Source organism: Micromonospora haikouensis, assembly GCF_900091595.1.
In the GTDB taxonomy this organism is placed as follows: Bacteria; Actinomycetota; Actinomycetes; order Mycobacteriales; family Micromonosporaceae; genus Micromonospora; species Micromonospora haikouensis.
This window is the reverse complement of record NZ_FMCW01000030.1, coordinates 1-54,304: the sequence shown is the minus strand read 5'-3', so window position 1 is coordinate 54,304 and position 54,304 is coordinate 1. Positions and strand designations below refer to the sequence as shown.

Sequence of the window (54,304 nt, the reverse complement as noted above, 5' to 3'; positions counted from 1 at the left end):
GACGCCGAACCGTGACGTGCCGCCCGAAACCGCCACGATGTTCCTGATGGTCGGGCTCCCCGGGGCCGGGAAGACCACCCGGGCCGAGGAACTCGCCGCGGCGCACCGCGCGCTGCGGCTGACCCCGGACGAGTGGATGATCCCCCTGTTCGACGGGTCGCAGCCCGCCGGCAAGCGCGACCTGCTGGAGGGACGGCTCATCGCGCTGGCCCTGCAGGCGCTGGGCCTGGGCGTGGACGTCGTGCTCGACTTCGGGCTCTGGAGCCGCGACGAACGGTCGGCCCTTCGCTGGCTGGCCGCCTCGGCCGGGGTGGCCAGCCACGTCGTCTACCTGCCGGTCGACCGGGACGCCCAGCTCGCCCGGATCACCCACCGCCGGGCGACGGCGCCGCACACGACCTTCCCGATGGGCGTGGCGGACATCGACACCTGGCGGGGGCAGTTCCAGGCACCGGATGCCGCCGAACTCGGCGGCGACGTTCCCGGCCCGCCGCCGGGGTGGCGTAGCTGGTGGGAGTGGGCCGTGGACCGGTGGCCCTCGCTCGCGCACGGCCGTGCCGTCGAGGGGCGGGGGCGAGACCGGCCGGCGGGCGGGTAGCCGGACCCCCGGGGTGTCTACTGTGGATTGGCCGAGGGCTGTGATCTCATGCTTTCATGATCAATCCCTCTCCTCTCATGCGCCTCGTGGCCGGCGTCTGGGGGTTCAAGACCCTCGCCGTCGGCGTCGAGTTCGGGCTGTTCACCCGCCTCGCGGGCGGCCGGACGATCACCGTCGCCGAGGCCGCCGCCGAGTTCGGGCTCGACGAGCGCCCCGCCGACCTCCTGCTGGCCGCGAGCGCGTCCCTCGGCCTGCTGGAGCGGGCCGGCGACGGCTACCGCAACACCGAGCTCGCCGAGCAGTTCCTGGTGGAGGGGCGGCCCTACTACTTCGGCGCGCAGGTGCGCTACTCCGACCTGCGCACCTACCTGCCGTGGCACCGCATCGCCGACGCGCTGCGCACCAACCGGCCGCTGACCTGGGACCCGCAGTCCCAGCAGTCGCTGTTCGACACCGTCGACCCGGAGATGGTGGCGCAGTTCTGGGACGCCATGTTCTCCACCTCCAGCTTCACCGCCCGCGCGCTGGCCGACACGTACGACTTCGGGGCGCACACCCGGCTGCTCGACGTCGGTGGCGGGGCCGGGGCGTTCCCGATCGAGTTCTGCCGCCGGCTGCCGCAGCTGCGGGCGACGATCCTCGACCTGCCCCACGTGTGCGCGAAGGCGCAGGAGCGGATCGCGGCGGAGGGCCTGGCCGACCGGATCGGCACGGTCGCGGGCGACTTCCTCGCCGACCCGGCGCTGCCGGGCGGGCACGACGTCGTCCTGCTCAGCATGATCCTGCACGACTGGGACGAGCCGACCAACCGGGCGCTGCTGGCCAAGTGCCACGCCGCGCTGTCGCGCGGCGGTGCGGTCGTCATCTGCGAGCTGCTGCTCGACGACGACCGCACCGGCCCGCCGGAGGCGGCCCTGATGGGCATGAACATGCTGGTCGAGACCGAGGGCGGCAAGAACTACTCCGGCGCCGAGTACGCGGCGTGGCTCGCCGACGCCGGCTTCGTCGACATCGAGCGGCTGACGTTCGACGCGCCGGGCGCCAACGGCGCCGTGGTGGCCCGCCGGGCCTGACGCGCGCCCCGGGTCGGGCGGGCACCAGGCCCGCCCGACCCGGTCAGGCTGCCGGTTTGTACGCGGTGACCAGCTCCCATCCGCCGGGCAGCACCGCCACCCGCTCGAAGCCGACCTCCTTGAGCAGCCCCGTGTAGAACTCGACCTCTCGCAGCCGGCTGACGCAGGTGTCGACGCCGATCAGGAAGTAGCTCCAGAAGAACTGCATCGCCAGCCGGTCCGGGGTGCGGAACTCCTCGCCGATGAGCAGCAGCCCGCCCGGTTCGAGGGCCCGGTACGCCGCCTCGACCAGCCGGCGGGCGACGTCGTTGGGCCAGTCGTGCAGCACCCGGACGAACGCCAGCGCGTCGTAGCCGGTCGGCAGCGGCTCGGCGAAGAAGTCCCCGCCGACGAAGCCCAGCCGGTCCGGGTGGCCGTAGCGCTGCCGGGTGTCGGCCACCAGGGGCGCCACCGCCGGCAGGTTGAACACGTCGGCCCGCAGGTGCGGGGCGTCGTCGAGCACGCGGGCGGCGAGGGTGCCGTCGCCGCCGCCGACGTCGAGCAGGCGGCGCCGGTCCGCCCAGAGCCGGTCGGCGTGCCGGTGCAGCGTCTCCAGCACCGGGCCGAGCCCGACGGCCATGCTCCGCTCGAACGCGGCGGTCTGCTCGTCGGTTCGCGGCGGCCACGCGAAGTCCTCGTCGGTCATGCCGACCTCGCCGCGCAGGCTCTCGGCCAGCCGGCCGTGCAGCACCCGCCAAGGGTAGCGGTCCCGGTCGCGCTCGACGGCGTCCGGCCCGACGACCGCGGCCACGGCGTCGCGCAGCCCCGGCTCGGCCCGGTAGCGGGCGTCGGCGATGTGGTCGTCGGGTTCCTCGCGGGTGACGACGCCGAGGCTCTCCAGGCAGTCCAGGAACTTGTACAGCCGCAGCGGCCGGAAACCGAACCGTTCGGCGAGGTCGCCGAGGCGGGCGGGGCCGGGCTCCAGCGCGTCGAGCAGGCCCAGGGTGAGGGCGGTCTCCAGCACGTCCATCGCCTTCGGGCCGTTGGCGAGCAGGCTCATCAGCGCCCGCGGCGACAGGGTGACGTTCACCGGCGAACCTCCTCTTCCAGCGCGTCCATGAACACGTCGACCTCCTCCACGGTGTTGTAGACGTGCGGGCCGACCCGCAGCCAGCCGCGCCAACTGCAGATCACGTCGCGCGCGGCGAGCCGCCGCTTGACCGCCTCCCCGTCGGGCACGTCGAGGCAGACGACGCCGCCGCGGCGGTGCGGCTCGGTCGGGCTGACCACCGCGATCCCGGCGGCGGCGGCCCGCTCGATGATCCGCCCGGTGCAGGCCAGGGAGTGCCGCCGGATCGCGGGCACGCCGACGCCGGCCAGCAGGTCCAGGCCCACCTGGGAGACCAGCGAGGTGAGCGGGAACGGCGTGCCGCCGGCGAACCGTTGCGCGCCGGCCGCCCAGCCGGTCGACGGCCGGAAGGTCAGCGCGACGTCCCCGGCCTGCCAGCCGGTCGCCGCCGGCTCCAGCCGGGGCGTCAGGTCCGGCCGGACGTAGCAGAAGGCGGTGCCGACGCCGCACAGCCACTTGTGCGCGCCGCCGAGGACGACGTCCACGCCCAGCGCGGTCACGTCCAGCGGCAGCACCCCGACCGTCTGGAAGGCGTCGACGACCACCAGGGCGCCGGCGTCGTGGGCGTGGGCGACGAGCCGGGGCAGGTCGATGGTGTCGCCGGAGGCGAAGCTGGCGTGCGGCACGCACACCAGCAGCGTCCGCTCGTCGATGCGCGCCTCGAGGGCGTCCTGGTCGAACCGGACGCCGCCGGTGGCGACCACGTCGGCGTGCGCCCCGTAGCGGCCGAACGCGTTCCAGACGAACGGCACGGTCGGGAACTCCAGGTCGGTGGTGACGACCCGGTCGCGGGGCGGGCGGTAGTCGAAGCAGGAGGCGATCCGGGCCAGCAGGGTGCTCAGGTTCGCGTCGGTGACCACGCTGCCCGCCGGCGCGCCGATGAGCGCGGCCACCGAGTCGGCGTACCGGTCGAGGCCGACGTGCCAGCCCTGCCACACGTCGTCGCGCCAGCCGCGCAGGGTCTCCCAGTAGTCGGCCAGGACCCGCTGCGCGCCCTGCGGGACCGCGCCGGTGGAGTTGTTGTTCAGGTAGACGCAGGTGCCCAGCAGCGGGAACTCGGCGCGCAGGGCGGCGTGGGCGTCCGCGTCGAGGCAGCGCGCCTCGTCGGCGGCCGGGGCCGGGTCGGGTGTGCTCACTCGGGACAGCCTCCGGTGTTCGTCGGCGGGGCCGCCGGGCACGGGTCGTGGCCGACGGCGGTGAAGACGGGGGTGGAGCGGACGGCGGCCAGGTAGGGGGTGCCCTCCGTGTAGCCGGTGCCGGGGCGCGCGCCGAGCATCCGGACCGCCAGCCGGTGGTGGGTGCGCCGCCACCCGAGCACCGCGTCGGCGAAGGCGCGCATCTCCCGCTCGACCCGGTCGCGGTCGGCCCCGGCGAGCCGGCCGGCGCGCACCGCCGCCCGGTGGGCCGCGTCGACCGACGGGTGCCCGGCGAGCACCCACTCGCGCACCTCCGGCACCGAGCGGTAGGCCGCCGAGTCCAACCGCGACCCCTCGGGGGTACGGCAGAGCGACTCCACCAGCTTGTAGGAGCGCGACTGGATGGCGCTGGCCCCTTCGGTGTACTCCCGGAAGGTCCGGAAGGACTCCGGCTGCATGGTGGCCAGCAGCGAGAACAGTGGCCCGGCGGCGGCGAGCCGGTCGCGGGCGTACGCCAGCCGGTCGGCCGCCGCCGGGTCCCCGGTGGTCAGGGCGGCGACGGTGCCGCGCAGCTCGTCGGCGAGCCCGGCGAAGACGCACTCGTACGCCTGGAGCACCCGGACGAACAGGTACTCGTCGTGCGACCGGTACACCGGCAGCATGCTCAGCCGCAGCCGGCGCTCCTCGTCGTCGGTGACGTCGGCGGCGGCGAGGGCGTGCAGGGCTCTCGCCGCGGCGGCCGGCTCCCGTTCGTCGACCGTCCGCGTCGGGTCGAGCCGGGACACCGCGGGCAGCGCGGCCCGGACGCCGAGCCGCAGGCGCTTCGCGACCGTCTCCGGGCCGGGGCGCTGCTCGGGCAGCAGGGCGGTGGCCCCGGCCGCGGCGGTCAGCTCGAAGTCGAGGGCGTCGGCGACCAGCCGCAGCAGGAGCCGGTCGGAGGCGCGGCGGGCGTCCGCCGGGTCGGTCTGCGGGGTGTTCCCCGGGCCGGCGACGGGGTCGTCCGTCGTGCAGGGCAGCCGCAGCAGGGGCAGCGCCAGGTAGCTGCGGTAGTCGTAGCGGCCGTCCCACTTGTCGAGCGCGACGTCGAGGAAGTCACGCAGCAACCGGTGCGGGTCCGTGGGCCCGCCGGCGGCGCGCCCCGCCGCCGCGACGACGCGCGTCCGAATGTCGTCGAGAAGTGCGAGCAGTTCTTTTTCGACAAAGTGTTTACCGACGCGCTGGAACTCGCCGAGCACCGCAGAGTAGGGAAAGTCGCCGGGATCGGATAGGCCGGACCGCCAAGACGTCAGCTCACGCACGAACGGCACCTCAACATTACGATCGTGTTAAATACGGACGGTGAGGAACCGGCGATTTCGGCGGCGGCCGGGTCAGGCCCGCGGGGCGGCCGGCGCGGGGCCGGCGGCACCCACCCGCAGCTGCCACAGCTCGGGGAAGAACCGGTGGTCGATCAGCCGGGCGAGCATGGTCGCCGGGCTGCCCGGGGTGCCGGCCGGGCCGTGGCCGCCGATGCGCAGGGCCACCTGGTAGTGCCGCACCCGCCAGGACGCGACCCGCTCGTCCCACTCCACCATGGCCTCGGCCAGCCGGTGCAGCGGATCGGCGGTGTCGGTGCCCGGCAGCGCGGACACGTCGACGCCGAGGGCGGCGAGATGGTCGGCGAAGGCCCGCCCGAGCCGCCGGCTGGCGGCCTGCACCTGCCGCCAGCCAGGCGATTCGGCGCCGGAGCCGTTGCCGAGCGCCGGCTGCATCGCCTGGAAGTCGGCGGGGGACAGGTGGCGGAACATCTCCAGCTGGTCGGTGACCAGCCGCACGCCGAGCGTCGCCCGGGTCAGCAGCAGCTCCGCCGCGCCCGGCTCGCCGGCGTCGAGCCGGGCGGCGGCCTCGCGCAGCTCCGACGCCGCGAGCTTGAGCCACAGCTCGGTCGACTGGTGGACCACCTGGAAGAGCAGCTCGTCGCGACAGATCACCTGATCCGGGCCGCGCTGCAGGTCGAGCAGTTCGTCGACGCGCATGTAACGCGCGTAGTCGGTGTCGCCGTCGCCCGGCAGCACGGGTGAGTGGTCCCGCTTCACGGAATTGTCCCCTTCGGTTGGCGTCGGGGCACCTGGACGCGACCCGCGACGACTCATCGCGGCGGACATTATCCAACGACGTCGAGCAATATGTCACGCCCCCCGGCTGCGACCGCCCACCGGTGGGGGTAAATGCATCCTTCTCGGCCGTTTCTATCGAGAAGAATGCGACTCGTCGGCGGGCCGCCGAATGGGAGACGAGTCCCGCCGGACGAAACCGGAATGTGGGATCAGCCGGGCAGGGTCAGGTCGAGCACGGAGCCCAGCCCGTTGGGCCGGCCCGGCTCTGCCTCGGGCAGGACCAGCACCGCGCAGCCGGCCCGCACCGCACCGGCGTCCGCCGCCGTGTCGCCCACCATCAGCGCCCGCTCCGCGTCCACCCCGAGCATCCCGCAGGCCCGCCAGAAGATCGCCGGATCCGGCTTGCAGCGCCCCACCTCGTACGACAGGACGAACGCGTCCACCAGGGCGTCGAGGCCCCACGCGGCGAAGAACGGCCGGATGTCGAAGCCGATGTTGCTCACCACCGCCACCTTCACCCCCGCCGACCGCAGCGCCGCGAGGGTCGGCGCGGTGTCCGGGTAGGGCACCCAGCCCTCGGCCACCAGCACGCGCTCGTAGAGCGCGTCGGCGAGGCCGTCGATCCCGGCGTCCACGGTCTCCGCCAGCCCCGTGTACGCGCCCCGGTGGGCGTGCGGGTAGAGGTCCCGCTCGGACCACAGCTCGGCCAGCGCCGGCGGCACCCGCGCCGGCAGCGGGCCACCGGGCCGGCCCGCGGTGAGGAGCCGGTCGGCCAGCGCCGTGGCCCGCATGCGCTCCAGGCTCACCCCGCACGCCCGCGCGGCGGCGAGCACCCAGTCGTGGGGGTCCTCCACCTGGGCGAGGGTGCCGTGGAAGTCGAACAGGACCGCCTCGACGGGCCGACGGGACGCCCGGGCGCCCGCGGCGGCGTCGGCGCTGGGTGGGGTCGACTGGGTCGGTTCGGCATGATCCGGCACGCCGTGCACCCTACCGACCGCCCCCGACCCCCCTGTCGGACGGCCTTGAGGCGGTGGTCGTCGGAGGCACGCACTAATCTTGGGGACATGTCGAGCCCCGCCGAGCGGTACGCCGCGGCGCGCCGCCGGGCCGCGCAGGCCTCACAGTTCCCGGCGCTGGACGAGTTCGCCCTTGACCTGGGGTTCGATCTCGACGACTTCCAGCGGGAGGCGTGCCAGGCCCTGGAACGGGGCAGCGGCGTGCTGGTCTGCGCCCCCACCGGCGCCGGAAAGACCGTGGTCGGCGAGTTCGCCGTACACCTGGCCCTGCGCGGCGCCCCCGCGCGGCCGGCGGCGGCCGACGGCGACGGCCCCCCGCCCACCCGGCGCAAGTGCTTCTACACCACGCCGATCAAGGCGCTGTCCAACCAGAAATACCACGACCTGGTGGACCGCTACGGCGTCGAGCACGTCGGCCTGCTCACCGGCGACAACGCGATCAACGGCGACGCCCCGGTGGTCGTGATGACCACCGAGGTGCTGCGCAACATGCTCTACGCCGGCTCGGCCACCCTGGAGGGCCTGGCCTACGTGGTCATGGACGAGGTCCACTACCTCGCCGACCGGTTCCGCGGCGGGGTCTGGGAAGAGGTGATCATCCACCTGCCCGCCTCGGTGACCCTGGTCTCGCTGTCGGCGACCGTCTCCAACGCCGAGGAGTTCGCCGACTGGCTGGTCACCGTGCGCGGCGAGACCGCCGTGGTGGTCAGCGAGCACCGCCCGGTGCCGCTGTGGCAGCACATGCTCGTGGGCAAGCGGATGTTCGACCTGTTCCACGACGCCGACGCCGCCCGCAAGCACGACGTGCACCCGGAGCTGCTGCGCTACACCCGGGAGACGATGCGCCGCCTGGAGCTGGGGGAGGGGCGCAGCGCCGGGCCGGGCGGCGGCCGGCGCGGGCCGCGCTGGCGGGGCCCGCTGCGCCCGGACATCGTGGACCGGCTCGACCGGGAGGGGCTGCTGCCGGCGATCCTGTTCATCTTCAGCCGCGCCGGCTGCGCCGCCGCCGTGCAGCAGTGCCTCGCCGCCGGCCTGCGGCTGACCAACCCGGAGGAACGCGCCGAGATCCGCCGGGTCGTCGAGTCCCGGGTCACCGCCATCCCCGGCGAGGACCTGACGGTGCTCGGCTACTGGGAGTGGCTCGACGGCCTGGAGCGCGGCCTGGCCGCCCACCACGCCGGCATGCTGCCGGTGTTCAAGGAGGTCGTCGAGGAGCTGTTCGTCCGGGGCCTGGTCAAGGCGGTCTTCGCCACCGAGACCCTGGCGCTGGGCATCAACATGCCGGCCCGCTGCGTCGTCCTCGAACGTCTCGTGAAGTTCAACGGCGAGGCCCACGTCGACCTCACCCCGGGCGAATACACCCAGCTCACCGGGCGCGCCGGCCGCCGCGGCATCGACGTCGAGGGGCACGCGGTCGTGGTCTGGTCGCCCGAGACCGACCCCCGGCACGTGGCGGGCCTGGCCTCCACCCGCACCTACCCGCTGCGGTCCAGCTTCCGCCCGTCCTACAACATGGCCGTCAACCTGGTCGGCACGGTCGGCGCGGAGCCGGCCCGCGCGCTGCTGGAGAGCTCGTTCGCGCAGTTCCAGGCCGACCGGTCGGTGGTCGGCCTGGCCCGGCAGGTGCAGCGCAACACCGAGACCATCGACGCGTACGGCGCGGAGGCGGCCTGCCACCACGGCGACTTCGAGGAGTACTTCGCCCTGCGGGTGGCCATCGCCGACCGGGAGCGCGCCATCGCCCGGCAGGGCCAGCACCAGCGCAAGGCCGCCGCGGTGGCGTCGCTGGAGCGGCTGCGCGTCGGTGACGTGATCCGGGTGCCGTCCGGGCGGCGCGCCGGCCTCGCGGTGGTGCTCGACCCGGCCACCGGCGGGTTCGGCGAGCCCCGTCCGCTCGTGCTCACCCAGGACCGGTGGGCCGGGCGGGTCAGCCCCGGCGACTTCACCACCCCGGCGGAGGTGCTCGCCCGCATCCGGGTGCCCAAGCACTTCAACCACCGTTCCCCGGCGGCCCGTCGTGACCTCGCCGCCGAGGTCAGCGGCACCGGCCTGGACCGGCACGGCGGTCGGCGCGGCGGCCGGTCCCGGCAGGGCGCGGGCGAGGACCACGCGCTCAGCCAGCTCCGCACCGAGCTGCGCCGGCACCCCTGCCACGCCTGCCCCGACCGGGAGGAACACGCCCGCTGGGCCGAGCGCCGCCGCCGCCTCGAACGCGACACCGAGGAGCTGCGCCAGCGGGTCGCCGGCCGCACCGGTTCCCTGGCCCGCACGTTCGACCGGATCGTCGCGCTGCTCACCGCGCGCGGCTACCTGTCGGCCGACGGCGCCGTCACCGACGCCGGCCGGATGCTCGGCCGGATCTGGACCGAGGCCGACCTGCTGGTCGCCGAGTGCCTGCGCCGGGGCGTCTGGGACGGGCTCTCCCCGGCGGAGCTGGCCGCCGCCGTGTCGGTGGTGGTGTTCGAGGCCCGCCGGGACGCCGACGAGCGGGCGTCGCTGCCGCGCGGCCCCGTCGCGGACGCGGTGGACGAGACGCTGCACCTGTGGAGCAGCATCGAGGCCGACGAGGCCGCCCGGGGCCTCGCCGTCACCCGCGAGCCCGACCTCGGCTTCGCCTGGCCGATCTACCGTTGGGCGCGCGGCGAGGCCCTGGCCAAGGTGCTCGCCAGCGGGCACCAGCTCGACGGCGAGATGCCGGCCGGCGACTTCGTCCGCTGGGCGCGGCAGGTCGTCGACCTGCTCGGTCAGGTCGCCGACTGCGGCGGCGCCTCCACCGAGCTGCGCGCCACCGCCCGGCAGGCCATCGCCGCCGTCAACCGAGGTGTCCTCGCCTACCACGCTACCGCCTGACGGTCACCCTGCGTCATTCCGGCGCGGGTCCCATTCATCGGACTGTCACCGCAACAGCACCCCCCGAAGTGGCCGGGGGGTGCTGTTGCGGCAGTTCAACGCGTCCCCGATCATGTCTCCGGCACGTCGTTGACGCGTCGGTAACCGGGTGGGGGGACAACCGCCGTGGCGGAGATCAATCACTTTGAGTACGGCTGGATCACGCCGGCGCTCAGCTACGCGCTGTCGGTGCTGGGCTCGTTCCTCGGTCTGGTCTGCGCGGGCCGCATCCGGGTCGCCGCCACCACCGGCCAGCGCGTGTGGTGGGGCATCCTCGCCGCCTGGGCGATCGGCGGCACCGCGATCTGGAGCATGCACTTCATGGCGATGCTCGGCTTCGCCGTCGAGGGCACCCGGATCCGCTACGACGTGCCGGTCACCCTGGCCAGCGCCCTCATCGCCGTGGTCGCGGTCGGCATCGGCCTGGCCATCGTCGGCACCGGCCGGGTCTCCGCGCTGCGCATCGGCGTCGGTGGCGTGTTCACCGGGGCCGGGGTCGCCGCCATGCACTACACCGGGATGGCGGCGATGCGGCTCGGCGGCTCCCTCGGCTACGACGGCGTCCGGGTCGCCCTGTCGGTGGCGATCGCCGTGGTCGCGGCGACCGTGGCGCTGTGGCTGGCCGTCACCGTGCGCCGCGCCCTGGCCGTCGCCGCGTCCGCGCTGGTGATGGGCGTCGCCGTCAACGGCATGCACTTCACCGGCATGAGCGCCCTGTCGGTGCACCTGCACGAGCAGCAGGGCGAGATCACCGGCGCCGGTTTCAGCACCCTGCTGGTGCCCATCGTCCTCGCGGTGATCTTCGTGGTGGTGGGGCTGGTCTACGCCCTGCTCGCGGCGCCCACCGAGGAGGACCGGGCCGGCGCCGCCTACCTCGACGCGCGCCGGGTCGACCCGGCCGGGGCGAGCGTGCCGGATCCGCAGCCGGCTCCGGACCCGGTCGGGCTGCGCGCCCGCGGCACCCTGGCCCGGCCCGGCAGCACGTTCCCGACCCGCCGCGTCGACCCGCCGCGCTGACGCCGCGCCGGGCCGAGTGCCGTCCTCGCCGGACCCGGCCGGCACGTTCACCAGGCCCGGTCCGCGGGGCTGGCGGCGAGGCCGGGCGCGGCGCGATCAGTCGCGGGTGGCGAGGGCGTCGACGAGGCGGCGGCAGGAACCGGCCAGGTTCCAGCGCTCGGCCAGCTCCAGCAGCCGGTCCGGGTCGGCCGGGGCCTGCGGCAGCGCCGTGGGCAGCTCCGGCAGCGGCACGTCCAGCGCCACCCGCACCACCGTCGGCGCGACGGCCAGGTAGTCGCGCGCGGCGTCCAGCCGGGCCCGCAGGCCCGGGGCGAACCCGGAGCCCGGGGCGTCGAGCGCGGCGAGGATGCCGGCGACGCCGCCGTACCGGTCGACCAGCCGGGCCGCGGTCTTCTCGCCGACGCCCGGCACCCCGGGCAGCCCGTCGCTCGGGTCGCCGCGCAGGGCCGCGAAGTCGGCGTACCGGTCGGCGGGCACCCCGTAGCGGGCGCGCACCGCCGCGTCGTCGCAGTCCTCCAGCTTCGCCACGCCCCGCCCGACGTAGAGCAGCCGCACCCCGCGCGCGTCGTCGACGAGCTGGAACAGGTCCCGGTCGCCGGAGACCACCTCCGCCGGCGCGGGCTGGGTCACCGACAGCGTGCCCAGCACGTCGTCGGCCTCGTAACCGGTGGCGCCGACCGCCGTGATGCCGATCGCGGCCAGCACGTCCAGGATCACCGGCACCTGCGGGCCGAGGGTGTCGGGCACCTCCTCGCCCCCCTCCGCGGCCACCCGGTGCGCCTTGTACGACGGCAGGAGCGCCACCCGCCAGTCGGGACGCCAGTCGTGGTCCAGGGCGCAGACCATCCGGTCGGGGCGGCGGGTGCGCACCAGCGTGGTGAGCATGTCGAGGAAGCCGCGCACCGCGTTGACGGGGCTGCCGTCGGTGGCCCGCGCGGCGGACTCGGGGACGCCGAAGTAGGCCCGGAAGTAGAGGCTGGGAGCGTCGATCAGCAGGATCGGGGGTCGGTGTGCCACGCCGGACAGCCTGGCACAGGCGTCCGACGATCCGGGCGCGGCGCGGCGGTCAGCGCGGCCGGTCGTGCCGGTAGAGCGTCTCCCGGCGGGCGAGGCGCTGCACGGCGTAGCTCGCCACCAGCAGGACGAGGGCGACGGCCGCCTCCAGCCACGCGAGCGCCCCGTTGGCGACGGTGAGGCCCACCGCCAGCAGCACCAGCCCGGCGACGGCGAGGATGCCGGCCCACAGCAGCCCGCGCCGGCGCCGCGCCCCGCGGTCCCGCTCGCCGCCCATCGCGTCGCCTTCCCGTCCGTCGGCCGGTGTTCCGGTGCCGGCGTGGGTCCAGGCTATCGACGTCGCCGCCCGGGTCGGGCGGGTTCGACGCGACACCGCCGCGAGCGCCTCCCGCAGGCGACCAAACGACCGTTAAGCTCACAGGGTGGGAACCGACGGCAGAACCGGCCACCGGGACCCGACGCCGTCCGCACGACGGGCGGCGAGACCGGCTCAACACCACCCCCACGGAGCTCAGCGCGCTATGACCGTCGACCGGATCCTGCCCACCGACGAGGCCCACGACCTGCTCGGCCTCGCCACCGAACTCGCCGACCGGGAACTCGCCCCCCGCGCCGCCGGGTTCGAGTCCCGCGCCGAGTTCCCCCGGGAGGTGCTGCGCACCCTCGGCCGCGCCGGCCTGCTCGGCCTGCCCTACGCCGAGGAGCACGGCGGGGCCGCCCAGCCGTACGAGGTGTACCTGCAGGTGCTGGAGGTCCTCGCCAGCCGCTGGCTCGCCGTCGCCGAAGCGGTCAGCGTGCACACCCTGTCCTGCTACCCCCTGGCGCAGTTCGGCACGGACGCCCAGCGCAAGCTGCTGCCCGACATGATCGGTGGCGACCTGCTCGGCGCGTACTGCCTGTCGGAGCCGCAGGGTGGCTCGGACGCGGCGGCGCTGACCACGAGGGCCGTGCGCGACGGCGAGGCGTACGTGGTCACCGGCACCAAGGCGTGGATCACCCACGCGCAGGTGGCCGACTTCTACAACATCTTCTGCCGCACCGGCGGGCCCGGCCCGAAGGGCATCTCCTGCCTGCTCGCCGACCGCGACACCCCCGGCATCGTGCCGCAGGCCGCCGAGCGGACCATGGGCCTGCACGCCTCCCCGGTGGCGCAGGTCGCCTTCGACGACGCCCGCGTGCCCGCCGACCGCCTCATCGGCGGGGAGGGCGCCGGCTTCACCATCGCCATGTCAGCCCTGGACTCCGGCCGCCTCGGCATCGCCGCCTGCGCCGTCGGCCTGGCCCAGGCCGCCCTCGACCACGCGGTCGGCTACGCCCGTGAGCGTCGGCAGTTCGGGCGGGCGATCGTCGACTTCCAGGGCCTCGGCTTCACCCTGGCCGACCACGCCACCCGGATCTCCGCCGCCCGCGCGCTCATGCTGGCCGCCGCGCGGCTGCGCGACGCCGGCCGGCCGTACTCGATCGAGGCGGCGAAGGCGAAGCTGTTCGCCACGGACGTGGCGATGCGGGTGACCATCGACGCGGTGCAGGTGCTCGGCGGGGCCGGCTACGTCGCCGACCATCCCGTCGAGCGCTACCTGCGGGAGGCGAAGGTGCTCCAGATCGTCGAGGGCACCAACCAGATCCAGCGCCTGGTGATCTCCCGCGCCCTGGCCAGGGGCTGAGCGCGCGCCGGCGGTGCGGGCCCGGCCCCGCACCGCCGGCCCCCGGTGTTAACGATTGATGTTCGGCTATCTGATGGCTAGCCTCTGCTTGCCATGGTCCGTCGACGACCGCACGGAGGCCCGCGCATGGATCACGAGAACCCGCCCGGCTGCTGCGGCGGCCCGTCCGCGCCGCCGCAGGTCGGGCTCAGCCGCCGTACGCTGCTGCGGGGTGCGGCGCTGACCACCGGCGCCCTCACCGTCGGCGGCGTCGTCGGCCTGCCGGGGATGGCCCACGCGGCGCCCGCCATCTACAACCCGTTCGCCGGCTACCCGATCACCGGCACCTGGGAGGAGCACCTCAGCAGCGGCTCGCTGGGCGGCATCGACTTCGGGATGGGCGTCGGCACGAACCTGCCGGCCTGCGGCGCCGGGACGATCCAGAACATCCCGAACAACGGCACGGGCGGGCACACCGTGACCATCCACCACGCCGACGGCTACCGCAGCCAGTACATGCACCTGTCGCAGTTCCTGCTGTCCGACGGCACCGCCGTCGCCGCCGGGACGGTGGTGGGGCGCTCCGGGGGTGCAGTCGGCGCCCCCCGGTTCCGGCAACTCCACCGGCCCGCACCTGCACTGGCACATGATCAACCCGAGCGGGGTGCGGATCAATCCGCTGACCTACGTCGGCCAGAACCCGGGCGGCGGCCTGCCCAAGACGACCACCGAGCAGGACGGCATCCCGGGCCCCATCTGCTACAAGCGGATGCAGAACTGGCTGCGGATCACGTCGGGCTACACGGGCCCGATCGACGGCGTGCCCGGGGTGAACACCTACGCCGCCCTGCAGCGGGCCATGCGCGGCTACGGCTACACCGGCCCGATCGACGGCGTGCCCGGGGTCAATACCTGGAGGGCCGTCCAGCGGCTCGCCTCCGGCTGGGGCTACACCGGCCCGGTCGACGGGGTGATGGGCCCGAACTCCTGGCGCGGCTTCGCCCGCTTCCTCAACCAGGACCAGTGGGACTGAGGCCCACTGCGGAAGGTCGCCTGAGGTGCACCGGGCGTCACGCGAGGCGGGGGCGTCGTCGCGTGGGAGCGCTTTTACCGGTAGGTTGCACGCCGTGGAGGAGATCGACCGGGCCATCGTCGCGGCGCTGACCGCTGACGGGCGGCTGTCGTACACGGATCTGGCGGAGAAGGTGGGCCTGTCGGTGTCCGCCGTGCACCAGCGGGTCCGCCGGCTGGAGCAGCGCGGGGTGATCCGGGGGTACGCCGCCCGGGTCTCCTTCGAGGCGGTGGACCTGCCGCTGAGCGCGTTCGTGGCGATCCGGCCGTTCGACCCGTCGCAGCCCGACGACGCCCCGGAGCGGCTGGCCCACCTGCCCGAGATCGACTCCTGCTACTCGGTGGCGGGGGAGGACTTCTACCTGCTGCTGGTGCGGGTGGCCTCCCCGGCCGACCTGGAGCGGCTGCTCCAGGAGATCCGCACGGCCGCGAACGTCACCACCCGCACCACCGTGGTCCTGTCCACCCCGTACGAGAACCGGCCGCCGAAGATCAACGGCGAGTTGTCGGCGCGGGCGCGGTCCCGGGCGGCGGGGGAGGCGGCTGGTTCCACCGCAGGATGACCGGCCGGCCGTGCTCGTGGCCGAGGGCGCTGACCGTGGCGGTGTCCAGCCGCAGCAGCCCGCCGCCCGACGGCGGCAGGCCGATCCACCGGGCGCCCAGCACCCGCAGGCTGTGCGCGTGGCCGACCAGGGCGACGTCGCCGTCGGCGAGCGCGGCGGCGGCGCGGGCCAGGACCCGGTCGAGCCGCGCGCCCACCTCGGCGGGTGACTCCCCGGCGGGGCAGCCGTCGGTCCAGATGTTCCACCCCGGGCGAGTGGTGTGGATGTCGGCGGTGGTGACGCCCTCGTACCGGCCGTAGTTCCACTCGGCCAGGTCCTCGTCGACCGCCGTGCCGGCCAGCCCGGCCAGTTCGGCGGTGTGCAGCGCGCGGCGGCGCGGGCTGGCCAGCACCAGGGCGAAGCGCCGGCCGGCCAGGAGTGCGGCGAGGCCGCGGGCCTCCCGCTCGCCGTCGTCGGTGAGCTCCAGGTCGGTGTACGAGGTGTGCCGGCGGCTGGCGCTCCACTCGGTCTCGCCGTGGCGGACGAGGACGATCTCTCCCATCCGCCCAGTCAACCAGCCCCGCCCGTCGGCCGGTGCGGGAGACCAGCCGGCCGTCCATCAACAAGCAAGTATTTGTGAAAGCGTTCGTTGGCGTTACCGTGGGGCATGTCCTCTTCGCTCCAGGTGCCGGCCCCGGGCCTCGACGCCGCCTTCGCCGCTCTCGGCGATCCGGTGCGTCGTGCCCTGGTGGCCCGTCTCGCCCGCGGTGACGCCACCGTCGGGGAGCTCGCCGCGCCGTTCGACCTCACCCCACAGGCGATCTCCCACCACGTCGGTGTGCTGCGGCGGTGCGGCCTGGTCGACCAGCGCCGCGAGGGGACCAGGCGGCCGTGCCGGCTGCGGGTCGACCGGCTTTCCCAGCTCGGCACGTGGATCGACGACCAGCGCCGGGCCTGGCACGACCGGCTCGACGCCCTCGAACAGCACCTCGCCGACGGGGAGGCGTCGTGACCCGCGCGGAGCTCAACGGCGACGAACTGATCGCCCGCCGGCACCTTCCGGCGGCACCCTCCCGGGTCTGGGCGGCGTTCACGTCGCCGACGAGCATCGCGGCCTTCTGGGGTGGTTCGCACGCCGTCGTCCCGCCGGAATCCGTGACCGTCGACCTGAGACCGGGCGGTGAGTTCGCGCTCGACACCCAGGCGCCCGGCGGCGCCGTCCGCCGGCTCCGGTTCGTGTACGTGAGCGTCGTCGCCCCGCGCGAGCTCGTGTTCGACGAGCCCGTGACCGGGCTCCGCACGACCGTGACCATGCGCGCCGCGGGCGACGGCACCGATCTCACGGTCCACCAGCGTCGGCTTCCCGCGGAGCTGCGGACCACCCAGGCGGCGGACGGGCTCGCGTCGATCCTCGCCGCGCTCGCCGCGCACCTGCGGCACTGACGACCACAGAAGTGGAGAGATGCCATGGAACAGGCCACGCAGCGCCAGCTCGTCGAGGAGTACTTCGCCGGGTTCCGCACGGGTGACCACCCCCGGATCCTCGCCACCCTGACCGAGGACGTCGAATGGGTCATCCACGGTCACCGCACCACCCGGGGCAAGGCCGAGTTCGACGGGGAGATCGAGAACCCGGCCTTCACCGGCAGCCCGGACCTCGACGTCCAGCGGGTCCACGAGGACGGCCCGGTCGTCGTCGCCGCAGGCGAGGGCCGGGGTGTCATGGTCGACCACGGGCCGTTCCGGTTCGCCTTCAACGACCTGTTCACGTTCCGCGCCGGGCTGATCGCCCGGGTCGATTCCTACGTCGTCCCGCTGCCGTGAGCCGGCGAGGGCGACCCACCCGACTACCCTAGCAGCCTAGGATGCCACAGCGGGTGTGTGTGCCGCCCCGCTGTCAAGAGGTTTCCGCTGCCCGCGCCCCGGGCATGCCTATGGTCAGGGGCAGTGAGGCCCCGGAACGCCGGAGCAGAGGGAGTCGACATGAGCTTCACCGACAAGGCGAAGAACAAGGCCCAGGAGCTGGCCGGCGCTGCCAAGGAGCGCGTCGGCGACATGACCGACAACGAGCGTCTGCGGGCCGAGGGCGCCACCGAGCAGAGCGACGCGCGGGCCCGGCAGGCGGGCGAGCACGTCAAGGACGCCGGACGGGACGTGCGCGACGCGTTCACCAAGTGACCCGACCGCGCGGCGGCCCCGGAGGATTCTTCTCCGGGGCGGCCGTCGTCGGTGCCGTCCCCGCCGCCGGGGGAGGAGCGTGGGCTAGGAAACCCGGGTGAGGCGGATCGCGTCGGCGATGACGAGGCCGGTGCCGGTGGTCCACCGGCTCACGCCGACCCGGTTGGCGTCGCCGGCGGGGAGGGTGAAGGTGCCGAGGGCGCGCCACTGCCCGCCGGTGGCACGCTGGTCGGCGTACACGGTCTTGTTGCCGGTGGTGGTGGCGACGAGGTACGGGGTGGCGTTGTTGTATCCGGCGTTGGCCGGCCACCAGGCGTCGACGCGGTAGGTGCCGGTGGCGGGGACGTTGACCCGGTACCAGGCGACGTCGCTGGAGGCGACGGGGTCGGCGTAGCGGTAGTCGGCGCCGTAGCGCTGGCCTGAGTAGGTGGAGACGCGCCAGTTGGCGCTGGCGGTGAAGCGGCCCGAGGTGGCGTTGTCGACGACCGTGCTCCAGGCGGTGCCGCCGCTCATCCGGGCGGCGACGTCGGCGCGCATGACGTCCAGGTCGATGAAGGACGGGTCGATCTTGCCGGTGGTGCTGGTCTCGCGGTGGCCGCGGGCATAGCTCGCGTCGCGGCCGAGGCGGGTGAGCACGGCGGCGGTGGCGCGCAGCGACGCCTCGTACTGGGCGGGGGTCATCTCCTGGCTGACGCCGTTGTAGTCGATCTCCCAGCCGATCATGAGGGTGTTGCCGTCGCCGGCGGGGATGGGTCCGCTGCCGCCGCTGGTGCCGGCGTGGTTGGCGCGGCCGGCGGAGATGAGGTGGAACACGCCGTGGTAGTCGACGAGGGCCTGGCAGAGGGGCCCGGGCAGGTCGGAGCGGCCGTTGATGCAGATGCCCAGGGCGGGGTGGGGGTTGGTGGCGCTGGAGGTGGAGGCGGTGTGGTGCCACAGCACGCCGATGGGGTCGAAGTCGCCGGGGCGCATCCGGTTGCGCCAGTCACCCTCCTCGACGACCTGTACGCCGGCGGCGCGCAGGACGTCGGCGAGCCAGCCGACGGTGGCCATCAGGACTGCTCGGTCAGGTCGGCGAGGCACTCGACGCGTGCCTCGGCCCGGGCGGGCGCGGGGCGCAGGGCGACGGTGAGCGCGGCGGCGACGAGGGCGGGGAAACCGAGGAGCCCTCGGCGGCGCAGGCGGGCGACGGGTGACGTGGCCACGGCACTCCTCACGGCGGCGGACGGTGGTCCGCCCGGTCGGTGGGCAGGGATGACGGCACGCTATCCGGTTGCACCCGTCGATGTCGATACCCTTCAATCGAACTGTCGGGGTTGAAGGTTTCCCGCAACCCGGGCCCGGCCGGAGGCGTTCGTGTCCAGGTTGGACACGGGCTGTCGGCCGGTCTGTCGCGGTCTTCCGGCCCTGTCCGGGGGGCGGCCGGCCGCTGCTGTACTCGGGGCATGGTCGTCAAGCTGCGTGGGTTGGTGCGGCGGTGGCCGGTGGCGTCGTTCTTCGCCCTGGCGTACCTGCTGTCGTGGGGTTGGTGGGTGCCGATCGCGGTCGCCGGGGGCGTGGTGCGGGGCGGCGATCCGTGGCCCACGCACATGCCCGGCCTGCTCGGGCCGCTGCTGGCGGCGGTGACCGTCACCGCGCTGACCGGTGGTCGCGCGGCGGTGGCCGGGTACGTCGGCCGGCTGTGGCGCTGGCGCGGCGGCTGGCGCACGGCGGCGCTGGCGGCCAGCCCGCTGGCGATGCTGGCCGCCGGGCTGATCGTCGCCGCCCTGGCCGGTCAGCCGGTCCCACCCTGGCGGGACCTGTTCGTGGTCAGCGGGTTGCCGTCGGCGGCGCTGCCGATGCTCCTGGGCCTGGTCGTGCTCAACGGCCTGGGGGAGGAGGGCGGGTGGCGTGGCTTCGCCCAGGAGCGGCTCCAGGCCCGCCACGGGCCGGTCCGGGCGGCGCTGCTCACCGCCGTCGGGTGGGCGGTCTGGCACGCGCCGCTGTTCGTCATCCTGGCCACCTTCCGCGGCTTCCGCCCCGCCGTGCTGCCCGGCTTCTTCCTCGGAATGCTCGCCGGCGCGGTGGTGCTGGCGTACGTGTACAACGCCGCGGGCGGCGGCATCGCCGCCGCTGCCTGCTGGCACGTGGCCTACAACCTGTCCTCGGCGTCGGCCGCCGCGTCGGGAACCGTCGCCGCCGTCTCCACCACCGTCGTCATGCTCTGGGCGGTGCTGCTGCTGATCGCGGCCTGGCGCGCCGCCCACCGTGGCGCACCCTCGCCGCTGCTCGCCGGCCGGCGCCACGTCGAAGCCGAAGCACCAACCCTAGCATCCTAGGACGCGCTAGGGGGCGTGGCGTGCCACGCCGAACCCGAAAACCCATGGGCCCCGGCATATGCCGGGGCCCATGGGTCGAGCGGGTGTCGATCAGTCGTCGCGGTGCTCGTGCCACCACTGCTGGCCGGCGGCGGGCAGGGTGTCGATCGGGTCGTAGTAGGCGTAGCGCTTGTTGAGCGCCTCCAGGTCGGCCGACTCGATCGAGGTGCGGTAGTTCTTCGTCCAGTAGGAGATGCCGCGCTCGCGGTCGTAGTCGGTGAGCATGTGCACCCACCGCTTGCCGACGAACGGCACGTCGCAGACGATCCGCGGGGTGGCGTAGCCGGGCAGGTAGCCCATGATGTCGTGCTGGAGCTGCTGGGCGTGCCACACGGGGACCCGCCAGTGCTCGGCGTTGGGGATCATGTCGCACATGTAGAAGTAGTAGGGCAGGATGCCCGCTTCGCCCTGGAGTGCGAAACAGAGGTCGAGCAGGTCGGGGGCGGTGGCGTTGACGCCGCGCATGAGCACGCCCTGGTTGCGCACGTCGCGTACGCCGACGTCGAGGGCGGTCTGGGCGGCCTTCGCGACCAGCGGGGTGATCGACTGGGCGTGGTTGACGTGGGTGTGGATGGCCAGGTTGACGCCGCGGCGGGCGGCGGTGCGGGCGACCCGCTCCAGGCCCTCGACGACGTCGGGCTGCAGCCAGTGCTGGGGCAGGCCCATGAGGGCCTTGGTGGCGAGCCGGACGTCGCGGATGGTTTCGATCTCCAGCAGCCGCATCAGGTACGACTCGAGGTTGCGCCACGGCACGTTGGCCACGTCACCGCCGGAGACGACGACGTCGCGTACGCCGGGGTGGGCCTTGAGGTAGGTGATGTGGGCGTCGTACCGGTCGACGGGCTTGAGGGTGAGCTTGAGCTTGTCGACGGCGGGGGTGGAGTTGCCGACGAGGTCCATCCGGGTGCAGTGCCCGCAGTACTGGGGGCAGGTGGAGAGCAGTTCGGCGAGGACCTTCGTCGGGTAGCGGTGGGTGAGGCCCTCGGCGACCCACATGTCGTGCTCGTGGAGGGAGTCGCGGCTGGCGTACGGGTGGGAGGGCCAGTCGGTGCGCCGGTCGGAGGCGACGGGGATCATGTAGCGCCGGATGGGGTCGGCGAGGAGCGCGGCGGTGGTCAGGGGCGCGTGCGGCACCATGGTGTTGATCATTTGGGGTGGCACGAGCATGGACATGGTGGCCAGGGCCTGCTGGTCGGCCTCCAGGTCGGCGTAGAAGGACTCGTCGACGGTGTCGCCGAGGACGGCGTGCAGCTGCTTGATGTTCTTGACGCAGTTGACGCGCTGCCACTGGGCGCTTTCCCACTGGTCTCGGGTGACGTGGCGCCAGCCGGGGAAGCGGGTCCAGTCGGGTTCGACCAGGGGGCTGCGGCGGTATTCGTAGGGCTGTCCGGCGGTCGGTGCGGCGACCGGGGCGTGACGGGGCGCAGGGATGGTCTCAGCCGGTTGGGTCTGGGTCACGGCCCCTCCTCGGTGCGTGGTGCGGATGATCGGCGGCCCGTAGGCTACTGGAAAATATCCGGCGAAGAAATTAGTCTGCCGTAAGTTTTCCCGCGATGCGAGTCCCGGGCGGGGCTTCGGGCGGTTGGACAGGGGGAGGTCGGCGTGACGTCACCGGTGGGTCTGCACCGCGTTGTCGAACCGGCGGGGGTGCTGCCGCAGGCGGCGTGGCGGTTGGACGCCAGCGCGCGGATCGCGCCGAACGAGGTGCGGATCCGGGTGGAGCGGTTGAACCTGGACGCGGCGAGTTTCCGGCAGTTGTGGCAGAAGCACGGCGGGGACGGGGAGAAGGTCCGCGCCGAGGTGCTGGAGATCGTCGCGACGCGGGGGAAGATGCAGAACCCGGTGACGGGGTCGGGCGGGATGCTGATCGGCACCGTGGAGGAGGCGGGTCGGCGGTCGCCGCTGGGGTTGCGGGTGGGTGATCGGGTGGCGACGTTGGTGTCGCTGACGCTGACCCCGTTGGCGATCACCGACGGGTTGGCGCGCTGGGACGGGCGCAGCGAGCAGGTGCCCTGTGACGGGTACGCGATCCTGTTCGCGCGGTCGATCGCGGCGGTGTTGCCGGCGGATCTGCATCCGGAGTTGTCGCTCGCGGTGTTGGACGTGTGTGGGGCGCCGGCGTTGACGGCGCGGGTGGTGGCCGATCAGGTGGCGCGGCGGGAGCGGGCGGGTGATGCCCGGCCGGTGTCTGTGGCGGTGATCGGTGGGGCGGGCAAGAGCGGGTCGTTGTCGTTGGCTGCGGCGCGGCGGGCGGGTGCGGCTCGTACGGTCGGGGTGGTGCCGGTGGTGGCGGAGCGTGACGCGTTGGTGGCGGCGGGTCTGGCGTCGGAGGTGGTGTTGGCCGATGCGCGGGATCCGGTGGGGTTGTCGACGGCGGTGACGTCGGCGTTGGGGGTGCCGGCGGACGTGACGGTGGTGTGTGTGGATGTGCCGGGTTGTGAGCACGGGGCGGTGTTGGCCACGGCGGACGGCGGGACGGTGATCTTTTTCTCGATGGCGACGAGTTTCGCGGCGGCGGCGTTGGGGGCGGAGGGGTTGGCGGCGGACGTGACGATGCTGGTGGGCAACGGGTACGTGCCGGGGCACGCGGAGTTGGCGTTGGGGTTGTTGCGGTCGGAGCCTGGGGTGCGTGGCCTGTTCGAGGCCCGGTTGGCGGCAGACTGACGTCATGACTAGTCCCTCGATCTTGTACCGCGGTGGAGTGCTGCATTGTCCGGCGGATCCGCGTGCGACGGCGTTGTTGGTGCGTGACGGGCGGATCGTCTGGTTGGGGGTGGACGCGGAGGCGCCGTCGGCGGACCGGGTGGTGGATCTGGCGGGGGCGTTGGTGACGCCGGCGTTCGTGGATGCGCATGTGCATGCGACGGACACGGGGTTGGCGTTGTCGGGGCTGGACCTGTCGGGGGTGCGGTCGGCGGGGCAGTTGTTGGACGCGGTGTCGGTGTTCGCGGCGGGGTTGCCGGGTGACGCGGTGGTGTTGGGGCACGGGTGGGACGAGTCGGGTTGGGATGACGTGGCGTTGCCGGATGCGGCGGCGGTGGGTCGGGCGGCGGGTGGGCGGCGGGTGTATCTGTCGCAGGCGTCGATTCATTCGGCGTTGGTGTCGGAGGCGCTGCTGGCGGCGTGCCCCGAAGTGGTGTCGGCGGCCGGGTTCGACGCGTCGGGGTGGTTGCGGCGGGACGCGCACCATGTGGTGCGGGCGGCGGCGTTCGGGTCGGTGACGCGGGCGCAGCGGGTAGCGGCGCAGCGGCGGGCGTTGGCGCATGCGGCGTCGTTGGGTGTCGCCGCGGTGCACGAGTGCGGTGGTCCGGAGATCTCCGACGAGGAGGACTTCACGGGGTTGCTGGGGATGTCCGGGCGGGGTGTGCCGGAGGTGTACGGGTACTGGGGTGAGCTGTTGGGTGCGGCGCGGGCGCGGGAGTTGGGTGCGGTGGGGGCGGGTGGGGATCTGTTCGCCGATGGTGCGTTGGGGTCGCGGACGGCGCACGTGTCGGCGGCGTACCTGGATGGGGAGCCGGGGGCGTGTGGGCACGGGTACGTGTCGGCGGAGCAGGTGCGTGATCACGTGTTGGATTGTGTGGCGCACGGGGTGCAGGGCGGGTTTCACGCGATCGGTGATGCGGCGATCGGGACGGTGTTGGCGGGGTTCGCGGGGGCGGCGGAGCGGGTGGGGGTGGAGCGGTTGCGGGCGGGGCGGCATCGGGTGGAGCACGCGGAGTTGATGAGCCGGCGGTTGATCGCGGGTTTTGTGGAGTTCGGGATCGTGGCGTCGATGCAGCCGGCGTTCGACCGGTTGTGGGGTGGTGCGGGTCGGATGTATGAGGCGCGGTTGGGGTTGTCGCGGTCGTTGGAGTCGAATCCGATGGGTGCGATGCATTCGGTGGGGGTGGCGTTGGCTTTCGGGTCTGATTCGCCGGTGACGCCGTTGGATCCGTGGGGTTCGGTGCGGGCGGCGGCGGCGCATCACAATCCGGTGCAGCGGATGAGTGTGCGGGCGGCGTTCGCGGCGCATACGCGGGGTGGGTGGCGGGCGGTGCATCTGGACAACGAGGGTGTGTTGGCGTTGGGGGCGCCGGCGACGTTCGCGGTGTGGGACTCCCCGGCGGGGGTGGATCGGGGGTTGCCGGTGTTGCAGGCCGAGGATCCGGAGTTGCGGGGTGCGGGTGATCCGACGCCGTTGCCGGTGTGTCGGGCGACGGTGTTGCGGGGTGACGTGATCTACGAGGAAGGCGTGTCGTGACGGGCAAGCTTGGGTTGGATCCGGCGCTGGTGGGGCGGGCGCGGGAGTTGGCGCGTCGGGCCGGGCAGCCGGTGGTGGATTTGGCGCGTAGCCACACGACGGTGTCGGTGGAGCGGGCGGTGTTGCGGCTTGCGGGGGTGTCCGGTGCTGATCCGGACGGGATTCCGTGGGTGAACCGGCTGGTCGACGCGGTGGTCGCCGATGTGGGGTTGGGGCATGGGGTGGCGGTGCCGGTGTTCGACGCGCTGGCGCGGGAGGGCGTGTCGGATGTGACGTTGTTGGCGCAGAAGGCGGCGGCCGGGTCGGTGCGGTTCGCTGTGCCGTCGGGGCGGGCGGCGACGGCGGCGCGTCGGGCGGCGCGTCGGGCGGTGGCGGCGGGGGTCCGGCGGATCGATCGGCGGCGGGCGGAGCGGGATCGTCTGGTGAGGCGGTTCGGGGATCCGGCGCAGCGGCCGTGGATCTATCTGATCGTGGCGACGGGTGACATCTACGAGGACATTCCGCAGGCGCAGGCGGCGGCGCGGGCGGGTGCGGACGTGATCGCGGTGATCCGGTCGACGGGGCAGTCGCTGTTGGACTATGTGCCGGAGGGGGCGACGCGGGAGGGGTTCGCGGGGACGTACGCGACGCAGGAGAACTTCCGGTTGATGCGGGCGGCGTTGGATTCTTCGTCGCGGGAGTTGGGTCGGTATGTGCGGTTGACGAACTACGCGTCGGGTCTGTGCATGCCGGAGATGGCGACGCTCGCGGGCCTGGAGCGGCTGGACATGATGCTCAACGATTCGATGTACGGGATTCTGTTCCGGGACATCAATCCGATCCGGACGTTCGTGGATCAGCGGTTCTCGCGGCAGGTGCACGCGCGGGCGGGGATCGTCATCAACACGGGTGAGGACAACTACCTGACCACTGCGGATGCGGTGGACGAGGCGCACACGGTGACGGTGTCGCAGTTGTTGAACGAGTTCTTCGCGCACGAGGCGGGGCTGGCGGACTGGCAGTTGGGGTTGGGGCACGCGTTCGAGATCAACCCGGATGTGCCGGAGTCGTTGCGTCTGGAGTTGGCGCACGCGTTGTTGGCGCGGGAGTTGTTTCCGGATGCGCCGTTGAAGTGGATGCCGCCGACGAAGCACATGACGGGGGACGTGTTCCGGGGGAATCTGCTCGACGGGTTCTTCAACCTGGTGGGTGCGATGACGGGGCAGGGGATTCTGCTGGTCGGGATGATGACGGAGGCGGTGGTGACGCCGTGGTTGTCGGATCGGGACATCGCGTTGCAGAACGTGCGGTACGTGCTGGGTGCGGCGGGCGGGTTGCACGAGGATTTCGTGCCGGCGTCGGGTGGGTTCATCCAGCAGCGTGCGCGCCGGGTGTTGGGTGAGGCGGTGGATCTGTTGGAGCGGATCGGGGACCAGTCGTTGTTGACGGCGATCGCGGAGGGCACGTTCGGGATCATGAAGCGGCCGGCGGATCGGGGGAAGGGTCTCGACGGGGTGGCGCGGCACGAGGGCGACTACTACAACCCGGCCACGGAGATCCTGGAGCAGCCGGCATGAATGAGCGCACCGAGCGGAGCGAGGGCATGCCGGGCCAGCGCGGCGTGAGCGGGAAGACGGTGGTGCGGCCGTACGGGGACACGACGGGTGACGGCATGGTGCAGGTGTCGTTCACGTTGCCGGTGCCGCACGACAAGCGGGCCGAGGGCGCGGCGGTGCAGTTGGCGAACAAGATGGGCCTGGATCCGGCGATGCTGGTGCATGCCCGGCAGATGGGTGACGGGTTCACGTTCTTCGTGGTGTATGGGCGGGTGAACCATCTGGTGGACTTGGCGAAGGTGCAGGTGGTGGAGCGTGACTATCCGCTGTTGTCGGCCAAGGAGGTCAACGCGGTGGTGAAGCGGCGGCTGCGGCGGAAGCTGTCGGTGGTGGGGGCGTGCATCGGCACGGACGCGCACACGGTGGGCATCGACGCGATCCTCAACGTGAAGGGAATCGCCGGGGAGAAGGGTCTGGAGTACTACCGGGAGTTGAAGGTGACGAACCTGGGTGCGCAGGTGAGTGTGCCGGAGCTGGTGGAGGCGGCGCGGCGGGAACGCGCTGACGCGGTGCTGGTGTCGCAGGTGGTGACGCAGCGGGATGCGCACCTGCACAACACGAGGGAGATGTCGGCGGCGTTCCGGGAGGCGATGCCGGCCGGGAGGCGGCCGTTGTTGATCGTCGGTGGGCCGCGGTTCGACGAGTCGATGACCGGCGAGTTGGGCGTGGATCGGATCTTCGGCCGGGGCACGACTCCGGGTGAGGTGGCCAGTTATCTCGTTCATGCTCTGATCACGTCGAGGAAGGCGAGTGTCGCATGAGTGATCCCCGGGTTGGTCTGACCGTCGTGCACCGCCGGTATGTGCCGTATTCGCATGCGCATTATGCGGGGAACCTGGTCGACGGGGCGTACGCGTTGGGGTTGTTCGGTGATGTGGCGACGGAGGTGTGTATCCGTACGGACGGGGACGAGGGGTTGTTCGCGTCGTATGCGGAGGTGCAGTTCCGGGCGCCGTTGCGGGCGGGTGACGTGGTGGAGGCGGTGGCGACGGTGACGCGGGTGGGCACGCGGAGCCGCACGATCGACTTCGAGGCGCGGGTGGTGTGTCGGGGCCGCCCGGATCGGGGTGAGTCGGCGGCGGAGGTGTTGGCGGAGCCGATCGTGGCGGTGACGGCGACGGGCACGGTGGTCGTGCCGCCGGTGGCGTGAGCACTGCGGTCTGCGTCGACGTCGGTTCGACGTACACGAAGGCGGTGGTGGTCGACCTGGATGTTGGTCGGCTGGTGGGTGCGGGGGCGTCGCCGACGACGGTGGGTTCGGACGTGGTGCGGGGGTTGGACGCGGCGGTGGGTGCGGCGACGGCGGCGGCCGGTGTGGGTGACGTGCCGTGGTACGTGTGTTCGTCGGCCGGTGGCGGGTTGCGCCTGGCGGTGGTGGGCTACGAGGCGTTGGTGACGGCGCAGGCGGGTCGGCGGGTGGGCCTGTCGGCGGGGGCTGACGTGGTGCATGTGGCCGCGGGCCGGTTGGGGGCGGCGCAGGTGTCGGCGTTGCGGGCGGCGCGTCCGGACGTGGTGTTGCTGGTGGGTGGCACCGACGGTGGTGACGCGGCGGTGTTGACGCACAACGCGACGCGGTTGGCGCGGGCGCGGTGGCGGGTGCCGGTGGTGTTGGCGGGCAACGTCGACGTGCGCGAGGAGTTGCGGGCGGTGTTGGCGGGGGCGGGGGTGCCGGTGACGGTGGCCGGCAATGTGCTGCCGCGTATCGGGGTGTTGGAGCCGGGGTCGGCGCGGGCGGCGATCCGGGAGGTGTTCCTGCGGCATGTGATCGGTGGGAAGCGCTTGTCGCGGGGGCCCCGGTTCGGGCGGTTGGTGCGGGCGGCGACGCCGGATGCGGTGTTGACGGGGGTGGAGGTCCTCGCGGACGCCGTGGGTGGTGATCTGGTGGTGGTGGACGTGGGTGGTGCGACGACGGATGTGTATTCGGTGTTGACGCCGGACGAGCGGGCGGCGGGGCCGGGGCGGGAGGTCGCCGGGTCGTTGTGGCGGGCCCGCACGGTGGAGGGGGATCTGGGGGTGCGGTGGAGCGCGCCGGGGGTGGTGCGGGCGGCGGTGCAGGAGCGGCTGGTCGACGCGGTGGAGGAGGGGGCGTTGGCGGTGGCGGCGGGGGTGCGGGCGGCGGATCCGGGGTTCGTGGCGGCGGATGAGGCGGGGTGGGTGGTGGATGCGCGGATCGCGGCGTTGGCGGCGACGGTGGCGGTGCGTCGGCATGCGCGGGGCGGGGCGACGGGGGAGCGTGGGGGGCGGGATCTGCGGGACGTGCGGTTGCTGGTCGGGTCGGGGGGTGTGTTGCGTCACGTGCCGGCGGGGGCGGGTGCGGGGGTGTTGGGGGCGGTGTTGTCGGATCACGCGGGTGGGTGGGCGGTGCCGCGGGCGGCGCGGGCGGTGGTGGACGTCGAGTACGTGCTGGCGGCGGCGGGGTTGTTGGCGGCGGATCATCCGGTGGCGGCGGGGGCGTTGGTGCGTCGGTATCTCGCCGTGGATTGAGACTCGCCGACGCGACACGCCGTGGCGGGTGGGGCGACTGGCCGGGGCGGGTTGACAGGGGCCGGGGGGTGGCACGTACCGTCTTTGAGTCCTACTACGGGAAGCGGCTGTTGTTCGCTTCGTCCCTTCGTCCGCTGGCCGAGTGACCTTCGGGTTACGGCGGCCAGGTCCAGCGGGCGGGGGTCGGCGGGGCGGCGCGAACCGGCCGCGGTTACCGGTGTACGGGCAGGGTGAGGTGCGCGGCCAGTAGACAACGGCCAGGCGGGGGCAGCCAGTTTCCCGTCGGGTCGGTCCGAAGGTCGTGGTGCCTGATCCTCGCCCCACCGGCCGGGAAGGGCCTGGGAGCATCGGGGTGCGGCGTATGCCGCGCCCCGATTTCCGTTTCGCAGGTGGCGTCTGTCGCCGGCTTGTCGGGGTGGGGCGGGTAGCCTTCGGCGGTGTGATCGCAGGTGAGATGCCGGTGACGGCTGTCGCGCAGGACCCGTCGTATGCGCCCGTGGTGCGCCCGGGGGCGGGGCCGCTGCCGTTGCGGGTGGCCGTGCCGGTGGCGGTGGCCGCCGGGCTGGTGCTGTTGGTGGCGTTCCCCCCGTACGACTGGTGGGTGGGTGCCCCGGTGGGGGTGGCGTTGCTGGCGGCGGCGACGCACCGGCGTCGGGTGCGGGCCGGGGCGGGGTTGGGTTTCCTGGCGGGGTTGGCGTTGTTCGCGCCGCTGCTGGAGTGGACGAACCTGCACACGGGGATGCTGCCGTGGGTGTTGTTGTCGTTGTCGCAGGCGGCGGTGGTGGCGCTGCTGGGTGCCGCGTCGGCGTGGGTGTCGCCGGTGGTGGACCGGTGGCGGTGGGCGTGGCCGCTGGTGTGCGGGGTGTTGTGGGTGGGGCAGGAGGCGCTGCGGTCGCGGGCCCCGTTCGGGGGGTTCCCGTGGGGCCGGTTGGCGTTCAGCCAGGGTGATGCGCCGACGCTGCGGTTGGCGGCGTGGGGTGGGGCGCCGCTGGTGACGTTCGCGGTGGCCGCGGCGGGCGGTCTGCTGGTGGCGGCGCTGTGGCGGCCGTGGCGGGCTGGGGGTGCGCGGGTGCGGTGGGCGGCGGTGGGGCCGGCGGTCGCGGCGGTGGCGGTGCTGTCGGTGGGGTGGCTGGTGCCGGTGGGTGTGGCCGGTGGTGGGGCCACGGTGGAGGTGGCGGTGGTGCAGGGCAACGTGCCGCGGCTGGGGTTGGACTTCAACGCCCAGCGGCAGGCGGTGCTGAACAATCATGTGCAGGCGACGTTGGACCTGGCGGCGCAGGTGGCGGCCGGGCAGCGCCGGCAGCCGGACCTGGTGGTGTGGCCGGAGAACGCCAGCGACATCGACCCGTTGCGCAGCGCGGCGGCCGGTGAGCGTATCGGCGTGGCGGCGGCGGCGGTGCGGGCGCCGATCCTGGTGGGTGCGGTGCTGGTGGGGCCGGGGCCGGGGCAGAGCCAGAACGCGGGGATCCTGTGGCGGCCGGGGGCCGGGCCTGACCTGGAGCAGATGTACACGAAGCGGCATCCGGTGCCGTTTGCCGAGTACGTGCCGTTGCGGGACGTGGCGCGGATGATCAGCAAGGAGGTCGACCGGGTCCGCAGCGACATGGTGGCCGGTGACCGGCCGGGGGTCGTGGACGCGGGTGCGGTGACGGTGGGTGACGTGATCTGTTTCGAGGTGGCCTACGACGGGCTGGTGCGGGACACGGTCACCGGCGGGGCGCAGGTGCTGGTGGTGCAGACGAACAACGCGACGTTCGACGTGGCGGAGGCGCGCCAGCAGTTGGCGATGGTGCGGTTGCGGGCGGTGGAGCACGGCCGTGCGTCGTTGATGGCGTCGACGGTGGGGGTGTCCGGGTTCGTCGGCGCCGACGGGCGGGTATCCGACGCCACCGGGTTCAACACCCGGGCCGTGGTGTCGCGGCAGTTGCGCCTCGGGGACGGGCGCACCCTGGCCACCCGGGTCGGGGTGTGGCCGGAGGCGGCGTTGGTCGCGGTGGCGGTGGCCGTGATGGCCGGTGCGGCGGTGCTGCGCCGGCGGCGTTCGAGCGCCGGACGGTCCCGGGTGACGGCGGGGTGACGGACGCGCGCCGGCGGTGCCGGCGCGCGGGGCGGGGGGAACGGTGGGTGCAGCGGTGGGCGTGCGAGCGCGGGCGGGCCGGGCGCCGCTGCGGCGGGTGCTGGTGGTCATCCCCACCTACAACGAGGCCGACAACGTGACGTCGATCGTGGCGCGGGTGCGGGCCGCCGCGCCCGAGGTGGACGTGTTGGTCGCCGACGACGCCAGCCCCGACGGCACGGGGGTCCTCGCGGATGCCCTGGCGGCCTGCGACGGGCGGGTGCACGTACTGCACCGGGCCGGTAAGGAGGGGCTCGGCGCGGCGTATCTGGCGGGGTTCGCGTGGGCGCGGGAACGCGGCTACGACGCGGTGGTGGAGATGGACGCCGACGGTTCCCACGCGCCGGAGGACCTGCCGAGGTTGTTGGCCGCGGCCGCCGACGCGGACGTGGTGATCGGGTCGCGGTGGTGCCAGGGCGCACGGGTGGTGGGGTGGCCGCTGCGGCGGCTGCTGCTGTCGCGGTGCGGGAACCTGTATGCGCGGATGGCGTTGGGGATGCCGGTGACGGACGCGACGGGCGGATACCGGGTGTACCGGTTGGCGGTGTTGGACGCGGTGGATCTGGGGTCGGTGTGTTCGCAGGGGTATTCGTTCCAGGTGGAGTTGTCGCGGCTGGCGCACCGGGCGGGGGCGCGGATCGTGGAGGTGCCGATCACGTTCGCGGAGCGTCAGCGGGGGGCGAGCAAGATGAGCGGGTTGATCGTGGCGGAGGCGTTGTGGCGGGTCAGTGTGTGGGCGGTGCAGGATCGGCGGACGGCGTGGCGGCGGGGTCTGCACGGCACCGGTGACGGTCAGGTGCGGTGGCCGTGAGCGGCGGCGTGTCATGCTTGCTGCGGCAGGTGGTGGGACGCGACGCAGGCGATGGGGTGAGATGCGCCGAGGACTGAGGTTCGTGCCGGTGGCCGCGCTGGCGGCCGTGGTGGCGGAGCTGGCGGTGTTCGTGGGTGTCGGCCGGGCGGTCGGGTTCGGTTCGGCGGTGCTGCTGGTGTTCGCGGCGTCGCTGCTGGGGTTGGTGTTGTTGCGCCGGGAGGGCATGCGGGCGTGGCGGGGGTTTCGGGCTGCGGCGCAGGCGGGCGCGCCGCCGGGCCCGCAGGTCACCGACGGGCTGGTGGGGTTGCTGGGGGCGTTGCTGCTGGCGGTGCCGGGCCTGGTTTCCGGTGTGGTGGGGCTGCTGCTGCTGGTGCCGCCGGTGCGGCGGCTGGCGGGTGCGGGGGTGCGGCGGGCCACGGAGCGGCGGGTGTCGTCGATGGTGGCCGGTGACCTGTTCGGGCCGCGTCGGGTGCGGGTGCGTCGTGGCGACGCGGCGCCGTCCGCGCAGCCGGAACCGCAGGAGGCGGCGCCGACGGTGGTCGACGGTGGTCGGGCCATCGAGGGCGAGATCGTCGAACGGTAGAGCGGCCACGCGAAACGCCCCCGCAAGGGTGATCCCTGCGGGGGCGTCGTCGTGGGTGTGGGGTCAGGCGCGGCCCCGGCGGGTGCGGACCTCCTGGAGCCGTTCGGCGAGGATGTCCTCCAGCTCGGCGATGGAGCGGCGCTCCAGCAGCATGTCCCAGTGGGTGCGCGGCGGCTTGGCCTTCTTCTGCTCCGGCTCGGTGCCGTCGACCAGGCGGGCGACGCTGCCGTCGAACTTGCATTCCCAGGTCGTGGGGACCTCGGCGTCGACGGCGAACGGCACCTCGAACTGGTGGCCCTTGGCGCAGAGGTACTCGCGGGTCTGACGCGGCGCGAGCTCCGTGTTGCGGTCGGATTCGTAGCTGACCGCGCCCAGACGGCTTCCGCGCAGCATACGCTCGCCCATGATCGACTTCCCCTCGTTCGTGGTGCTGGTCTTCAGGTCCAACGGTGTCTGTCGGTCGGGTCATTCCCGCCCCGCCGGGCCGCACCCCGCCGTGCGGGCGGGACGCGGCGAGCCCCGCCGCCCCTGCAAGGGTAGCCGGCCACGCCAGCTGCCCGGCGGGGTCGTCCCGGCCGGGCGAATCGGTGGAGGTGTTCGGCGGCTCACCGGGCATGCTACCCACTCCCCGGCGGGCGCGGGCGGCGATGCCCGGTGACGCGCCGGCCACGCCGCCGGGAGGCCGCTGGCCGCCGGTCGACGCGCACCACGGGCGCGGGCGCTGGCGGCGCGGTTCAGCCGGTGACCAGCGACACCGCCACAACGACCATGACCGCGGCGATCGCCGCGTCCACGAACCGCCACGCAGTCGGGCGGGCCAGCAGCGGGGCCAGCCGGCGGGCGCCGACACCCAGGCCGGTGAACCACAGCAGGCTCGCCGTCGCCGCGCCGGCGCCGAACGCCCACCGGTTCGGGTCGTGGTGGGCGACCGTGCCGAGCAGGACCACCGTGTCGAGGTAGACGTGCGGGTTGAGGAACGTGAACGCCAGGCAGGTCAGCAGCGTCGCGCGCAGCGTGGCCGGCGGACGGTCGGTCGGGGTGAGGGCGGTGGGGCGCAGGACGCGGCAGGCCGCCAGCAGCGCGTACCCGCACAGGAACACCGCGCCGCCCCACCGGGCCGCCGTCACCACGGCCGGCGCGTCGGTGAGGACCGCGCCCAGGCCGGCGATGCCGGCGCCCATCAGCGCGGCGTCGGCGGCCGCGCAGACCGCCACGACCGCACCGACGTGTTCGCGGCGCAGCCCCTGGCGCAGCACGAAGGCGTTCTGCGCGCCGATGGCGACGATCAACGCGAGGGAGAAGCCGAACCCGGCCAGCACGGAACCCATGGCAGCGACCGTAGGGCGATGCGCGGCCACACTCCAGCTAAAGATTCTTCAGTACCGTTAGCATCGCTTATGGCCCTCGACCCGGTGCAGCTCGCGACGTTCCAGGCGGTCGTCGAGCAGGGCAGCTTCGACGCGGCGGCGCGGGTCCTGCACGTCACCCCGTCCGCGGTCAGCCAACGCGTCAAGGCGTTGGAGCAGGCCGTCGGTCAGGTGCTGGTGCGCCGGGGCCGGCCGTGCGTGCCGACGGCCGCCGGGCGGCCCCTGGTGCGCCTGGGCGGTCAGGTGGCGCTGCTGGAACACGAGGCCCTCGCCGCCGCCCGGGGTGGGCTCGGCGCGCACGCGCGCACCCGGGTGGCCGTCGTGGTCAACGCCGACTCCCTGGCCGGCTGGTTCCTGCCGGTCCTGGCCGCCGTGCCCGACGTCGCGTTCGAGGTGCACACCGACGACGAGGGGCACACCGCCGACCTGCTGCGCGACGGCACCGTGATGGCGGCGGTGACCGCCGAACGCGTCGCCGTGCAGGGCTGCCGGGTGCAGCGCCTCGGCGCGATGCGCTACGTCGCCGTCGCCGCGCCCGCCGTGGCCTCGGTGTGGTTCGCCGGGCGGGACCCCGGCGAGGCGTTCGCCGCCGCGCCGATGGTCTGCTTCAACCGCAAGGACACCCTGCAGCACCGCTTCGCCCGCGCGGTCGCCGCCGGGCCCGTCGACCCCCCGACGTCGTACGTGCCGGCGTCGGCGAGCTTCACCGAGGCGATCCGCCTCGGCCTCGGCTGGGGCCTGGTGCCCGAGGCCGTCGCCGACGTCGACGTCCCCGCCGGTCGGCTCGTCGCGCTGGCCGGCGGCCGGCACCTGGACGTGCCGTTGCACTGGCAGTGCTGGCGGCTGGAGTCGGCGGCGCTGAGCGCGCTGACTGCCGCGGTGCGGGCCGCCGCCGCCACCGCGCTGCGCTGACCCGCCACCGGCACGGCGGTCCCCGTGCCGAAGCGACCGCCAGGGCGAAGCGGCCCGCCGCAGGGTGCCCGTCAGCGCGGCGGGGCGCCCAGCCGGGCCAGCGCGGTGGCGAGGTCGCTGACCTGGTCGACCAGTTGCGCCGAGCGGCGCAGCGCGGCGTCACGTTCGGCCTCGGCCGCGCGTAGCCGTACCTCCAGCTCGCCGAGGCGGCCCTCGACGGCGGCGGCGGCCTCCCGCGCGGCCGCCGCCTGGGCGGCGGCCGTGTCGTGGGCGGCCGTGGCCTCGGCCAGCCGCGCCGCCAGCGCCGCCGCCTCCTGGCGGGCGGCCTGCGCCTGCGCCCGGGCGGCCTCGGCGTCGCGGCGGGCGTCGGCGGTGTCGGCGCGCAGCCGGTCGGCCTGCTCGCGGGCCCGCTGCGCGTCGGCGCGGGCGGCGTCGGCGCCCGCCGCGGCGGTGCGGGCGTCGGCGAGGGCCTGCTGCGCCTGCGCGTCGGCCTGCTCGGCCCGCTGGCGGGCCTGCGCCGCTGCCTCGGCGTCGCGGCGCGCGGCCTGCAGGGCGGCGTCGCGTTCGGTGGTCAGGTCGCCGGCGCGTTGCCGCTGCGCGTCGCGTTCGCCGCGCATCGTGCGCAGCTCGTGGCGGGCCGCGTCGCGGTCCCGCTCGGCCTGCACCCGCAGCGCCTGCGCCGCGCCCGCGTCGCGGCGGGCGTCGTCGCGGGCCGTCTCGGCCTGCTCGGCCCGCTGCCGGTCGGCGGCCGCGTCGGCCTGCGCCGCGTCGGCGCGGGCGACGGCGGCGTCGCGTTCGGCGGCGGCCGTGCGGGCCTGCTGGCCGGCGCGGGCCGCGGCCGCCGCCGCGTCCTGGGCGTCGCGGCGGGCGTCGTCGCGTTCGGTGTGGGCCTGGGCGAGTTCCGCGGCGGTCTCCGCGCGCAGCTGCGCCAGCTGCCGCTGCACCCCCGCCGGGGACAGTTCGTCGTGCAGCGCCTCGGTGAGGGTCTGCACGATCTGGTCGAGGCGGTCCACCGCCTCCCACGTGCGGGCCACCTGACCGGGCAGGCCGGGGGCGTTGCGGTGCCGCATCCGGCTGTTGCGCGAGGCCCGCTGGCAGGCGCCGTCGTTGTCGCGGCAGTAGCGGAACGGCCGGCCCGCGCCGGCCCGTTGCGGCACGTCGCGCCCACAGTGGGCGCAGGGGCGGGTGTCGGCGGTGGGGGAGGGCTGGTCGTCCATCGAGGCGGAAGTCTAGCGACGGTGGCCACCCGGCCCGGCCGTGCCTGCGGCGGCAGGTGGTTAACAAGGGGCCCTTGCGCTACCGGAGGCGATAACAAGGGGCCCCTGCTTGTGCGCGTCAGCCGGCGGCGCGGGCGGCGCCGTCGAGGGTGTAGCGGCGTTGCAGCAGCACTGCGGCGAGCATCAGCGCCGCCGGCAGCAACCCGAAGCCGTAGCGGATCGCGGCCCCCGCCGTGTCCGGCTGGTCGATCACCTGGCCGCCGGTCGAGGCGACGAACCCGCCCGCGGTCAGGCATACCGCGTACGCGTAGGGGCCCAGCGCCGCGCCGGTGGCCTCGGTGGCCGTCCACACCCCGGTGTAGGTGCCCGCGCCGGTGGCGCCGGCGGCGCGGACGACGTCGGGCATCATCGCGAACGGCAGCAACTGCATGCCGGCGAACGCGACCCCGAGCACCGTCACCGCCGCCACCAGGACGGGCAGGCCGGCGGGGGCGCCCACGGCGAGGACCAGCGACCCGGCCGCGAATGCGCCCTGCGCGACGAGCAGGGCCCGCTGCTTGCCGGCGCGGCGGGCCACGGCCAGCCAGCCCGGGGTGACCAGCAGCGCCGGCGCCACGAACGCGGCGACGAGCACCGTGGTCAGCGCGGGCCGGCCCAGCTCGTACTCGGCGTAGTACGGCACCCCGGCCAGCACCAGGTGCGTCGTGGTCGACATGGCCAGGTAGGCCGCGACCAGCCAGCGGAACTGTCCGTCGCGCAGCGCCGCCGTCAGCGCCCGCCAGCCGCCCGGTGCGTGGCGCTGCGCGGTGGTGCCGGCGGTCCGGCGTAGCCGGCCGATGCCGGCGACCCCGACCAGCATGGCGGCCAGGGCGCCGCCGCCCAGCAGCAGGCCCATCCGCTGGTAGCCGCCGCGGGTCGCGGCGTCGCCGCCGGTCAGCAGCGGCGCGAGCAGCCCGGAGACCAGGATCCCGGCGGTGAGCACCACCATCCGGAACGCCATCAGCCGGGTCCGCTCGTGGTAGCCGATCCGCAGGTCCGCCGGGGTCGCCAGGTAGGGCACCTGGTAGGCGGCGAACAGCAGGTTCCCGGCGACGAACCAGGCCGCGACCCACGCCGCCGCGCCCACGCCGGTGAGGCCGCCGGGCACCGCGAACAGCGCGGCGAACGCCGCGGGCAGCGCGCAGCCGGCCAGCAGCAGCCGCCGCCGGTCGCCGCGGCGGGCCGACTCGGCGTCGCTGCGGTGGCCGACCCACGGGTGGACCAGCACGTCGACGACCTTCGGGGCGAGCAGCGCCAGACCGGCCAGCCACGGCGCCACGGCGAGCACGTCGGTGAGGAAGTACAGCAGCAGCAGCCCGGGTACGGTGACCCACACGCCCATGCCGAGGGAGCCGGCGGCGAAGCCGAGCAGCGGGCCGCGCGGCAGGTCCGTCGGGGGCGCGGGGGCCGGCTGGGTCATCGTGGGTGTCCTTTCGGCGGCACGCCGCCCGCAAATCCAACGGTTGCTGGATTGTAGGGGGACAATGGCGCCCATGACCATGCCCCGACGACGTCCCGGCCGACCCCGGCGTTCCGAGAGCCGGGACACCCGCGAGGTGGTGCTGACCGCCGCCACCGCGCTGTTCGCCGCCCGGGGCTTCGACGCCGTCGGGCTGCGGCAGGTCGCCGCCGCCGCCGGCGTCGACGTCGCCACGGTCTCCCACCACACGGGCACGAAGGCGCAGCTCTACGACGCCTGCTTCGCCCGGGTGTTCGTCGCCGAACGCGACGCCCTGCAGGCCGCGACGCGGGCGGCCCACGACGCCCTCGACACCGGGCCCGCCGCCGCCCGGGGGGCGCTGCACGACCTGGTCGACGTGTTCGTCGACTTCCTACAGGAGCACCCGCAGACCACCGCCCTGTGGCTGCGCCGCTGGCTGGAGCCGCACCGGCACGCCGACCTCGACGAGCGGTACTCCGCGCCGCTGTACGAGCTGGTGGAGCAGCTGCTGCAGGCGGCGGCCGCCGCCGGGGCGCTGGTCGAACCCACCCCGCACATCACGGTGCGCAGCCTGGTCTGGGCCGTGCACGCGCACGTGGTGGCGCTGGCCGCCGACGCGGCCTCGGCGCAGCGGGAACGCCAGGAGTTCCGCGCCTTCGTGCACCGGTTCCTCGACGGCCTCTACTGGGCCGGCGGGCAGCCGGGCGCACACGCCTGACGCGCACCGGCCGGCGGGCGTCAGCGCCGCATCAGCGCGAACACCCCCCACCCCAGGTGGGGTCGCTGGTAGCGGACGTAGCGCAGCGGCGCGGTGTCGAGTTCGGCGCGCAGCTCGCCGGCCAGTTCGTCGTCGGGGTGGGCGTCGAGCCAGCGGCGCACCGACAACCACTGCGCGGCGACGTAACGGTCCCAGCTGTCCTCGTCGGCCAGGACCATCTCCACCAGGTCGAAGCCGAGGCTGCCGAACAGGGCGACCAGGCCCGGCAGGTCGTGGAAGTCCTCCCGGGCCGTGGCGTGGCAGGCCGTCACCGTCGCCTCATCGGGCGGGTCGACCCGCCAGAACGGCTCGCCGATCAGCAGCAGGCCGCCGGGGCGCAGGGCGCGTTCGAGCAGCCCGATGGTGCCCGCGACGCCGCCGCCGATCCAGGTCGCCCCGACGCACGCGGCGACGTCGACCTCGACCTCGGCGGTGTACGTGGCGGCGTCGCCGTGCACGAACGCCACCCGCCCGGCGACGCCCAGCTCGACCGCGCGGGCCCGGGCGGCGTCGACGAAGACGGTGCTGATGTCGACCCCGGTGCCGGTCACGCCGTGCGCGCGGCTCCACTGGCAGAGCATCTCGCCGCTGCCGCAGGCCAGGTCGAGCAGGGTCGTGCCCGGCCGCAGGCGCAGGGCCCGGCCGAGGGTGGCGAGTTTCCCGGCGGTGAAGGGGTTGTGGATGCGGTGGTCGCGTTCGCGGATGACAAAGCTGCGTGGCAGGTCCACCGAAACACCTTCCCGGGACGTGAGGTCCGTAAGGTAACCGCGGCGCGCGGCGCCGTCGACCGCATTACGGGCCCGGACGCCTTGACGCCGGGCCACCACCCCCCGCATTATCCATCAAGCGTTGGATTAACGTGGGGGAGGACGACGACATGGGGCAACCCCCACGGGTCGCGGTGATCGGCGCCGGCGCCGCCGGCCTGGCCACCCTCAAGGCCCTCGCCGACGCCGGCGTGCCGGCCGTGGCCTTCGAGGCCACCGACACCGTCGGCGGCCTGTGGGTGTACGGGGCACCCGACTCGCCCGCCTACCGCACCCTGCACCTGAACACCAGCCGGACCCGCACCCAGTTCGCCGACCACCCCATGCCCGCCCACTGGCCCGACTACCCCGACCACACCCGCGTCGCCGGCTACCTGCGCGACTACGCCCACCGCTTCGGTCTCCTCGACGCCGTCCGGCTGCGGCACACCGTCGTCGGGGTCACCCGCGGCCCCGACGACCGGTGGACCGTGCGGACCACCGGCCCCCACGGCACCAGCGACGTCACCGTAGCCGCCGTCGTCGTCGCCAACGGCCACAACCGGGTGCCCCGCCCACCCGCGCCCCCGCCCGCCGGCGACTGCACCGCCGAACAGCTCCACAGCCACGCCTACCGCGGCCCCGAGCAGCTCGCCGACCGGCGGGTCCTCGTCGTCGGCGGCGGCAACTCCGCCATGGACATCGCCGTGGACGCCTCCCACACCGCCCGGCGTACGCTGCTGTCGCTGCGCCGCGGCGTGTGGGTGGTGCCCAAGCACCTGCTCGGCCGCCCCTCGGACACCCTCAACGGGGCGCTCGCGCGGCGGCTGCCCTGGCGGCTGCGGCAGCGCATCAGCCAGACCCTGCTCACCGCCACCGTCGGCCCGCCCACCCGCTACGGGCTGCCCGCACCCACCCACGGCTTCCTCCAGGACCATCCCACCCTCTCCGACGGGCTGCTGTCGCGGCTGGCCCACGGCGAGATCGAGGCCCGCCCCGGCGTCGCGGCGTTCCATGGCGACCAGGTCGAGTTCACCGACGGCTGCGTCGACGCCGTCGACCTGGTCGTCTGGTGCACCGGCTACCGCGTCGAGGTGCCGTTCCTCGACCCCGCGCTGCTCGGCGCCGGCCCCGACACCCTGCCGCTGTACCGGCACGTGTTCCACCTCGACGCCCCCGGGCTGGCCTTCGTCGGGCTGATGCAGTCCACCGGAGCCGCGTTCCCCCTGCTGGAGGCGCAGGCCCGCCTCGTCGCCGCCCGCCTCGCCGGCCGGTACGCTCCGCCGGCCCCGGCGGCCCAACGCGCCGCCTGCCGTGCCGAACTGCGCGCCGCCACCGCCCGCTGGGGAGACCGCCGCCCGGCGATGCGCGTCGACTTCGACACGTACCTGGCGCAGCTGGGCCGCGAACTCGCCGCCGGCACCCGCCGCGCCGCCCGGGACGCGACGTGAGCGCCCTGACCGGCCGCCGGGCCCTCGTCACCGGCGCGCACGGCACCTTCGGCCGGCACCTGTGCGCCGCCCTGCACGCCGCCGGCGCCCACGTCGTCGGCCTCGACCTGCACGCCCACGACGACCCCGACGCCCCCGTGCTCGGCGTCGACCTGACCGACCCGGCCGCCACCGCCACCGCCGTGACCGCCGCCGTCGACCGGCTCGGCGGCCTCGACCTGCTGGTCAACAACGCCGGAGTCGGCGGCCCCGCCCCCGCCGAACTGCCCCCCGACGACACCGTGCGCCAGCAGATCGAGGTGAACCTGCTCGCCGCCTGGCGCACCACCGCCGCCGCCCTGCCCGCCCTCGTCGCCGACCGCGGCCGGGTGATCTTCGTGGCCAGCCGGATGGCGGTGCTGCCGCTGCCCCTGGCCGCCGCGTACGGGGTCAGCAAACGCGCCCTCGTCGCGTACGCCGACGCCTTGCGCCTGGAGGTCGGCACCCACGTCGGCGTCACCGTCGTCTACCCCAGCATGGTCGCCTCACCCATCCACGACAGCACCGCCCGCGCCGGGCTGTCCCTGACCGGGGTGTCCCGGCCCGAACCCGTCGAGGGCGTCGTCGCGGCGATCCTGCGCGCCGCCGCCGCCCGCCGCGCCCCGCGTGACGTGGCCACCACCGCCCGGGGCCGCCTCGAACTGGCCGTCGCCCGGCACGCGCCCGCCCTGGCCGACCGCCTCGTGCGGCGTACCGTCGCCGGGCGCATCGCCGCCGGTGACCTCGACGCCGCGCCCCTGGCCGCCGGCCTCGTGCGCCGCCACCGCCACCCCTGAACGCGGGCCCCGCGCCGCTCGCGGGGCGGCACCGGCGGCGGCGATGGGCGACACTACGGGGATGTCGGTGCTCCTGCGGGCCCCCGCGACCCCCCACCATCCCGAGCTGGAGCTGCGCCCCTGGCGCGACGGCGACATCCCCGAGCTGATCGAGGTCTACCGCGACCCGGTGCTGCGCCACTGGACCCGGCATCCGGTCGACGACGCCCGCGCCGCCCACCGGTGGATGGTCCGCAGCCGGCAGGGCTGGGCCGCCGGCCGCCGGTTCGCCTTCGCCGTACGCGAGCCCCGCCGCGACGGCGGCGACTGCCTCGTCGCCACGGTCGTGCTCAAGGACGTCCTGCCCGGCCGCCCGCACGCCGAGGTCGGCTACTGGACGGCCGCCTGGGCCCGCGGGCGCGGCGTCGCGCCGCGCGCCGTGCAGGCGGTCACCGACTGGGCGTTCACCCGGTTCGCCGCGACCGGCCTGACCCGCCTGGACCTGCTGCACCAGGTCGACAACACCGCCTCCTGCCGGGTCGCCGAGAAGGCCGGCTACCCGTTCCAGGAGACACTTCCCGCCCGGGCGCCGTTCCCCCGCGACGGGCACCGCCACGCCCGCCACGCCGCCCCGCACCCCGGCGGAGACCGAGGGTGAGCCGCAGCGGGCGGCGTCAGGTCGCACAGGCCCGCAACGCCCGCCGGTAGGCGCCCGGAGTCGTGCCCAATAGAACGCGGAAGCGACGGCGCAGGCTCGCCGCCGAGTGGAGGCCGACGCGGGCCGCGACGGCCTCCACTCGGCAGATCCGTCTCCTCACCGCCGTACGCGTCGAGGCGGCCCCCGTCCGCGAACTCTTCCCCGGCATCCGGCTGCGTCCGCTGTGGCGGGGACCGCACGGCGCGCAGGCCGCCGTGCTCGAGATGGACCCCGGCGCGTCGTGGCCGCGCCGCGACGTCCACGCGCCCGGCCCCGAAGAGGTGTACGTGCTCGACGGCACGTTCCACGACGGGGCGCGCGACTACCCGGCGGGGACGTTCCTGCACGCCCCGGCCGGATCGTGGCACGTGCCCGCGACCGTCACCGGCTGCAGGCTGTTCCTCTTCTACCCCGGCGGGCTAGGGCACCGGACCCAGGCGGTGGGTCACCGCGCCCCCGTCGCCGGCACGGCCGGGCGGGTACCGTGGATCCGGGGAGGTGCCGGGGTGAGCGACAGGTGGGAGGCCGCGGCCGAGGCGCAGATCCGCACCGCCCAGGAACGCGGCGAGTTCGACAACCTGCCCGGGGCGGGCAGACCACTGCCGGGCCGGGGCACGCCCTACGACGAGTCGTGGTGGATCAAGAGTTTCCTGGAGCGCGAGAAGCTGCCCAGCGACCTGCTGCTGCCGACGCCGCTGCTGCTGCGCCGCAGGATCGAACGGGTGCCCGACGAGGTGCGGGACCTGCCCACCGAGGCTGCCGTGCGGGCGTACGTCGCCGATCTCAACCGGGAGGTCGTCGCCTGGCTGCGCAACCCGACCGGCCCGCAGGTCGTCGTGCGTCCCGCCAACGCCGACGAGGTGGTGGCCGGGTGGCGCGCCGCCCGGGAACGGGCCCACGCGGAGGCGGTGGCGGCGGCGCGGTCGGCACCTGGGCCGCAGCACGGTCCCCGCCGCCGGTGGCAGTGGCCGTGGCGGGGACCGCGGCGGTCCTGACGCCTGCTGCTAGCCGGGTGCACCCAGATCGACGGCCTCTCTGACGAAGACGATGCCGTCGATCGTGTCGAGCTGGGTCGGGTCCAGCGGGAAGTAGGCGAAGTCCCGGGAGACCCGCGGGGCGGCTGCGGCGGCCGCCCGGGCCAGGCGGCGGCCGTCGACCACGCAAGCGTGCCACGGGAGGGCGGCCAGCATGCCCTCGGTGGTGTCCGCAGCCGGGGCGTCGCCACCGATCGCGCCGAAGGCCGAGGCGAGGAAGGCGTACCGGTCGCCGAGACGGGCCGCGGTGATGGCTCCCGCGCTCCACATCCGCACGTCCTGGTCGCCCAGCGACATGCGGCTGTGATGGCGCTGCAGGTGCAGGTTGTGGGCGAAGATCAGCGCCGGGCCGTGCGCGGCGACAGCACGCAGGTTCGCGGCCATCATCGCGTCCCGCAGCCCCGACAGCCGGGAGATCCGGTCCGCAGTGCTGTCGGCCATCGCGTGGTGGTAGCGGAGCAGACCGACGGCGGTACGCCCGTACAGTTCCGCCCGCTCCCGGTCGCGCACGCACAGCTGCGGCAGCTGCGTGTCGAGCAGCGCCAGCAGGTCGTCGGCGATGGGCGTCGGCGGTTTGGCCGATCGACTGGGACGGGTCCATGACGGTGGCCTCGTTCGACCACCGCTCGTCGGGGCCGAGCAGCGCATCGAGGGTTTCCCAGGTGCAGGGCAGCGGGCCGTCGAGGAGGCCGTGCAGGGCGGTGAGCGCCTGACGCGGGCTGGCCGCCCAGTATTCCAGGGGGCCGTCGATCCCGAAGAACCGCAGCTTTTCGTCGTGGGCCTCGTTGTAGGTGCGCATCCAGCGCACGAGGTCGCGGTTGGCCGTCGACGCGCCGAAGCCGTGGCTGAAGCCGCGTGCCATGACGTCGTCGAGGTCACCGGCGCCGGTCGCGATGTGGTCGTCCACCACCTGGCCCATCAGGCAGTCGCTCTCGATGGCGAACGACCGGTAGCCCTCGTGTTCGGCGAGGTGGCGGAAGACCTCGTTGCGCAACGCGCCCAACTCCCCCACGAAGTGCCGGGCTTCGCCCAGGCCGAGCAGCGCAGGCCGGGCGGGAAGGGAACGCAGGAAGGCCGAGATGGCGGCCCCGTCGAGTTTCCGTCCGATGTTCCGGACAGTCATTCCCTAAACGGTATCGTTGAACGAGCGGTGTGAACTTTTCCCGGCATCGTCGGCTCCCCGTCGGGGCCAACCCTCAATCGGTGGGACGCGCGCAGGGGCGACCGGCCTCACCCGGGAGCGCCTGGAGGTAGTCGTCGATCTCGGCCAGCACGGCGGTCTTGCCCGCAGCGTCGAGGAACGAGTACCGCACGGCCTGGCGGGCCAGCTCCGCGACGCCGTGCTCGTCGAGGTCGAGCAGGTCTGCGGCCACCTGGTATTCCCTGTTCAGGGTGGTGGAGAACATGGGCGGGTCGTCGGAGTTGACGGTGACCGGCACACCGGCGGCCACCAACTGCGGCAGCGGATGCTCGGCCAGCGACGGCACCGAGCGGGTGCAGGCGTTGGAGGTCGGGCACACCTCAAGGGCGATGTCGTGCTCGCGCAGGTGCGCCATCAGGTCGGGGTCACGGGCGGCGGCGAAGTGCCCGGCGTAGCGGGCGCGGGGGATCCCGGACTCCGGGCCGCCCAGCCCGAAACTGACGAGCCCGTCCGGGCGCTGCTTGAGCGCCACCTCCAGGGTGACGTCGGCGCCGGTCATCGTGGGCTCGCCCGGGATGTCGAAGCACCAGCGCAGCTGGATGCCGTGGTCACGGGCGGCCCGCAGCCGGGCGTCCTCCACCGCCTCGCAGTACGCCTCGGCCGGGACACCACGCACGATCGACGAGTACGGGGTCAGCGTCAGCTCGGCGTACCGCACCGACTGGGCGGCCAGGTCGGCGCCGATGTCGTAGGTGAGTGTGGCCAGGTCCTCGGCGTCGCGGATCAGGTCCACCACCGACAGGTACACCTCGACGAAGTGCGCGAAGTCGGTGAACGTGAAGTACTCGGCCAGCAGTGCCGGGTCGGCCGGCACCGCGGTGGTCCCGGCGTGCCGTTCGGCCAGCCGAGCCACGGTGTACGGTGTCGCCGAGCCGACGTGGTGGACGTGCAGTTCCACCTTGGGCAGGCCGGCGATGAAGTCAGTCAGGTCCGTTGCCATTGCACAACCCTCACCGTGCGAGTGATCCGCCGGAGGGGCGGCAGCCTCCCAGCGGGAGGCGCCCTTGGACCAAGGAACAGGTCGAGCTCGGCGGATGGTCATCCGTCGCAGCGCCTCTCGACCCGCAACGGCACGCAAACAAGAGCGCACGCTGACGACAACCCTCCGCGACGGGCCGGGGCCGACCGAGGTGCAGGCGGGCGGTTGATAACCTGCGCCAATGCCGATCATGCGCCTCGTCGCCGCTTCCGACACGGCATGACGCCACACCTGCGTCCCTCCGTCCGCGCGATCGTCCTTGACGAGAACGACCGCATCCTGCTCTGCCGGCTCGACTTTCCCCACCCGGTCGTGCAGCAGCAGTCGAAGGCCGTCTGGGCGGCCCCGGGCGGCGGGGTCGAACCCGGCGAGGACCGGCTGACGGCTCTGCGCCGTGAACTGCGGGAGGAGACCGGTCTGGCGATCATCGCCGAACCGCCGCACGTCTGGCACCAGGAAGTCGTGGCCGCCGACATCGCGCCGGGCTTCGACGGCGTCGTCAACGACTACTTCCTCGTCCGCACGAACCATTTCCAGCCCCGCGGGGAGCTGACCGACGACCAACTCGCTGCGGAGAACCTGGCCGCGTTCCGGTGGTGGCGGCTCTCGGAGATCGCCGCCCACCGGGGACCTGAGCTATTCTCGCCCCGCGACCTCACCACACCCCTGACCGCGCTTCTCACCGCGGGAACGCCGCACCAGCCGGTCCAACTGGGCCTCTAGTGGCTCTGACCGCAAAGGTTCGCCGGGTTGCGCAGCCGCTGGCGGTGTTTTGTCCTCATCGCCGGGGCGGAACCAGCAACCATCCGGTCACCGCACCAACGGCTCACGGTCCCGTAGAGTCAGGGTCGGCATGCAGGGACAGGACCGCGACGTCGCCGCCGAAGCCCACCACGAGCGAGCCTTCCGGGGTCACGGTCAGCGCATGGACTGGCGCGGGAAACACCAGCTCCCGGCCGATCTGCCGCCCGGCGGCCAGCTCCCACAGGCACACCGTTCCATCCGAACCACCGGTGACGACCCGGAGTTCTCCACCGATCACCGCGGTCACCACCGCGGACACGGTGCCTTTGTGGCCGGCCAGCCTGCCGACTTCCCGTCCCATGACCAGGTCCCACACGCGCACGGTGGCGTCGTAACCTGCCGTGATCGCGTGGGCTCTGCCGTCGACGACCGCTGTCGCGACTGCCCACACCTCGCCGTCGTGGCCCGGCAGGGGCTCCCCGACCGGTTGTCCGGTGGTCAGGTCCCACTGCCAGACCTTGCCGCCGCTCATACAGCCCACCGCATGGGGCCTGTCATCGATCACCAGCGTGTCGATGGCCATCAGGAAGTCGTCGTGTCCGGTGAGTTCGCCGACCTGTTCCCCACTGGCCAGATCCCAGACCCGCACGGACACGTCGTCGTCGCTGGCGAGCGCACACGGTCGCCCCTGGACGACAGCCGTGCCCAGACACCACACCTCACCGTTGATCCCCGGCAGCTCGCCCGTCTGCTGTCGGGTGGCCAGGTCCCACGCGAGTACCGCCCAGTCGCTGGCCGTGACGACGTACGGCCGACCGTCCACGACCTCCGTCGTCACCGCCCACACTCTGCCGTTGAGGTCGCTCATGGGCCCGCCGACCGGTTGGCCGGTCTCAAGGTCCCGCACCCGGACCGTCTGGTCCTTGCTGCCGGTGACCACGACGTGGCGGCCGTCCGAGAAGGTTGTCACCACCGCGTCAACACCGCCGATGTGACCGGACGGGTTCATCTGGAAGTGCGGGTCACTCTGCGCGTCGGTGGACCACAGCACCCGCCATGGCTCGGCGTCGACATCCTCCACTGACACGGCGGCAATCTGTGCCGACAACTCCCGGTCCCCGTACCGAGCCGCGTCCAGGGCCAGCAGCTGCCTCCGCACCCACGGTGGCACGTCCCGGTGTACGTCCACCGACGCCCGGTAAACCGCAGCCATCAGTCGCGCATCGGAATCGGCATCGGAAGCCAGCAACCTCAGCACCCGCTCCGGATCAGCGTTCACCAGCCATCGCAGGTCCGTCCACCACCCCTTCCGCCCCGACGGATCCGATGCCGAAGTGGTCATATGAACGTCGTCGCTCTCATGGCCGAGACTCTAGTGATGCGGCCGGACAGTCGTCCGCCAGGTTGGATCAAGCTGCGCTGTTGAGAGGCCGTGATTGAGTAGCAGCCGTGGAGGTAGCGCACCCCGTGGGTGCGGCGGAAGGTAGCGGGCATCCGGTCGGGGTGTTTCTGGCGGGCCCAGCCGGAGCCTGCGGTGGGCCGGATCCCGAGCGGGCCGAGCTCGTCGAAGGCGAAGACCCGGTCCGGGAAGCGGTCCAGGACCTCCTCGATTCGGTCCAGCTTCGCCTCTCGCTCGGGGTCCGGGGATTCCTTCCAGGTCTTGGTGCGCTGGAAAGCGACCCCGCAGCGGGCGGTGGCAGGCCGGCGACGAGGGGCCCGGGGCTGATCGGCCGGTGGGGTCAGGTCAGTGCGGCCTGCCACGTCCACGAGGTGCGGCGGGGCCGTCCGTCGAACTCGGCCCGCCCCGTCATCCACAGCAGCACCTCGGCCGGCGGGCCGGGCGGGGCGTCCGGGAACAGCCGGGTCAGCACGGCGGCGGCGGGCGCGGCGGGCGGCTGCCAGTCGACGCGTAGACCCCGGGTGATGTCGTGGGTGTGCAGCAGGGTCTCCGCCACGCCCATGGCGGCGAACCCGGCCGGGTCGCAGGGGCCGAAGTGCCAGGCCCGCACGCCCGGGTCGGCCGCGTCGACGGCGGTGGCGAGCAGGCCACCGCAGGCCACGACGACGGTCAGCACCTGGGCGGGCGTCGCGGTGGGGGAGACGCGCAGGTCGAACGGCAGGTAGCCGTCGGCGGGACGGCCGGCCAGCTGCCCCGCGTACGCGAGCAGGTCGTGCGCCACGTGCGCCGCCGTTGTCCAGCAGCTCCACTCCAGTGTCCCCGCCAGCACCGTCCAGTCGGCGTCGGCGTGTGGCCCGAGGATCCGGCCCATCTCGCCGATCGCGGCGCGCACGCCCGCCCCACCCGTGTCCGTCATGCCCCGACCGTGCCAGCCGTCGTCCCGGCCGACAACCCACCCCGATTAACGCATTACCGGTAACACTAATCCGATAATTTGATGCGGCAAAAGGGGCGAATCACCTGCACACCATAATGACAGTTATGTGCGCGTCGGCGTCACGCATCCTGCGGGTCGACGGATGCGGTGGCCAGCGAGCCGCCGGGCGTGCCGGCGCTGCCGGAAGAGCGCAAACTCGGTACTAGCGCCAATAGGTTTGCTGTGGAAACCTATTGGCATGACTACTGAGTCGATCGCTGCCGGAGGCGATCCCCGCCGACTGCTGTCCGACATTCGCTCCCTGGCGCACCAGGTGCGCCTCGACCAACGGATGACCTGGGTTGCCCTGCTGGTGCTGGGCGTGGTGACGCTCGTCGGCATCCCGTTCGACTGGCTCGGCATGACGGTGCACTGCCACCCCGACACCAGCTGCGAGTTCGCGCGGCGGGGCGTGCTGTTCTACTGGCCCCCGGCGCTCCTGCTGGCCTACACGGCGATCGCCGTCTGCTACGTGCGGGCCGCCCGGTCACGGGGCCTGGGTGCCCGGGCGTTGCCGTACGCGATCGCCGGCGCCGCGACGACCGTCGTGTTCACCGCCGCGTGGGTAGCCGCAGCCCTGTACTTTCCGCACCACCCGCTGCCGCACCAGCCGCTGCCGTACTGGTGGTTGCTCCTGGACCGGCTGGTCTCACCCTGGGGCATGATCGGGATCGCGCTGGTGGTGCTGGCCCGGATCGAGCGCAACGTCGGTCTGCGGCTGTTCACCCTCGCCTACCTTGCCCCGGTGCTCCTGGTGCTGCCGACGAACGAGGGCTGGGGACTGGCGGGTTGGGGACTCCAGGCCCGATTCGCGGCACCGCAAGTCGTCAGCGGCGCGCTGTTGCTGCTCGGCGCGGCCGGGTTCTTCAGGGCAGCCCGCAGGCGGCAGCGGTGACGGCGACGATCGGCACCCCGGACCCGGGCCCGGGGCACCCGGTCACCGGGCTGGACGAGGTGGTGCACCAGCGGGCCCGGCTGGGCATCCTGACCATCGCGCACGAGGCCCACCGGGTCGAGTTCGGCTACCTGCGCACCCACCTCGAGCTGACCGCCGGCAACCTCTCCAAGCACCTCAGTGTGCTGGAAACGGCCGGCCTGATCGAGATCCAGAAAGGCTACGAGGGGCGGCGCGGCCGTACCTGGATCACCCTCACCGCCGCCGGAGCCACCGCGCTCGCCGACGAGATCGCGCGACTCAAGCAGCTCATCGCGCGCGTCGAGACGACCAACTGACCGTAGCGTCAGCTGGCTGACCCGAACAGGACCGGGTCTGTCAGCTGGCGCGATCGGGCGGTTGCGCATCTCTGCTGGCCACCGCTGTGCAGGAGGGCCGGCGGCCCGTACCGCCTTCTGGCCTGGCGGCGGCTAGCGCAGGTGCCGGGCGAAGAACCCGGCCGCGTCCTCCCCGGCGAACTGCGGGACACCGGTGTGCCCGCCCATGTTGGCGTGCAGCGTCTTCTCCGGGGAGCCGAAGGCGTCGAACAGGTCCAGGGCCGCCTGGCGGTCGTTGCCCTCGTCGTCCCACTGCAGCAGGACATGCAGCGGAATGGTGACCTGTCGGGCCTCCTCGAACATGGTGCGAGGCACGAGACTCCCCGCGAAGAGACCGGCGGCCGCGATGCGGGGCTCGACCACCGCAAGCCGGATGCCGACGGAGATCACACCACCCGAGTACCCGACCGGACCACCGATCTCGGGCAGCGACAGGAGGGCATCCAGGGCGGCCTGCGTTTCCGGGACCGCCCTGTCGACGAGCGGGAGGACGAGGGCGTCGACGATCTCGTCGCTGACCGGCTCGCCGGCCTCCAGTGCCCGGCGCAGGTCGGCGCGGGCCTGCTCGGCGGCGGCCCAACGGGGCCGGTCACCGCTGCCGGGAAGCTCGATGGTCGCCGCGGCGAAGCCGTCCGCCGCGGCGCGCCGGGCCCGGGCCACCAGACGGGGGTACATCTTGCGCAGTCCGAGCGGAGGGTGGCCGAGCAGGATCAGCGGGACCGGCGCGGATGCGGATGCGGGCGTCCACAGGACGCCGGGGATCTCGCCGAGGGTGAACTCGCGTTCGAGGACGCCGTCGTCGAGGCGCTGTTCGGTAGTGAATCGCATGGTCGTGCCTTTCGGGATCGCTCGTAACGGCGCTCCCGGACGACTTACCGCCCGACCGTGGCATCGGAGGGGAGCACCCATGTCGAAACGTTCACGGGTACCACCTCCTCGATCTCTCGCACGGCCGCCAGAAAGCTAGCAGTGGCGGCCGTGACCCGCCAACGTGTTTCTGCCGTGCTCCCGGAGCCGGCCGTCGTCGGGGGACCGGACGCCGAAATGCGGCTGCGGCACACGAACACCGGACTACGGTGGTGGCGATGCAGGCGTACGAGACTCAGCAGGCAACCCGGGCAGCCATGTCGATCGGCTCACAGCTCGGCCTGGCCGTCCGCGACGCCGCGGTCCTGCACAACTCGAACGCGCTCACCCTGCGTCTACAGCCCTGCGACGTGCTCGCCCGGGTGGCGCCGGTCGCACACCAGCGCGCCCAGCTCGAGGTGGACGTCGCTCGGGGGTTGACCGAGGCCGGGAGCCCGGTGGCCACGCTGGAGTCGCCCGAGGTCTTCGTCCAGAACGACTACGTCGTCACCCTCTGGACCTACTACGAACCGGTGGCCGCCCAGCCGATCTCCCGAGCCGGATACGTCAACGCGCTCGAACGCCTGCACGCCGGCATGCGCAGCGTCGACCTGCCCGCCCCGCACTTCACCGACCGGGTCTCTGCGGCCGAGAGGTTGGTGGCCGACCACGCCCGAACGCCGGAACTGACCGCCCCGGACCGGGCTCTTCTCGCCGGCACGTTGGCCCGGATGCGCCGAGCGGTCACCGACAGCGGCCGGCCCGAGCAGCTCCTGCACGGCGAGCCCCATCCGGGCAACCTGCTCTCGACCCGGGCCGGGCCGCTCTTCATCGACTTCGAGACGTGCTGCCGGAGGCCGGTCGAGTTCGACCTGGCCCACGCGCCCGACGATGTCGGCGACCACTACCCGGGCGTCGATCGCCGGTTGCTCCGAGAGTGCCGGACCCTCGTACTGGCGATGATCACCGCGTGGCGCTGGGATCGCGACGACCAGTTCCCCGACGGCCGCCGGCTCGGCATCGAGTGGCTGAACGAACTCCGCAGGACAGCGGCCGCCCTGGACGAGTAAGCCGACTCCGGATTCGGGACCGGACAGCTCAGCCTCCGCCGCGGGCGGGCATGCTGCCGGCCGGCGTCAGTCCGCGACGAGTGGGACCGCCGGCGACCCCTACCGCACGACCGGCGGCATGCCCGGCAGCGGGCAACGATCCTCGCCGGGTTGTCGACCTCCCCGTCGACGCAGCGGCCCATCTCGACGCTGTGTCAGGGCGCACGGCGCGCACGCTCGGTATCGGAACGATCCCACTACGCTCACGTCCATGACCGAAGCCCTGATCGAGGCGGATGACGGTACGCGGTTGCGGACCTGGACCACAGGCTCGGCGAACCCGCAGACGCTGCCCCTGGTGATGCTGCACGGCGGCCCCGGGATCCGCGACTATCTGGCCCCGGTCGCCGGCATCGTCGACGACCGGTATCGCGTGCACCGCTACGACCAGCGCGGCACCGGCGGGTCCTCCTGGACCGGGCAGCACACGATCGCCCGCCACGTGCGCGACCTGGCGTTGTTGCTCGACACGTGGGGACACGACCGGGTGGTGTTGGTCGGGCACTCGTTCGGCGCCCACCTGGCCAGCTACTTCCTGTTGGCCCATCCCGATCGGGTGGCCGGGCTGGTGCAACTCGCCGGGCCCTTCCTGGGGCCGTGGCGGGAGGCCGACCGGGCAGCCCAGCGGGCCCGACGCACCGACGCGCAGCAGGCCAGGCTCGACGCGCTCGACGCGGTGGAGGCCCGCACCGACGCCGAGGAGATCGAGTACCTGACGCTGTCGTGGTGCACCGACCACGCCGACCGGGACCGGGCATGGCAGTGGGCGTCGGCGGCGGCGCGGACGCTGCGGCCCGTCAACTACGCGATGAACCACCAGCTCAACGCGGCGGCGAAGACCGACCCGCTCGAATCGCGGGTGGACGAACTCCGCGAGCGGCTACCGCCCGACGCGATGATCATCGGCGGTGCCGGCGACAGCCGCCCCGCCGATGCGCTGCGCCGGCTGGGGGCACGCCTCGGCTGCGAGGTGACCATCGTGCCGGACGCGGGTCACCATCCGTGGCTGGAGGCGCCGGAGCGGTTCGCCGCGGTGTTCCGCGCCGCGGTGGGCAGGCAGGCCCGTCGGGGCGGTTGATCAGGCCGCCCGCCCCGTCCGGTGGCCGATCCTGGGCGGGCGGCGACCGTCGGTCAGTGCGGCGGAGGCGTGAGGTGCCGGGTGAAGAACCGGACCGCGCTGTCCAGTTCGTGTTCGGGTAGCCGGTCGCCGTGTCGGCCCGGGTTGGCGTGCAGGGTCTTCTCGGTGGAGCCGAACGCGTCGAACAGGGCGAGGCTCTGCGCGCGGGGGACCCGCTCGTCGTCCCACTGGACCAGGAACTCGACGGGCACGGTGATCCGCGCGGCAGCCTCGACGGCGGGGGCCGAGGCTCCGCCCAGGCCGAGGACCGCCGCGCGGACCCGGGGTTCGGCGGCCACGAACGGCACGCCGAGCCCGCAGCCCAGCGAGACGCCCCAGTAGCCGACCGGCCCGGGATCGAGGTGATCCAGGACGGCCCGCCATTCCGGCACGGTCTGCGCGGCGACGAGCGCCTGGAAGTCGGCGAGCAGGGGTGCCGGGTCGTCGCCGGTGTCGGCGCGGGCCCGGATCTCGGTGGCGATGCGCTGGTAGCGGTCGTCGCTCGGGCGGTCGCCGTGGTTCGGGGCGTCCACCGCGACGGCCGCGAAACCGCTGGCCGCGAAACGGTGGGCGCGGTGCACGACGGCGGGGGCGGTCTTGTGCTGGCCGCCGCCGCGGCCGATGAGGATCAGCGGGCGGGGGTCGGTGGTGCTGTCATCCGGGGTCCAGCGGACAGCGGGCACACCGTCGACAGTGAAGTGTTCTTCGTGGATGCGCATGCCGAATACGCGCCTTTCAGGGATGCCTTGTGCGGGCGCTCCCTAGGCCATGCGGGGGAGGGAGCCCCGACCGGTCGCAGCGTTGATCGGACTCACCTCCTCGGACAGTGCTCGTGCACGGCGGGGTGACCGTATCATCCGCCCGTGCGCGAGGATGGGACCGTGGGTGAGGAACAGCGACTGGCCGGGGGCAACACCGGCGGCGCGGTCCGCATCGGCGACACGGTGCGGCGCACGCCGGGGCCGTGGACGCCGTCGGTGCACGCGCTGCTGCGGCATCTGAAGACGGTCGGCTTCGACGGGGCGCCCCGGGCGCGGGGCTTCGACGAGCACGGGCGGGAGGTTCTGTCGTTCCTGCCCGGGGAGACGGTCGGCGTCACCCGGCCGTGGCCGGCCTGGGCGCACAGCGACGACGCGCTGCGCCAGGTCGCGCGGTGGCTGCGGGACCTGCACGCCGCGGTGGCGGGTTTCGTGCCGCCCGCCGGGGCGCGGTGGCGCGAGGGCGGCGTCTGGCGGCCGGGGCTGATCGTCGGGCACAACGACGCGGCCCCGTAGAACGCGGCGTGGGCCGACGGGCGGCTCGTCGGGTTCTTCGACTGGGACCTCGCGGCCCCGGTCACCCGCGAGTGGGACCTGGCGTCCACCGCGTTCGCGTGGGTGCCGCTGCACGCCCGGCACGTGGTCGCCGCCGAGGGGTTCACCGCGTTCGCGGACCGGCCCCGGCGGCTGCGGCTGTTCCTCGACGCCTACGGTCACGCCGGGCCGGTGGGGCCGTTCGTCGAGGTGGTCCGCCAGCGGGTGGCCGCCTCGGCCGAGGGCATCCGCCGCACGGCGGCGGCGGGCGACCCCGCGTACCGGGCTATGGTCGACCACGGCGTCGACGCCGCGCTGGAGACGGCGGTGCGGGAGCTGGCCGACTTCGCGGCCGGGTGAGGCGGCGTCGGGTTGACACGGTCGGCTCGCCGAGCAGTTGCTCGGCGCCAACTTCCGTCCCGCGGTGATCCACATGGACGCCCACCTCGACGGCGACTACTTCTACGCCGCGTTCGACGTGCCCGGGGTGGACCCGGACAGCATCGACTGCACCGTCGAGCGCAACGTGCTGACCGTCCGATCACCTCGAGGCGGGCGACCGAGGTGCGGGTCAGTGCTCCGGGTGTGAGGGCCCGCGCTGGGAGGGCCGTCAGGCCCGAGTAGTGCCTTGACCTGGCGGTTCTGCTGCTCGATGTACTGCTTCACGATGCTCAGCGGTGCGCCGCGCGGCGGACGCTGTGTAGTACGAGACGGACCAGAGTTTGTTGGCCTGGCAGTAGTGGGGCACGAGGTCGGGGAACTCCTGCCGCAGCCGCCGTGAGGACACGCCTTTGAGTGAGTTGACCGGCCGGGCCACGGCCAACTTGGAGTTGGTTCACCAGCAGATGCACATGGTTGTTCTCGCCGTTAACTCGACGAGATCGGCTCGAAGTCGGCGCAGGCGTCCCGCATGATCTGCTGCGATCGGGTCAGGTGCCGGTCGTTGAACCCCTTGTGCCGGAACTATGTCACGAGAACCAAGTGGACGTGCATCATGAAAGTGCAGTGAGCCATTCCGCGCAATGTTCTGATCACAAGAGGTGGTCATGTGGTGCGGTCGTGTTCGGTGTGGAGCAGGACGAGTGCGGCGGCCACGATCTTGCCGATGCGCCATGGGTCGAGGCTGATGTTGCGCAGCGCCTTGAAGGTGGTCTTGAGCAGGGAGTTTCCGCGTTCGCCGATGGCTCGCAGGCTGTTGTGGGCCTTGTTGAACTGCTGCTGGATGGTGGTGAGGCGGCTGTTCCTCGGTTTCTTGAACGCCACGGTGATGGTGGTGGACTCGCCTTCGTAGCCCAGGTCGCCGAGGGGTCGCAGGTCGGTGCCGGCCGCTCGCAGGCAGGGCAGGAGTTC

At 73.7% G+C, this 54,304-nt stretch carries 57 protein-coding genes and 4 pseudogenes; 36 read left to right on the top strand and 25 right to left on the bottom strand.

Annotation, left to right across the window (positions count from 1 at the left end):
* Positions 1–46: 46 nt before the first annotated feature.
* Both GA0070558_RS26245 and GA0070558_RS26240 read left to right on the top strand, forming a co-directional pair.
* Positions 47–598, top strand: a complete 552-nt coding sequence (locus tag GA0070558_RS26245) for a P-loop nucleotide/nucleoside kinase family protein (RefSeq protein ID WP_218107105.1) — start codon at positions 47–49, stop codon at positions 596–598.
* 56 nt (positions 599–654) lie between these two features.
* Complete coding sequence (locus tag GA0070558_RS26240) at positions 655–1,671, top strand: methyltransferase (RefSeq protein ID WP_091284502.1); 1,017 nt, start codon at positions 655–657, stop codon at positions 1,669–1,671.
* 43 nt (positions 1,672–1,714) lie between these two features.
* Here the strand turns inward: GA0070558_RS26240 and GA0070558_RS26235 are convergent, their stop codons facing one another.
* From GA0070558_RS26235 to GA0070558_RS26215, 5 genes are all read right to left on the bottom strand, one after another.
* Positions 1,715–2,740 (bottom strand): methyltransferase, encoded by a 1,026-nt coding sequence (locus tag GA0070558_RS26235; RefSeq protein WP_091284500.1) that lies wholly within the window; start codon positions 2,738–2,740, stop codon positions 1,715–1,717.
* A complete protein-coding gene (locus GA0070558_RS26230; RefSeq protein ID WP_256092133.1) occupies positions 2,737–3,915 on the bottom strand; it encodes an aminotransferase class V-fold PLP-dependent enzyme in 1,179 nt (392 codons plus the stop codon). Before GA0070558_RS26230 ends, GA0070558_RS26235 begins: the two co-directional genes overlap by 4 nt.
* On the bottom strand, positions 3,912–5,222 hold the full coding sequence (locus GA0070558_RS26225; protein WP_369523387.1) for a hypothetical protein: 1,311 nt from the start codon (positions 5,220–5,222) through the stop codon (positions 3,912–3,914). Before GA0070558_RS26225 ends, GA0070558_RS26230 begins: the two co-directional genes overlap by 4 nt.
* Positions 5,223–5,285: 63 nt before the next feature.
* The gene (locus GA0070558_RS26220; protein ID WP_091284498.1) at positions 5,286–5,990 is read right to left on the bottom strand and encodes a tryptophan 2,3-dioxygenase family protein; all 705 of its coding nucleotides are present in this window, start codon (positions 5,988–5,990) and stop codon (positions 5,286–5,288) included.
* A 230-nt stretch (positions 5,991–6,220) separates the two neighbouring features.
* Complete coding sequence (locus tag GA0070558_RS26215; protein ID WP_387106556.1) at positions 6,221–6,895, bottom strand: HAD family hydrolase; 675 nt, start codon at positions 6,893–6,895, stop codon at positions 6,221–6,223.
* Positions 6,896–7,075: 180 nt separating this feature from the next.
* Here GA0070558_RS26215 and GA0070558_RS26210 point away from each other — a divergent pair, with 180 nt between their 5' ends.
* Complete coding sequence (locus tag GA0070558_RS26210) at positions 7,076–9,877, top strand: DEAD/DEAH box helicase (protein WP_091284496.1); 2,802 nt, start codon at positions 7,076–7,078, stop codon at positions 9,875–9,877.
* Positions 9,878–10,042: 165 nt separating this feature from the next.
* A complete protein-coding gene (locus GA0070558_RS26205; protein ID WP_077940368.1) occupies positions 10,043–10,933 on the top strand; it encodes an MHYT domain-containing protein in 891 nt (296 codons plus the stop codon).
* A gap of 96 nt (positions 10,934–11,029) precedes the next feature.
* Here the strand turns inward: GA0070558_RS26205 and GA0070558_RS26200 are convergent, their stop codons facing one another.
* Together GA0070558_RS26200 and GA0070558_RS26195 are read right to left on the bottom strand one after the other, a co-directional pair.
* Positions 11,030–11,950 (bottom strand): 5'-3' exonuclease, encoded by a 921-nt coding sequence (locus GA0070558_RS26200; protein WP_091284494.1) that lies wholly within the window; start codon positions 11,948–11,950, stop codon positions 11,030–11,032.
* A 49-nt stretch (positions 11,951–11,999) separates the two neighbouring features.
* The gene (locus GA0070558_RS26195; RefSeq protein ID WP_091284492.1) at positions 12,000–12,224 is read right to left on the bottom strand and encodes a hypothetical protein; all 225 of its coding nucleotides are present in this window, start codon (positions 12,222–12,224) and stop codon (positions 12,000–12,002) included.
* Between the two features lie 244 nt (positions 12,225–12,468).
* Here GA0070558_RS26195 and GA0070558_RS26190 point away from each other — a divergent pair, with 244 nt between their 5' ends.
* The 4 genes and pseudogenes from GA0070558_RS26190 (at position 12,469) to GA0070558_RS26180 (ending at position 15,224) form a co-directional block, all read left to right on the top strand.
* Positions 12,469–13,611 (top strand): acyl-CoA dehydrogenase family protein, encoded by a 1,143-nt coding sequence (locus tag GA0070558_RS26190; protein WP_091284490.1) that lies wholly within the window; start codon positions 12,469–12,471, stop codon positions 13,609–13,611.
* 375 nt (positions 13,612–13,986) lie between these two features.
* Positions 13,987–14,124: pseudogene (locus GA0070558_RS35040) on the top strand (peptidoglycan DD-metalloendopeptidase family protein); the annotation flags it as partial.
* Between the two features lie 55 nt (positions 14,125–14,179).
* Entirely contained in the window at positions 14,180–14,623 is a 444-nt protein-coding gene (locus GA0070558_RS34620; protein WP_256092131.1) for a peptidoglycan-binding domain-containing protein, read from the top strand.
* A gap of 94 nt (positions 14,624–14,717) precedes the next feature.
* Positions 14,718–15,224, top strand: coding sequence for an Lrp/AsnC family transcriptional regulator (locus GA0070558_RS26180; RefSeq protein WP_077940363.1), 507 nt, complete (start codon positions 14,718–14,720; stop codon positions 15,222–15,224).
* Here the strand turns inward: GA0070558_RS26180 and GA0070558_RS26175 are convergent.
* A complete protein-coding gene (locus GA0070558_RS26175; RefSeq protein ID WP_091284488.1) occupies positions 15,154–15,765 on the bottom strand; it encodes a histidine phosphatase family protein in 612 nt (203 codons plus the stop codon). The genes GA0070558_RS26180 and GA0070558_RS26175 overlap by 71 nt on opposite strands.
* Before the next feature lie 105 nt (positions 15,766–15,870).
* Here GA0070558_RS26175 and GA0070558_RS26170 point away from each other — a divergent pair, with 105 nt between their 5' ends.
* The 4 genes from GA0070558_RS26170 to GA0070558_RS26155 all read left to right on the top strand — a co-directional run bounded on the left by GA0070558_RS26170 (position 15,871) and on the right by GA0070558_RS26155 (position 17,381).
* Positions 15,871–16,215, top strand: coding sequence for an ArsR/SmtB family transcription factor (locus GA0070558_RS26170; protein ID WP_091284487.1), 345 nt, complete (start codon positions 15,871–15,873; stop codon positions 16,213–16,215).
* Positions 16,212–16,646, top strand: a complete 435-nt coding sequence (locus GA0070558_RS26165; protein ID WP_091284485.1) for an SRPBCC family protein — start codon at positions 16,212–16,214, stop codon at positions 16,644–16,646. The genes GA0070558_RS26170 and GA0070558_RS26165 overlap by 4 nt, the downstream gene beginning before the upstream one ends.
* Positions 16,647–16,670: 24 nt before the next feature.
* The gene (locus GA0070558_RS26160) at positions 16,671–17,027 is read left to right on the top strand and encodes a nuclear transport factor 2 family protein (RefSeq protein WP_091284483.1); all 357 of its coding nucleotides are present in this window, start codon (positions 16,671–16,673) and stop codon (positions 17,025–17,027) included.
* 159 nt (positions 17,028–17,186) lie between these two features.
* Positions 17,187–17,381, top strand: coding sequence for a CsbD family protein (locus GA0070558_RS26155; RefSeq protein WP_043969178.1), 195 nt, complete (start codon positions 17,187–17,189; stop codon positions 17,379–17,381).
* An 84-nt stretch (positions 17,382–17,465) separates the two neighbouring features.
* On the opposite strand, the gene GA0070558_RS34895 is transcribed toward GA0070558_RS26155, so the two are convergent.
* Together GA0070558_RS34895 and GA0070558_RS33585 are read right to left on the bottom strand one after the other, a co-directional pair.
* Positions 17,466–18,431 carry a golvesin C-terminal-like domain-containing protein gene (locus tag GA0070558_RS34895; protein ID WP_091284481.1) on the bottom strand — a complete coding sequence of 322 codons (966 nt, stop codon included), beginning with the start codon at positions 18,429–18,431 and terminating at the stop codon, positions 17,466–17,468.
* Positions 18,431–18,583 carry a hypothetical protein gene (locus GA0070558_RS33585; protein ID WP_176734382.1) on the bottom strand — a complete coding sequence of 51 codons (153 nt, stop codon included), beginning with the start codon at positions 18,581–18,583 and terminating at the stop codon, positions 18,431–18,433. The genes GA0070558_RS34895 and GA0070558_RS33585 overlap by 1 nt, the downstream gene beginning before the upstream one ends.
* A 240-nt stretch (positions 18,584–18,823) precedes the next feature.
* Here GA0070558_RS33585 and GA0070558_RS26145 point away from each other — a divergent pair, with 240 nt between their 5' ends.
* The gene (locus GA0070558_RS26145; protein ID WP_091284479.1) at positions 18,824–19,696 is read left to right on the top strand and encodes a CPBP family intramembrane glutamic endopeptidase; all 873 of its coding nucleotides are present in this window, start codon (positions 18,824–18,826) and stop codon (positions 19,694–19,696) included.
* 90 nt (positions 19,697–19,786) lie between these two features.
* Here the strand turns inward: GA0070558_RS26145 and GA0070558_RS26140 are convergent, their stop codons facing one another.
* Entirely contained in the window at positions 19,787–21,193 is a 1,407-nt protein-coding gene (locus GA0070558_RS26140; protein ID WP_077940356.1) for a KamA family radical SAM protein, read from the bottom strand.
* Between the two features lie 144 nt (positions 21,194–21,337).
* Here GA0070558_RS26140 and kdd point away from each other — a divergent pair, with 144 nt between their 5' ends.
* The 9 genes from kdd (at position 21,338) to GA0070558_RS26095 (ending at position 31,564) form a co-directional block, all read left to right on the top strand.
* Complete coding sequence (kdd, locus tag GA0070558_RS26135; RefSeq protein ID WP_091284477.1) at positions 21,338–22,399, top strand: L-erythro-3,5-diaminohexanoate dehydrogenase; 1,062 nt, start codon at positions 21,338–21,340, stop codon at positions 22,397–22,399.
* 4 nt (positions 22,400–22,403) lie between these two features.
* Positions 22,404–23,975, top strand: coding sequence for an amidohydrolase (locus GA0070558_RS26130; protein WP_091284563.1), 1,572 nt, complete (start codon positions 22,404–22,406; stop codon positions 23,973–23,975).
* Positions 23,972–25,531 carry a lysine 5,6-aminomutase subunit alpha gene (gene kamD, locus GA0070558_RS26125; RefSeq protein WP_091284476.1) on the top strand — a complete coding sequence of 520 codons (1,560 nt, stop codon included), beginning with the start codon at positions 23,972–23,974 and terminating at the stop codon, positions 25,529–25,531. Before GA0070558_RS26130 ends, kamD begins: the two co-directional genes overlap by 4 nt.
* 26 nt (positions 25,532–25,557) lie before the next feature.
* Positions 25,558–26,331, top strand: a complete 774-nt coding sequence (kamE, locus tag GA0070558_RS26120; protein ID WP_091284561.1) for a lysine 5,6-aminomutase subunit beta — start codon at positions 25,558–25,560, stop codon at positions 26,329–26,331.
* Positions 26,328–26,720, top strand: a complete 393-nt coding sequence (gene kal, locus GA0070558_RS26115; protein WP_077940353.1) for a 3-aminobutyryl-CoA ammonia lyase — start codon at positions 26,328–26,330, stop codon at positions 26,718–26,720. Before kamE ends, kal begins: the two co-directional genes overlap by 4 nt.
* Positions 26,717–28,054, top strand: coding sequence for a glutamate mutase L (locus GA0070558_RS26110; RefSeq protein WP_091284474.1), 1,338 nt, complete (start codon positions 26,717–26,719; stop codon positions 28,052–28,054). The genes kal and GA0070558_RS26110 overlap by 4 nt, the downstream gene beginning before the upstream one ends.
* 454 nt (positions 28,055–28,508) lie before the next feature.
* On the top strand, positions 28,509–30,131 hold the full coding sequence (lnt, locus tag GA0070558_RS26105; protein ID WP_091284472.1) for an apolipoprotein N-acyltransferase: 1,623 nt from the start codon (positions 28,509–28,511) through the stop codon (positions 30,129–30,131).
* 55 nt (positions 30,132–30,186) lie between these two features.
* Positions 30,187–30,981, top strand: a complete 795-nt coding sequence (locus GA0070558_RS26100) for a polyprenol monophosphomannose synthase (RefSeq protein ID WP_439709636.1) — start codon at positions 30,187–30,189, stop codon at positions 30,979–30,981.
* Positions 30,982–31,042: 61 nt separating this feature from the next.
* Positions 31,043–31,564, top strand: a complete 522-nt coding sequence (locus tag GA0070558_RS26095) for an FxsA family protein (RefSeq protein ID WP_091284471.1) — start codon at positions 31,043–31,045, stop codon at positions 31,562–31,564.
* A 63-nt stretch (positions 31,565–31,627) separates the two neighbouring features.
* Here GA0070558_RS26095 and GA0070558_RS26090 read toward each other — a convergent pair whose 3' ends face one another.
* Together GA0070558_RS26090 and GA0070558_RS26085 are read right to left on the bottom strand one after the other, a co-directional pair.
* Positions 31,628–31,969, bottom strand: coding sequence for an RNA polymerase-binding protein RbpA (locus GA0070558_RS26090; protein ID WP_007070998.1), 342 nt, complete (start codon positions 31,967–31,969; stop codon positions 31,628–31,630).
* A 329-nt stretch (positions 31,970–32,298) separates the two neighbouring features.
* A complete protein-coding gene (locus GA0070558_RS26085) occupies positions 32,299–32,892 on the bottom strand; it encodes a LysE/ArgO family amino acid transporter (protein WP_091284469.1) in 594 nt (197 codons plus the stop codon).
* A 69-nt stretch (positions 32,893–32,961) separates the two neighbouring features.
* On the opposite strand from GA0070558_RS26085, the gene GA0070558_RS26080 reads away from it, so the two are divergent.
* The gene (locus tag GA0070558_RS26080) at positions 32,962–33,843 is read left to right on the top strand and encodes a LysR family transcriptional regulator ArgP (protein WP_091284467.1); all 882 of its coding nucleotides are present in this window, start codon (positions 32,962–32,964) and stop codon (positions 33,841–33,843) included.
* 71 nt (positions 33,844–33,914) lie between these two features.
* Here the strand turns inward: GA0070558_RS26080 and GA0070558_RS26075 are convergent, their stop codons facing one another.
* Positions 33,915–35,060, bottom strand: coding sequence for a hypothetical protein (locus GA0070558_RS26075; RefSeq protein WP_091284465.1), 1,146 nt, complete (start codon positions 35,058–35,060; stop codon positions 33,915–33,917).
* Positions 35,061–35,178: 118 nt separating this feature from the next.
* Positions 35,179–36,519 carry an MFS transporter gene (locus GA0070558_RS26070; protein ID WP_091284463.1) on the bottom strand — a complete coding sequence of 447 codons (1,341 nt, stop codon included), beginning with the start codon at positions 36,517–36,519 and terminating at the stop codon, positions 35,179–35,181.
* A 73-nt stretch (positions 36,520–36,592) separates the two neighbouring features.
* On the opposite strand from GA0070558_RS26070, the gene GA0070558_RS26065 reads away from it, so the two are divergent.
* Positions 36,593–37,258 (top strand): TetR family transcriptional regulator, encoded by a 666-nt coding sequence (locus GA0070558_RS26065; RefSeq protein WP_439709635.1) that lies wholly within the window; start codon positions 36,593–36,595, stop codon positions 37,256–37,258.
* A gap of 20 nt (positions 37,259–37,278) precedes the next feature.
* Here the strand turns inward: GA0070558_RS26065 and GA0070558_RS26060 are convergent, their stop codons facing one another.
* Positions 37,279–38,025: an SAM-dependent methyltransferase gene (locus GA0070558_RS26060; protein WP_091284461.1), complete on the bottom strand. Its 747-nt coding sequence runs from the start codon at positions 38,023–38,025 to the stop codon at positions 37,279–37,281.
* A gap of 149 nt (positions 38,026–38,174) precedes the next feature.
* Between GA0070558_RS26060 and GA0070558_RS26055 the strand changes: the two genes are divergently transcribed.
* The 4 genes from GA0070558_RS26055 to GA0070558_RS33940 all read left to right on the top strand — a co-directional run bounded on the left by GA0070558_RS26055 (position 38,175) and on the right by GA0070558_RS33940 (position 41,980).
* The gene (locus GA0070558_RS26055) at positions 38,175–39,494 is read left to right on the top strand and encodes a flavin-containing monooxygenase (protein ID WP_091284553.1); all 1,320 of its coding nucleotides are present in this window, start codon (positions 38,175–38,177) and stop codon (positions 39,492–39,494) included.
* Positions 39,491–40,309 (top strand): SDR family NAD(P)-dependent oxidoreductase, encoded by an 819-nt coding sequence (locus GA0070558_RS26050; RefSeq protein ID WP_176734381.1) that lies wholly within the window; start codon positions 39,491–39,493, stop codon positions 40,307–40,309. Before GA0070558_RS26055 ends, GA0070558_RS26050 begins: the two co-directional genes overlap by 4 nt.
* Positions 40,310–40,370: 61 nt before the next feature.
* Complete coding sequence (locus GA0070558_RS26045) at positions 40,371–40,946, top strand: GNAT family N-acetyltransferase (RefSeq protein WP_091284459.1); 576 nt, start codon at positions 40,371–40,373, stop codon at positions 40,944–40,946.
* Positions 40,947–41,008: 62 nt separating this feature from the next.
* A complete protein-coding gene (locus GA0070558_RS33940; protein ID WP_218107103.1) occupies positions 41,009–41,980 on the top strand; it encodes a DnaJ family domain-containing protein in 972 nt (323 codons plus the stop codon).
* Positions 41,981–41,989: 9 nt separating this feature from the next.
* Here GA0070558_RS33940 and GA0070558_RS26030 read toward each other — a convergent pair.
* Together GA0070558_RS26030 and GA0070558_RS26025 are read right to left on the bottom strand one after the other, a co-directional pair.
* Positions 41,990–42,938: pseudogene (locus GA0070558_RS26030) on the bottom strand (erythromycin esterase family protein).
* Positions 42,939–43,215: 277 nt separating this feature from the next.
* Complete coding sequence (locus GA0070558_RS26025; protein WP_091284458.1) at positions 43,216–44,160, bottom strand: adenosine deaminase family protein; 945 nt, start codon at positions 44,158–44,160, stop codon at positions 43,216–43,218.
* A gap of 258 nt (positions 44,161–44,418) precedes the next feature.
* Here GA0070558_RS26025 and GA0070558_RS26020 point away from each other — a divergent pair, with 258 nt between their 5' ends.
* Entirely contained in the window at positions 44,419–44,922 is a 504-nt protein-coding gene (locus tag GA0070558_RS26020; protein WP_091284455.1) for an NUDIX domain-containing protein, read from the top strand.
* 103 nt (positions 44,923–45,025) lie between these two features.
* Here the strand turns inward: GA0070558_RS26020 and GA0070558_RS26015 are convergent, their stop codons facing one another.
* From GA0070558_RS26015 to GA0070558_RS26005, 3 genes and pseudogenes are all read right to left on the bottom strand, one after another.
* Positions 45,026–46,222 (bottom strand): WD40 repeat domain-containing protein, encoded by a 1,197-nt coding sequence (locus tag GA0070558_RS26015; RefSeq protein ID WP_176734380.1) that lies wholly within the window; start codon positions 46,220–46,222, stop codon positions 45,026–45,028.
* Between the two features lie 143 nt (positions 46,223–46,365).
* A pseudogene (locus tag GA0070558_RS34610) lies at positions 46,366–46,623 on the bottom strand (IS630 family transposase); the annotation flags it as partial.
* A 59-nt stretch (positions 46,624–46,682) separates the two neighbouring features.
* Positions 46,683–47,258, bottom strand: coding sequence for a maleylpyruvate isomerase N-terminal domain-containing protein (locus tag GA0070558_RS26005; RefSeq protein WP_091284452.1), 576 nt, complete (start codon positions 47,256–47,258; stop codon positions 46,683–46,685).
* Positions 47,259–47,517: 259 nt separating this feature from the next.
* Here GA0070558_RS26005 and GA0070558_RS26000 point away from each other — a divergent pair, with 259 nt between their 5' ends.
* Entirely contained in the window at positions 47,518–48,213 is a 696-nt protein-coding gene (locus tag GA0070558_RS26000; RefSeq protein ID WP_091284450.1) for a hypothetical protein, read from the top strand.
* Complete coding sequence (locus GA0070558_RS25995; protein ID WP_091284448.1) at positions 48,210–48,551, top strand: transcriptional regulator; 342 nt, start codon at positions 48,210–48,212, stop codon at positions 48,549–48,551. Before GA0070558_RS26000 ends, GA0070558_RS25995 begins: the two co-directional genes overlap by 4 nt.
* Before the next feature lie 132 nt (positions 48,552–48,683).
* Here GA0070558_RS25995 and GA0070558_RS25990 read toward each other — a convergent pair whose 3' ends face one another.
* Positions 48,684–49,418 (bottom strand): dienelactone hydrolase family protein, encoded by a 735-nt coding sequence (locus GA0070558_RS25990; protein WP_091284446.1) that lies wholly within the window; start codon positions 49,416–49,418, stop codon positions 48,684–48,686.
* A gap of 296 nt (positions 49,419–49,714) precedes the next feature.
* On the opposite strand from GA0070558_RS25990, the gene GA0070558_RS25980 reads away from it, so the two are divergent.
* Both GA0070558_RS25980 and GA0070558_RS25975 read left to right on the top strand, forming a co-directional pair.
* Positions 49,715–50,506, top strand: a complete 792-nt coding sequence (locus GA0070558_RS25980; RefSeq protein WP_256092130.1) for a phosphotransferase family protein — start codon at positions 49,715–49,717, stop codon at positions 50,504–50,506.
* A 250-nt stretch (positions 50,507–50,756) separates the two neighbouring features.
* Positions 50,757–51,623 carry an alpha/beta fold hydrolase gene (locus GA0070558_RS25975; protein ID WP_091284444.1) on the top strand — a complete coding sequence of 289 codons (867 nt, stop codon included), beginning with the start codon at positions 50,757–50,759 and terminating at the stop codon, positions 51,621–51,623.
* Positions 51,624–51,676: 53 nt separating this feature from the next.
* Here the strand turns inward: GA0070558_RS25975 and GA0070558_RS25970 are convergent, their stop codons facing one another.
* Positions 51,677–52,381 (bottom strand): dienelactone hydrolase family protein, encoded by a 705-nt coding sequence (locus tag GA0070558_RS25970; RefSeq protein WP_091284443.1) that lies wholly within the window; start codon positions 52,379–52,381, stop codon positions 51,677–51,679.
* Between the two features lie 144 nt (positions 52,382–52,525).
* Between GA0070558_RS25970 and GA0070558_RS33935 the strand changes: the two genes are divergently transcribed.
* From GA0070558_RS33935 to GA0070558_RS25960, 3 genes are all read left to right on the top strand, one after another.
* Positions 52,526–52,936 (top strand): aminoglycoside phosphotransferase/kinase family protein, encoded by a 411-nt coding sequence (locus tag GA0070558_RS33935; protein ID WP_218107102.1) that lies wholly within the window; start codon positions 52,526–52,528, stop codon positions 52,934–52,936.
* A gap of 102 nt (positions 52,937–53,038) precedes the next feature.
* Entirely contained in the window at positions 53,039–53,314 is a 276-nt protein-coding gene (locus tag GA0070558_RS33930; RefSeq protein WP_218107101.1) for a hypothetical protein, read from the top strand.
* Positions 53,315–53,378: 64 nt separating this feature from the next.
* The gene (locus GA0070558_RS25960) at positions 53,379–53,543 is read left to right on the top strand and encodes an Hsp20/alpha crystallin family protein (RefSeq protein ID WP_369523388.1); all 165 of its coding nucleotides are present in this window, start codon (positions 53,379–53,381) and stop codon (positions 53,541–53,543) included.
* 53 nt (positions 53,544–53,596) lie between these two features.
* Here the strand turns inward: GA0070558_RS25960 and tnpA are convergent.
* Positions 53,597–53,968: pseudogene (tnpA, locus tag GA0070558_RS25955) on the bottom strand (IS200/IS605 family transposase); the annotation flags it as partial.
* Positions 53,969–53,998: 30 nt separating this feature from the next.
* Positions 53,999–54,304: transposase family protein (locus GA0070558_RS34605; protein ID WP_141722329.1), on the bottom strand; the 306-nt coding region annotated here is incomplete at its 5' end.

What these genes read in the sequence shown, in the direction of transcription:
- kal (WP_077940353.1), top strand. Translation starts at nt 26,328, where the DNA reads ATGAGTGATCCCCGGGTTGGTCTGACCGTCGTGCACCGCCGGTATGTG.
- GA0070558_RS25975 (WP_091284444.1), top strand. Translation starts at nt 50,757, where the DNA reads ATGACCGAAGCCCTGATCGAGGCGGATGACGGTACGCGGTTGCGGACC.
- GA0070558_RS26085 (WP_091284469.1), bottom strand. Translation starts at nt 32,892, where the DNA reads ATGGGTTCCGTGCTGGCCGGGTTCGGCTTCTCCCTCGCGTTGATCGTC.
- GA0070558_RS25990 (WP_091284446.1), bottom strand. Translation starts at nt 49,418, where the DNA reads ATGCGATTCACTACCGAACAGCGCCTCGACGACGGCGTCCTCGAACGC.
- kamE (WP_091284561.1), top strand. Translation starts at nt 25,558, where the DNA reads ATGCCGGGCCAGCGCGGCGTGAGCGGGAAGACGGTGGTGCGGCCGTAC.
- GA0070558_RS26145 (WP_091284479.1), top strand. Translation starts at nt 18,824, where the DNA reads ATGGTCGTCAAGCTGCGTGGGTTGGTGCGGCGGTGGCCGGTGGCGTCG.
- GA0070558_RS26160 (WP_091284483.1), top strand. Translation starts at nt 16,671, where the DNA reads ATGGAACAGGCCACGCAGCGCCAGCTCGTCGAGGAGTACTTCGCCGGG.
- GA0070558_RS26245 (WP_218107105.1), top strand. Translation starts at nt 47, where the DNA reads ATGGTCGGGCTCCCCGGGGCCGGGAAGACCACCCGGGCCGAGGAACTC.
- GA0070558_RS26045 (WP_091284459.1), top strand. Translation starts at nt 40,371, where the DNA reads ATGTCGGTGCTCCTGCGGGCCCCCGCGACCCCCCACCATCCCGAGCTG.
- GA0070558_RS26005 (WP_091284452.1), bottom strand. Translation starts at nt 47,258, where the DNA reads ATGACGGACACGGGTGGGGCGGGCGTGCGCGCCGCGATCGGCGAGATG.
- GA0070558_RS26025 (WP_091284458.1), bottom strand. Translation starts at nt 44,160, where the DNA reads ATGGCAACGGACCTGACTGACTTCATCGCCGGCCTGCCCAAGGTGGAA.
- GA0070558_RS26065 (WP_439709635.1), top strand. Translation starts at nt 36,593, where the DNA reads ATGACCATGCCCCGACGACGTCCCGGCCGACCCCGGCGTTCCGAGAGC.
- GA0070558_RS26195 (WP_091284492.1), bottom strand. Translation starts at nt 12,224, where the DNA reads ATGGGCGGCGAGCGGGACCGCGGGGCGCGGCGCCGGCGCGGGCTGCTG.
- GA0070558_RS26095 (WP_091284471.1), top strand. Translation starts at nt 31,043, where the DNA reads ATGCGCCGAGGACTGAGGTTCGTGCCGGTGGCCGCGCTGGCGGCCGTG.
- GA0070558_RS26240 (WP_091284502.1), top strand. Translation starts at nt 655, where the DNA reads ATGATCAATCCCTCTCCTCTCATGCGCCTCGTGGCCGGCGTCTGGGGG.
- GA0070558_RS26175 (WP_091284488.1), bottom strand. Translation starts at nt 15,765, where the DNA reads ATGGGAGAGATCGTCCTCGTCCGCCACGGCGAGACCGAGTGGAGCGCC.
- GA0070558_RS26070 (WP_091284463.1), bottom strand. Translation starts at nt 36,519, where the DNA reads ATGACCCAGCCGGCCCCCGCGCCCCCGACGGACCTGCCGCGCGGCCCG.
- GA0070558_RS26130 (WP_091284563.1), top strand. Translation starts at nt 22,404, where the DNA reads ATGACTAGTCCCTCGATCTTGTACCGCGGTGGAGTGCTGCATTGTCCG.
- GA0070558_RS26080 (WP_091284467.1), top strand. Translation starts at nt 32,962, where the DNA reads ATGGCCCTCGACCCGGTGCAGCTCGCGACGTTCCAGGCGGTCGTCGAG.
- GA0070558_RS26170 (WP_091284487.1), top strand. Translation starts at nt 15,871, where the DNA reads ATGTCCTCTTCGCTCCAGGTGCCGGCCCCGGGCCTCGACGCCGCCTTC.
- GA0070558_RS26190 (WP_091284490.1), top strand. Translation starts at nt 12,469, where the DNA reads ATGACCGTCGACCGGATCCTGCCCACCGACGAGGCCCACGACCTGCTC.
- GA0070558_RS25980 (WP_256092130.1), top strand. Translation starts at nt 49,715, where the DNA reads ATGTCGATCGGCTCACAGCTCGGCCTGGCCGTCCGCGACGCCGCGGTC.
- GA0070558_RS26155 (WP_043969178.1), top strand. Translation starts at nt 17,187, where the DNA reads ATGAGCTTCACCGACAAGGCGAAGAACAAGGCCCAGGAGCTGGCCGGC.
- GA0070558_RS26055 (WP_091284553.1), top strand. Translation starts at nt 38,175, where the DNA reads ATGGGGCAACCCCCACGGGTCGCGGTGATCGGCGCCGGCGCCGCCGGC.
- GA0070558_RS26020 (WP_091284455.1), top strand. Translation starts at nt 44,419, where the DNA reads ATGACGCCACACCTGCGTCCCTCCGTCCGCGCGATCGTCCTTGACGAG.
- GA0070558_RS26000 (WP_091284450.1), top strand. Translation starts at nt 47,518, where the DNA reads ATGACTACTGAGTCGATCGCTGCCGGAGGCGATCCCCGCCGACTGCTG.
- GA0070558_RS26075 (WP_091284465.1), bottom strand. Translation starts at nt 35,060, where the DNA reads ATGGACGACCAGCCCTCCCCCACCGCCGACACCCGCCCCTGCGCCCAC.
- lnt (WP_091284472.1), top strand. Translation starts at nt 28,509, where the DNA reads ATGCCGGTGACGGCTGTCGCGCAGGACCCGTCGTATGCGCCCGTGGTG.
- GA0070558_RS26210 (WP_091284496.1), top strand. Translation starts at nt 7,076, where the DNA reads ATGTCGAGCCCCGCCGAGCGGTACGCCGCGGCGCGCCGCCGGGCCGCG.
- GA0070558_RS34895 (WP_091284481.1), bottom strand. Translation starts at nt 18,431, where the DNA reads ATGGCCACCGTCGGCTGGCTCGCCGACGTCCTGCGCGCCGCCGGCGTA.
- GA0070558_RS26090 (WP_007070998.1), bottom strand. Translation starts at nt 31,969, where the DNA reads ATGGGCGAGCGTATGCTGCGCGGAAGCCGTCTGGGCGCGGTCAGCTAC.
- GA0070558_RS25970 (WP_091284443.1), bottom strand. Translation starts at nt 52,381, where the DNA reads ATGCGCATCCACGAAGAACACTTCACTGTCGACGGTGTGCCCGCTGTC.